Below are 57,671 nucleotides of genomic sequence, written 5' to 3'. Positions count from 1 at the left end.
TTTCAGTTTCGGATAAATGCCGTGCCACTGCTCCTGGATGGTGAAATCAGGCGCCTGTAGAAACGTATGCATGTATTTGAGAATAAGCTCGTTGATAAACGCTTTATCGAATGGTTCAAAGTCGGGGCCATACTCGTGCGAATCCCCGATGGTGAGCTCTCCCGCGCCGTTTTGAGAAATCAGCAGGTGAATACCCCATTTCATATAATCAGGCATTTCAGCTTCCGCACGTTTACGTACAGCCTCCAGCGTAGTACAGCTGTTAAAGGCGGAATAATGCAGCAAAGTAAGGCCTGCACAGAGTGCAGGGCCCAGCTGCCAGTTGCCCGGCTGCGGCACGGTGCGCATCATCTGGAGTTTGCACTTAGTGAGGTATGCCTTAGAAAACTCAGCAGGATAAAGGGTTTCAAAGTCGGCCCCACTACATACATACACCTGATCCACTTTCCATTGCTCGTCCTTTGTTTCAATATAAGGCAGGTTGATGCCATTTACGGCAGTGCCAAAACGCACCGTTACTTTCATCACTTCTTCCAGGTATTGCGCTATCGTAGCACTGGCCTGTCGGGGGTTTACGGTCATTTCCGTTTTGCTCCACATGGCGCCCAGCAGTCCTTGCTGCTTTACCGCCTGGGAGTATCCGGTTATTTTTTCGGGAGATATTAAAGCACAGTCATAACCATTGGCTGCGGCATTGCCTGTGAATTCCTCCAGCACGGCCAGTTCATCCGGGTTGTACGCGAGATGCAATGATCCGGTTTGCTGACACTGTAAACCGGTGGCTGCGGCCAGTTCCAGCCATGTTTCACGGCTGTGCATGGCGCGGTTATACATTTTACCTGCGGTTTGCCCGATGGGCCATACCAGCCCGAAATTGCGTATGCTGGCGCTGATGGCTTTACTGTTACGTTCAAATAATACGACCTTTCTGCCTTGTTTGGCCAGTTTGTAAGCCATGGCCAGGCCTACAATACCTGCGCCTATTACGGCTACCTCCGCCTGTTGCTGTTGCATGGTGTTGAAAATATTTTTAGATGATGTGGAGTAATTCGTCGAGTTGTGCGATCAGGTGTGTATGCGGGCCTCTGGCCAGCTCCTCACGGGTGTAGGCGCCGGTGGTAACACCTGCTACAACTGCGCATCCTGCATTGGTGCCCTCTTCCAGGTCGGAGGTGGTGTCACCGATTTTTGCTACCTGCGCTATGCTGGCAATTTCCAGCTGCTCCATGATGCGATAGATCATGTACGGGTAAGGGCGGCCGTGCGGTACTTCATCGCTGGTGGCTACGGCATCTACGAGGCCGTTTGCCTGCCAGCCGGTACGTTGTAAAATCACATTGGTGATATCTCTGTCGAAACCCGTATCCAGCGCTATTTTGATGCCTTTCCGCTTCAGCGCTGCAAATACTTCCGATACGCCTTCTTTTTCACGAACCGCCGGATTAGTGGCATAGTGCGATTTCATATTGTTCACAAAAAGGGCATGCAGTTCCAGGATATAGGCGTCATCGTTATAACGCGGATGCTGCCTGGCGCGCAGCAGGTAACGGATCGCAAAGGGCTTGGCATATCCCATCACTTCATTTACCTCGTCCACCGTCACATCCACACCGGCGGTTTTTAACGCCTGTTGCAATACCAGGGCAACATTGGACTCATCATGCAGGGTGGTGCCCGCAATATCAAAAACAGCTAACTGTATTCCCATCTGGCTAAGTTTATAATTACCACACAAAGGTAGTATTCATACTAAAATAAAGTTTAGCATTTATAAACATTTAACACAGGGTTAATCTAACCCTTTCCACTTGGGAATATGCAGTAATTAGAAGCCCATGCCTACGCCGGCTCTGTAAATCAGTTGATTGTTGTAAGGAGAACGGTCGTCCTGGAGTACATCATAGAGCACAGAGAAACTGATGCCTACCCTGCCGCCTACGCCTTGCGTATAACCTGCGCCCAGCAGTAAACTAGGCACACCGTAGTTGGATTTAAAAGTGGACTTATCCCCCAGGTTGGGATAATCGTAAATAGTGCTTTTTTCAGAAATCCCGTTGTATTCCGGCTGTACATGCACGAACAGCTGTGGTATAGGATATACACGTCCCCATACGCCACCACCAAAGATGGTGTAGGTATTGCGTTCGGTGGTTACATCATAAATATCGCGATAACGAATCTGGCCGTATTGGGCGTTGATATTGGCACCGGCGGCAATATAATCGTTAAACCGGTAACCTGCCAGCGGACTGATATTTACATTGGTATAGTCGCCAAATACCGCACCAATGGAACCTCCCACAATCAGGCGATTGGGGTCAAATCCTTTTTGAGCGGCAGGGGCCTGCTGCGCTTGTGCTGGGCCCTGGCGGCGGGTAGCGTCAGTCTGATAATACTGGGCATTCACCGACTGTATGCCGGCCATTAAAAACAAACCCAAAAGCAGTTTCTTCATATATCGGTATTTAACAGTCAAATATTTTTCCTCTGTTGAGGATATTATTGGGATCAAATATCTGCTTTATTTGCTTCATAATACGGAGGGAGGTATCATCAAACACGATATCGAGGTAATTCTTTTGTACCAGCCCAATGCCATGTTCGCCGGAAATAGTTCCCTTCAATGCTTTCACCAGCTGGAAGATTTCGCGGATACCCTCCGTGAGCGTGCCGTTCCACTGTTCCTCCGTCAGACTGCCACGGATGATGTTTACATGCAGATTACCATCGCCGGCATGGCCATAGCATACTGAATGAAACCCGTATTTCGCCCCTATCTCCTTAACGCCTTTGAGCAGTACGGGCAGCTCCGCCCTTGGTACTACCGTGTCTTCTTCCTTATAAACAGAATTAGCCTTTACTGCTTCCGCCACTCTCCTGCGCAACTTCCACAACTCATCCTTTTGAGTGGAGTCTTCCGCAAATAATATCTCCCCGATATCATATCCTTCCACAATACCGGCAATGCCTTCCATTTCCTGCATCAGCACTTCCGGGTAATTACCGTCTACTTCAATCAGCAAATGCGCCTGGATATCATCTTCAATTTGCACTGTAGATGCATCCACAAACCGGGTTACCCACAGTAAGGCATCCCGTTCCATAAACTCCATGGCACTTGGGGTATAACCTGCCCTGAAAATCGCACTCACCGCTGCGCAGGCACTTTCCGCCGACCGGAACGGCACCAGCATCAGCAAATCGTTTGTAGGCAAAGGAATGAGGCGCAGTACTATTTTGGTAACAATGCCCAAAGTGCCTTCACTGCCCACGATCAGTTGCGTGAGGTTATAGCCGGTGGAATTCTTCAATACATTTGCGCCTGTCCAGATCACCTCCCCGGATGGCAACACCACTTCCAGGTTTAGCACGTAATCCTTTACCACACCATATTTCACAGCCTTAGGCCCACCTGAATTTTCAGCGATATTTCCACCTATAAAACAGGTACCCCTGCTGCTGGGATCAGGCGGGTAAAACAGCCCTTTTTCCTTTACGGTATTTTGGAGCACTTCTGTGATAACTCCCGGTTCGGTGGTTACCTGCAGATTCCTTTCGTCTATCTCAATAATCTTATTAAATCTTTCCATGGATAGGAGCACCCCTCCCAACTGCGGCAGTGCGCCGCCACTAAGGCCAGTACCGCCACCACGTGGGGTTACGGGCAGCAGTTCCTGCTGACAGAGCTGCATAATTTTGCTTACCTGGTCCGTGGTTTCCGGCTTTACCACCACCTCCGGCAGGAAGTGTAAATCTTCGGTTTCGTCCTGTGCATAGCGGTCTAAGCTCTCCTCATCCACCAGCACATTTTTGTCTCCTGCTATTTCACGTAATGCCGCAATATGCGCAGCAGTTACCTTATTCAATGTGGTCATGTAACAAAAGTAATCAATAAGCAGAAAATTTAGAACGAAGGGCAGAAGGTAGACCTTACTGCATCGGTAAATGCACGGTTCCGGTATAAGCCAGTGTAGATGATGCCGATTTCATAAGCCCCCCTGCGGCTGTTGGCAGCAGAGAGCTGTGAGGTGGTTACATCATAGCTGAACATGAGCTTCACCGTACTTAACTGGTAACCTACCATGGCAATCACCGCATCGTTGCCCCGATAGTAAATACCGCCGTAGGCCTGCTGTGAACCATCACCGGAAACATTGTAGGCAGCATGCATGCCCACCGCCAGCTCCGAAGTATTTACCTGCTTACTGTAATATGCACCGGGGTTGAGTATTACCATGTCGCTCACCTTGATACTGGCATTCAGAAAGCCAATGTAGCGGCGGGGAACAATGTTATCCGAATCATAAAAGGTTTCGCGTGGCTTATTCACATGGTGCACGGAAAACCCGGCATTCACATAAATATTATCGGTTGGAAAGTAGGCATAGTTCATACCTACCTGTAAATCAAAGTAATTGGTACTGGATGCATTGATAGGTTCGGCGGTAGGTACCCGCGCATCAAAGAATTTACCATTCCACTGGTCACCAAAAACCAGCTTGGTTATGTCCACTCTTTTATTGGCCGTACCTGCATTGAAACCGAGGGAGAGTAAACTACTGTTGCCCAGCAACTGGTGATAGGCAATAGATCCGTATGCCTTGGTGGAAGAGAGATTTCCCGCCCCCGCCACATCACGGAGTATCACGCCTCCCAAACCTACCCAGCCATACTCCAGGCGGTCCCGGAATAGTTGCCAGTCGCCAAACACTGACATCGTTTTATAAGGTACCGGAATAGATGTCCACTGATCGCGATAATTGACCCCAATACGATAGTTACCATCCGGAATAAACCCTGTATTGGCAGGGTTGGTAGTCAACGGCGAGTTGAAGAACTGCGAAAAATGCAGGTCCTGGGAATAGCCATTCAATCCGGTGGTTAGCAACAGGAACATGCCCGCTGCGATTTTAACTAGCTGCTTCATGGGTCATCATCTTAACAAGGTTACACTACCCTGACGGCTACCTTTGGTGCCATCGTTAAATTCTAAACTCACTACGTATGCGTATGCATCCATAGGCATTACTTCTCCTTTAAACTTACCATCCCAGCCCTGCCTGAAATCATTGGTTTCGAACATCAGTTGTCCCCAGCGACTAAAGATTTTCAGGTTGAATTTGGCCACCGCAAATGCCTTGATATAAAATACATCATTTATACCGTCGTTGTTCGGTGAAAATGCATTTGGCACATCAAATAATGGCACCACAATCGCATTCACATCCTTACAGGTGGTATGGGCGCAACCTTCCGGATTGGAAGCTGTCAAACAAACCGTGAATGTACCGGTGGTATTAAACTGATGTACCGGATTGGCTACCGAAGTGGTATCTCCATCTCCAAAATTCCAGAGATAAGACTGTGCACCCGAACTGTTATTCGTAAAGGTAACCGGCGTATTTTCTATGGCCTTGTTAGGCGTAAATTCAAAATCAGCCACCGGCAGCGGTGCTACCAGCACCTTTTGAACGATACTGTCCTTTTCGTTACAGGTGGTAAGATCCGTAGCTACCAGCTTCACATCAAAAGTACCAGGCACGTTAAAGGTATGCAGCGGATAAGGGTCAGTGGATTGGGAGTTATCATCCCCGAAAGTCCACAGGAAGGTTTGTCCACCGAGCGAGGTATTATCCAGCTTGATTGTTTCACCCACACAAACGGTATCCGGCATTTCAAACTGTGCTGTAACGTTTACGGCTACACGCAATGGAAGATTCAGTACTTCCGGCGCATTACAGAAATTAGTATCCCGCAGCATCAGCGACACGTTATACAATCCTGGTCCGGGATAAGTATGTTTGAATGGGAAGGTAGGCGGATTCTGGAGCACATACACCGCAGGCCCATCCCCATAATTGAAAATAAACGAACTGTCCCTGAAGGCACCGGAACCCGGGTTGGAGTTGTTCAGGAACTCGTATTCCAGCGACTCACACGGCGGGAGGCGATTAGCTACCAGGTCCAGCGTAGCGCGGTTGGTTCCCAGTTTAACCTGTATGTATGCAGTATCTGCCCCGTTACAGGTGCTTGCATCGGATTTGATGAGTCGGACTGTATAAGTGCCCACGTTCGGATAAGGGTGCGTAACCGTATCCAGCGCATTGCCGGTAACTTCCGGACTACCATCACCAAAGTCCCAGCGGTAGAAGGATGTATTCACATACACCTGTGTGGTATCAATGAAAGTAATGGTTTCGGGTATGCAATAATTATTTTTTCTTTCCAGCGTCTTGATCCCTGCTTTCACCCCGTCGAGGTTGAAAGCGATTTTGAGTGCACCATAGTTGCAGGAGCGCGGAGGCGTGCTGCTGTAGGCGCCAGGGGTGGTAGGATAGCGTGGGCGGGAGTCGCTACCGGTCTGGCACCAGGCACAGATGCCCTGGTAGATAATCCCATTTCTGTCGAACCGGCTGGTACCGCCATCCACGTGTTCAAACAACCCTGAGCCACCAAAGTAGCTACCAAACAGGATGTCGGTCACATCTTTCTGTAACACAATAAAATAAAAATCCATACCGTCTGTCAGGTTCTGTAATGGATTTTTCAGGGGCAATCCGCCCACACCGGAGTTGGGGTAACCTTCTGCCGGGTTGATACCGCCACCCCATCCGGAAACGTAGACATTTTCGCAGCGGTCCACCAGGAAAGCGGTAGGACTGATGGAAGGCAGTCGCGAAGAGGTTCTTGCTTTACCAAACGTGGTCGAATACACGACGTCCGAGAGGTTGGGCTGGAACTTCATAATGAACTGCGCAGAGTTCTGGTTAAAGAACGTGGCAGTGCCGGCTGGTTGTTTGATTGGCCATACTCCCTCGGTAGTTCCTGTCACATATACGTAACCGTTATTATCCAGCTGGATACCATAGATCTGATCGGCCATACCGTCTGTAGAGCCTACATAGGTGGCCTGCTGAATGGCGGAACCATCACTGGAAATATGTGCAATAAAACCATCGCAGGCGCCACCGGTAAAAGTGGGGCCGGCCACGGAGGCGGTTACTTTAAAGTCGTCGCTATTGGTACCACCTGCCACGTAGAGCGATTGCAGATCGTTTAATGCAATCACAAATGCGGCGTCATCGCCTTTGCCACCCAGGTAGGAGGCCCAAACCACATCCTGGCACATGGGGTTTAATTTGAGTACCACCCCATCCTGGTTACCACCATGGGTAGTTTGGAAGGCGCCGCCGGTGGCAGGAAAATCGCTGGAGCGGGTACAGGAGGCCACATAAATATAGCCGGCACCGTCTACCACTACTTCGCTGCGGGCATCGTCGCCATAGTTGCGCAGCAGGCCAGTGGCGCCGCCGGCACGCTGATCTCTCATGTTCACGCCATCATCGGCAGAACCACCGATCACCAGTGACCCCACCATACTACCGCCATCGGCGGAGAGCATGGAAACGGCAATATCCCAACCGCCGCGTTTACCAATTAACTTATCCATGGGGTAATTGCCGGATTTTGTTCTCCCCGAAATTACCAGTTGCTTATTTCTGTTTACAAAGAGCGAATGTGGTTGTTCCGCACCACTGCCACCAATGAAAGTACAGTACACGAGGCCGGTACCATTGGGGGTAAACTTCTGAATGCCTATGTCTATTTCACCACCGCCATAAGAAGTTTGGTAGGCACCATTGGTAACCGGGAAATCGCGGCCAAACACGATACCACCGCCGTAGAAGAAACCATCATCGTCGTAGGTAGCGGTAAAGCCCCAGTTATCAGAGCGGGAGCCGGAAACAGTGGAAAACACATACACCGGATCGATGATAAGGTCGTAATCCTTATTATAGGAACTATTGATTTTAAAACCGACTTTATTACCACTAAGTTTATAACTAACCTTTACGGATACACGCTCACCATTTACGTATTGGTAAGCATAGGGCAATTGTTCCGTAACATCGCCAACGCTGGTGTGGATAATCAGTTGACCTTTTTTGATTTCCATGCCGGTGGCACCCTCGTAATTGAGGAGGATTTCATCCGGATTACCGCCGGGGTGCACAATCATGTCGTACTTGAGTTTGGAGGCTTCGGAGTACACATGTGCGTCAATATTTTTATATAGGGAGATGTAATTCACGCCCTGGTAGGATGACACGTGGGAGGCCCATTTGGAGCGGTCATCGCCAATGAAGTAGTTGTTATAGAACTCCTGTTTTTTTTCTGGTTCCAGTACAACATTGGGGTTAGCGTTCACGAAAGAAACGGTATAGGCGTGGTTTCTGACGGTAGGCATGGCCGTTGGAAACGGTTCTTTTCTGTCGATGGTGCCTACTACTTTGTCGCCTACATATTTACGATCGTTTACATAAAGTGTATCAGATTTATGCACATGTCCGTGTACAAACTCTTCTACTTTATCCAGGTCGTCCGGATGCTGGAGTACAAACCGGAAGCCGTCTTTGAGCAGGAATACCGCTGCTGCGTCCAGGTCGGATTTGTAGCGTACCTGGGCATCCCATTGTCCTTTATTCTCCGCGAAATTAAGCGGGGAATAATTAGTTAGATTAGCTGTTTGCTGCGCTCTGGTGGAGGTAGACAGCAAAAAGAGGATAATCGTTCCAACAAATCCGATCGGGAGGGTAAATTTCAACGGGATAAGATTTTTAATTATCTGAAAAAACTAATATACTACTATAAACGCACAAGCCAGTCCAATTGTTACGGCATCATACACAATAACTTACGCACTCATAAGGGTTTTGCCGTAAAATATATACGTAAATGTTAGACGGTAATAGTTAATAAACGTTAAAAGCGGTCAGGAAATTTTGCTCCAGACTGTTTTACTTCGTTGTGCGGCCAGAAAATCCCGGAGTCCCTGATTTTCAGGCAATACGAGGTCTACGTCGTGCTGCAGCAGTTTTTCGGCGCTGTTGCGGGCGGCATCCAGGATGGGTTTATCGGCCAGGATGTCGGCCAGTTTGAAGTCGAGCACCCCGCTTTGGCGGGTACCTTCGATATCTCCCGGGCCACGGAGTTCCATATCTTTTTCCGAAATGATAAAACCGTTGTTCGTTTGTACCATTACGTTAATACGTTCTTTGGAGTCTTTGCTCACTTTATTACCGGTCATGAGTACACAAAAGGATTGCTCTGCACCGCGTCCTACGCGGCCTCGCAGCTGGTGTAGCTGGGAAAGGCCGAAGCGCTCGGTGCTTTCGATCACCATTACGGAGGCGTTGGGTACGTTTACGCCTACTTCGATCACGGTGGTGGCCACCATGATGTTCGTGTCGCCGGAAACGAAGCGTTGCATATTGGTTTCGCGCTGGTCCGCCGGCTGGCGGCCATGCACCATGCTGATATAATATTGAGGCTCAGGGAAGAAGGCTTTTACTTCTTCATATCCTTTCATCAGGTTTTCGTAGTCCAGCTTTTCTGAGTCTTCGATAAGCGGGTATACGATATAGGCCTGCCGGCCTTTTTTCACTTCTTCTTTGATGAAGTCCATTACCTGTGGCCGTTGGAATTCGGTACGGTGTACGGTGGTAATGGGCTTGCGGCCTGGCGGCATTTCATCTATCACGGATACGTCGAGGTCGCCGTAAACGGTCATGGCCAGCGTGCGTGGGATAGGCGTTGCCGTCATAACGAGCACATGTGGAGGGATGTTATTTTTTTCCCACAGGCGTGCCCGTTGTGCTACCCCGAAGCGGTGTTGCTCATCGATGATAGCCATACCGAGGTTTTGGAATTCCACTTCTTTTTCCAGCAGGGCATGCGTACCTACCAGCAATTGTATGGAACCTTCTTTTGCACCTTGCAGCACCTGCTTCCGTGCTTTGCCTTTTACGCTGCCGGTGAGCAATGCTACGTTGAGCGGCATGGGTGCCAGCAGTTCGGAAATACCTTTAAAATGTTGCTGGGAAAGAATTTCAGTGGGTGCCATGAGGCAGGCCTGGAAACCATTGTCGATGGCGAGCAGCGCGGTGAGCAGTGCCACCATGGTTTTGCCGCTGCCTACGTCGCCTTGCAGGAGGCGGTTCATCTGGCGGCCATGCATGGTGTCCTGCCTGATTTCTTTCAGTACACGTTTTTGGGCACCTGTGAGGTCAAAGGGGAGATGGTTATTGTAAAAGTCATTGAAATGTTCCCCTACTGCACCAAATATATAGCCATGTGAGAGCTTCTGCCGGCGGATTTTGAGTCGGCAGATGCGTATCTGAGCGATGAACAGTTCTTCAAATTTCAGTCGGCGTTGGGCCTGATGGGACTCCTCTTCACTGAGTGGCCAGTGGATTTTGTAATGCGCCAGGGAGCGGGGCATCAGCCGGTATTGCTGGACTATATCCGCCGGAATATTTTCCCTGATTTCCTGTGGCGATAATTGCTCCAGCAGGTTTTTGGTAAGTTTTCCTATAGCCTTTGCCGTTAGTCCCCGTGCTTTCAGTTTTTCGGTGGTGTAGTATACCGGTTCCAGAAACTGTTTGCCGGTAGCGGAAACTTCGGCGAGAGGGTCCATTTCAGGGTGGGCGATTTGTATAGCGCCGTTGAAGGTGGAAACTTTTCCGTATACCACATAGCCGGAGTTGAGCTGTACGGATTTCTGCATCCATTGCCAGCCCTGGAACCACACGAGATCTATTGTTCCGGTTTCATCTTTCAGGGTGGCCACTAATCTCTTCCCACGATTTTCCCCTATTACTTCCATATGCACAATGCGGCCGCGTAGCTGCACGTAATCATCATATCCGCTGACATCGCGGATCATATCGAACTTCGTTTTGTCCACATACCGGAAAGGAAAGTATTGCAGCAGGTCTCCAAACGTATGGATACTAAGTTCCTTACGCAGCAGTTCCCCCCGTTGCGGGCCTACTCCTTTCAGGTATTCGATCGGATTGGATAATATGGCGGTGAATGTGGAAATAGGTTACAAATTTGTTCAGGCTACAAAAATAAAAAAGGCAAGTGGTAAAAATTCACCACCTGCCTTTTTCTATAAAAAACAATTATAACACTTAGTTATTCGGCAGAAGCTTCTACTTTACCGTTTACGAAGAGCTTCATCCATTCGGTAGTCACAGACTTAGGTCTTTCCAGTGACAGGCCGAGGGCGCGGTCCCAGCAGAGGGAAGCCAGTACGCCGAGGGCGCGGGAAACACCGAACAGTACAGTGTAGAATTCATATTCTACCATGCCGTAGTGTACGAGTAAAGCGCCGGAGTGTGCATCTACGTTAGGCCAAGGATTTTTCACCTTACCCAGTTCCTGCAGGATTGGCGGAACGGTTTCATACACCATCCATACGATTCTTACCAGTTCATCATTTGGCAGGTGAGATTTTGCAAACTCCATCTGCGCGGTGAAGCGTGGATCGGTTTTGCGCAGTACGGCATGACCGTAACCTGGCACTACTTTACCGTCGGAGAGCGTTTTACGTACGTAAGCAGCAATTTCATCTTTGGTTGGCATACCACCACCCAGTTCTTCACGCATCTGGAGAATCCATTTGATCACTTCCTGGTTGGCAAGACCGTGCAGCGGGCCGGCCAGACCGTTCATACCGGCAGCGAAAGCCAGGTATGGATCACTCAGGGCAGAACCTACGAGGTGGGTCGTGTGTGCGCTCACGTTACCACCTTCGTGATCCGCGTGAATCACCATGTACAGGCGCATCAGTTCACGGAAGCCTTCGTCGGAATAACCCAGCATGTGTGCGAAGTTACCCGCCCAGTCCAGCATACCGTTTGGCTGAATGTGGTCACCATTTTTATATTTACGACGGTAGATATATGCAGCAATGCGAGGCAGGCGTGCAATGAGGTTTAAGGTATCCTCATACACGTAGCTCCAGTAATCTTTTTTGTTGGTACCTTCTGCGTAAGCTTTAGCGAAAACAGATTCGGTTTGCAGTGCCATGATACCTACGGTAAACATGGTCATGGGGTGTGTAGAAATAGGCAAAGCTTCGATCGCGTCAAATACGTGGTTAGGCACGTGTGAGCGGCGACCCAGCAAGCTGGATATATATTGTACATCTGCTTCACCTGGCAGTTCACCGATCAGCATCAGGTAAAATAAACCTTCCGGCAGCGGCTCCGCGCCACCCGGTGCTTTTGGTAATGCCTCTCTCAGTTCGGGAATGGAATATCCGCGGAAACGAATACCCTCATTAGCGTCCAGCAAGGAAGTTTCAGTAACCAGTCCGGTAATACCGCGCATACCCTGGTATACCTGTGCAAGTGTGACATCCTCAATTTTGGTGGTGCCGTGGTTCTTCAACAGGTCTTTTACTTCAGCGTTCAGTTCATCCGCCTTAGCCTTGAATTTTTCTTTTATGTACCCCATTTTACTGCTATTGTTTATATAATGAAAACAAAATCGATCAATTGTCAAAAGTAATGATTTGTTAACGAAGTTACCACCCTTCAGCGATTTTTAATGGCAAATTAACAACAAAATCATGTGCATTCCGGTCACATTTCAGGTGCAGGAATATCATTTTTACTTACTTGAAATCAACATCTTACAAGTATAAAAAATAAAATACTTATAATAGATAAAGAAATTGTAAATTTTTTCAGAATGAATTGAAAATATTGAAAATAGGGATAGGATTTTTTGATGATTCTGCATTGTTGGTGGTGCAATTTCTGTAGCAGAAATTGCACCGGAGGCCGGGGCCGGCCTGCCAGCCCTTAAATTCTTCTCCATGTTTGGGTAGTGGTAGGGCCGATAGCCCTACCACTACCCAGGCTTTCATCTCTGCCGAAGGCTGAGATGAAAGCCTGGGTAACAAAAACGGCCCGCAACCGCGGGCCGTTTCAAATAAATTTATCCTGATAGCATCACTTAGGTGCTTTCCTGTATAAATAAATCGCGAGCCCCCCGAAGATGAAATTCGGTATCCACACTGCCAGCAGGGGATTCAGGTCCGCCTTCACGGAAAATACCGTCGCAAACTGTAGGGCAATGATATAAGTAGCACTGATCACAATCCCTACCGCCAGGTGTAAACCACTACCGCCCCTCACCTTTTTGGCGGCAATGATGCCACCAATCAGTGTGAGCACCACCACTGCCGCGGCAGCTGCGGTTCTACGGTAATATTCCACCCAATAGGTATTGAGGCCTTCTGCCCCTCTGATAGCCTCCCGCTTTATATAGCGGCGAAGTTCAGGGGTGGTCATCGCCTCCTGCATATTCTTTTCCTCTACGAGGTCCTTGGGAGTCAAAGCTATCTTGAGCATGGTATCCTGCTTACTTTGCCAGGTTTCCTTCAGTCCGTCCATGGTGCGGATGGTGACATAATCCAGTCGCCACTTTTTAGCGGTACTATCCCAGGAGGCCCTGTCGGCACGCATCCTGAAAGTCACCTCCTGCCCTTTCACCTTCTGCAATACAAAGGAAGAACCGTTGCCGTAGTTGGGATCATAGGTGCCGAAGGTTACATAGGTGAAGCTGTCGATGCGGGTGCTGCGGTCGAACTGTGTATTCTGGTTATCGTGACTGCGGAGGTATTTATTTTCAAAGGTTGTACGAATGCGGTTGGCATTGGGTACTACCCAGAAGTTTGCCAGCCAGAGGATACCTCCAAACAGGAAGGCTCCCATCCAGTAGGCGCGCAGGAAACGTCTGAAGCTTACGCCGGCACTCAAAATAGCGATGATCTCAGACCGGTACGCCATTTTAGAAGTGAAAAAGATAACAGACAGGAAGATAAACAGCGGAAACAGTAACGCCAGAATGTGCGGGATAAAGCCGAAATAATAGTCCACCACGATTTGCCGCAGTGAAAGATTATTATTCATAAAGTCGTCCACTTTCTCCGTAATGTCAATTACCACGGAGATCAAGAGAAAGATCGCCAGCGAATAAATAAAGGTACCTATCAGCTTACGTAATATATACCAGTCTATTTTCGTAATTAATTTCGGCATGAACCCAAAGATATTAGTTTATTGGATTATTTGAATGACTGGTATTATAAACGTGTTTTCAACTGCGCAATCATTTTCGGCTTCCAGGTGCTGAAAGTGCCTGCAAGAATCTGTTTGCGGGCTTCTTTCACCAGTTCCAGGTAAAATGCCAGGTTGTGAACACTGGCAAGCGTCATGCCTAAAATTTCTCCGGCCGCAAAAAGGTGGCGGATATAGGCCTTGCTGTAATCACGGGTGGCAAAGCATTCGCTGTTGGCATCGATAGGCGTGAAGTCGTCCGCCCATTTTTTATTTTTGATGTTGATGACCCCGTTCCAGGTAAATAGCATCCCGTTACGGCCATTACGCGTTGGCATAACACAATCGAACATATCCACGCCCAGGGAGATATTCTCCAGGATGTTCCAGGGGGTACCTACGCCCATGAGGTAGCGTGGTTTTTCTACCGGGAGGATATCACATACCAGTTCGCACATTTCGTACATATCTTCTTCAGGCTCTCCTACGCTGAGGCCACCGATGGCGTTACCAGCCGCGCCGCGACTGGCAATAAATTCCGCCGAGGCTTTTCTCAGGTCTTTATAGGTGCTGCCCTGCACGATCGGGAACAGGGTTTGCTCGTGGCCGTAGGCCGGCATTGTTTCACCGAGGCGCTTGATACAGCGGTCCAGCCAGCGATGGGTCAGGTCCATCGATTTACGGGCATATCTGTATTCGGAGGGATACGGCGGGCATTCATCAAAAGCCATGATAATATCGGCTCCGATGGTGCGCTGTATGTCCATTACGTTTTCAGGGGTAAACAGGTGGCGTGATCCGTCGATATGGGACTGGAACACCACCCCTTCTTCCTTGATTTTCCGGTTGTTAGCCAGGGAAAACACCTGGTATCCGCCGCTATCTGTTAATATTGGCCGGTCCCAGCCGTTGAATTTATGGAGTCCGCCGGCTTTGGACAGTACTTCCAGCCCCGGGCGCAGGTAAAGATGATAGGTGTTACCCAGGATAATCTGGGCCTGCACCGCGTCGCGCAGTTGTTCCTGGGTCACCGCTTTCACGCTGCCTACCGTACCAACCGGCATAAATATCGGTGTTTCTATTTCTCCGTGGGCGGTAGTAATTTTCCCAGCCCTGGCCTTACTGCCATTATCTGTGGTTATCAGTTCAAAATTCACGAGATTTCCATTTCAGCGTGCAAAGATACCGATTTGCCGGTCGAATTCTGCATTATTACAAAGCAGTTTAAACGTTAAATAATTTATCTTTTTACAGATATTAAAATTATTATATTTTTGCCTCCATTATGTTTGACCATCTGGGTGAAATTGCCTTATATTCCTTTGCCGTAATTGCAGGAATTCAGATATGCTATTATCTCTTCATCTTTTCCAGGGTAGCTTTTTACTCCCGGAAATTTGAGCAGGACCAGCCGCCGGCTGAGAAATTTTCAGTTATCATCTGTGCCAAGGATGAGGAATTGAATCTCCAGCGCAACCTCCCCGGAGTGTTGCAGCAGCGCTATCATCATCACCTGACCCCTGATTATGAGGTGATTGTGGTAAATGACAACTCCGAAGACGATAGCCGTTACTATCTCCAATCCATAGAGCCCGGTTATCCACATTACCGGACGATAGAAATCAAACAACCCGCTAAGTTTATCCCCGGGAAGAAATTTCCGTTGTCGATGGGCCTGCGTGGTGCGGCACATGAAAATGTGCTGCTGACGGATGCGGACTGTAAACCGGCCAGTACTTACTGGTTATCATTAATGAGTCAGGGTTTTACAGAGAATAAGGAGATCGTGCTGGGATATGGCGCGTACCATAAGAAACCGGGCTTTCTCAATAAGGTGATCCGCTACGAAACCTTCTTCAGCGCGTTGCAGCACCTGTCTTTCGCCATGAGCGGCATGGCCTACATGGGCGTGGGCCGCAACCTGGCCTACAAGCGGGAGCTGTTTTACCGTCACAAGGGCTTTACCAGTCACCAGCATCTGGCCGGTGGCGACGATGATCTGTTTGTAAACACTGCCGCCAACCGCAAAAACGTAGGCGTGGTGATTCATAAAAAAGCATTCACCTATTCCGAGCCCAAAACATCCTGGAACAGCTGGTTCAGGCAAAAAACCAGGCATATGACCACTGGAAAGCATTACCGCTTTTTCCACAAAATGGTGCTGGGCCTGTTTTCCTTAACGCATTTCCTCTTTTACCCGGCATTCATATTTACCCTGTTTTTCCCAGCGCCGCTATTGTGGTACTCCCTGGGTATTTTTGGCGGTAAACTACTGATTCAGACTATCATCAACTTCTGCGCCATGCGCAAGCTCGACGAAAGAGACTTGTTTAAATATGCCTGGTTCATGGATATTTTCATGCTGCTGTATTACGTGGTATTTACACCTGCCCTTTTGATTAAATCCAAAAACCGCTGGTAAGCTTGTTCATTGTGGAATAAGTTTATTTTTGCAGCATGGAGATTATTTTAAAGTATTTCAGCGACTTCACGCCGGCACAGCTGGCGCAGTTTGAAGCGTTAAAGGGATTGTACAGCGAATGGAACGAGAAGATCAACGTCATTTCCAGGAAAGATATTGATGCCCTGTACGAAAAGCACGTATTACACTCACTGAGCATTGCGGCCATCGCCGATTTCACACCAGGCACCCAGATTATTGATTTGGGCACCGGTGGTGGATTTCCCGGCATTCCGCTGGCGATCTTCTTCCCTGAAGTACAGTTCCACCTGGTAGACTCCATAGGTAAAAAGATTAAAGTGGTAGAAGGTGTAGCCGCTGAGCTGGGCCTCAAAAATGTAACTGCCGCGCACACACGCGCAGAAGAAATCAAAAACCGCAAATTCGATATCGTTGTTTCCCGGGCCGTGGCTCCATTAGGGGACCTCTGGCGTTGGAGCAAGCACCTGATGAAAAAATCCACCATTCCCGGCAAGCAGTTCGAAAAAGGGCTGATCTGCCTCAAAGGCGGCGACCTTGCCCAGGAAATCTCCGAAAGTGGACTCAGACCCAGGTTAATAGACATATACGACATCTTCCCCGAAGAAAGTTTCAAGACGAAATACATTGTGATGGCCAAGAACTAGACCGTTTTTTGGGGAGCCCGCGTTGATAATTTCTGCATCTGCTAAAATATCCGGCATACTGGATCGTCTTCAATAACAAGATGAAACAGTTGCTCCTATCAAATACAGTTATGGCCCAAGAGCAAAATGAGCGTATAGAAGCGGCGGTAAAACAGGAGAGCAAGCGCTTGCTCAACTTTATCCGTCAGCGGGTGAGCAATGTATCAGATGCCGAGGATATCCTGCAGGACGTACTTTATCAGTTCACAGAATATCTCCGCCTGGGAAGCCAGGTTGATTCCATTACCGGCTGGTTATTTTCCGTTGCACGCAACCGGATTACCGACTGGTTCAGGAAGAAGAAAGAAACTCCTTTTGCAGAATATACACATGAAATAGAAGGAGAAGAAGTCCTCTTCCTGCCGGAAATCATCGCTGATACCTCCATGGAAGCCGATACGCCCATGATGCAGCGAATCATTTCAGAAGCTATTACAGCTGCCATTGAAGACCTGCCTTCCGAGCAGAAACAAGTATTCATAGGCCACGAAATTCTGGGTAAATCTTTCAAGGAAATGAGTGCAGAAACCGGCGTGAGTATAAACACACTACTCTCCCGCAAACGCTATGCAGTATTGTTTCTTAGGGAGCGATTAGGAGAACTGTATCGTGAAATTGTTAATAACTGATTAAACTGACTTTTTATATGGGACGATTCAGACGTGGGTTTGATTTTAAAACAAAATTACTGATGGGCCTTTGCGGAATCGCATTTGTAGCTGCTGTAATTTTCGTGACGATGACCCTTTGGAACTGGCTGATACCAGAGTTGTTCAATGGTCCGGCAGTCACCTACTGGCAAGCCTTTGGCTTACTGTTACTGGGTAAATTGCTCTTTGGCTGGCATAACAATGGTGGCCGCAGGTTCGGCAGCCGCCGTGCAGAATGGAAAGATCGCTTCCGCGATAAATGGCAGAATATGTCCGCAGAAGACCAACAGGAACTACGTGATAAAATGCGTGACCGTTGCAGGGGCTGGAACCGGTGGACACCCGATGCCCGGGACGAAGAAAATAAGGAGAAGTTCCAATAGCATCTCCCCGAAAATTAAATTATTTGCTCTGTAAATAAAGCTTTCGCCAGCGTTACTTCCCCAAAATCAGCATAGGTCAAAGCAATGTCCGGAATAATAATTGAGCCTGCAAACGGCGTCAGATAATTGTAATCATACAATGCTTTGACCTCCTCAGCTGTATCAGGCCCCCAATCGGGCGAAATATCATAACTAATACTTCGATTGATCAGCCGGGGCTCACCGCCTTCCGTTACCAGATCAGCTGTGGAGCGGTACACTTCATAATACGGCGCAAGAATACTCCAGCTGATCACCAGTTTATCCGCCTTACCTGCATCACGACTCACGTCGATTATCAACTGACGGCAACGGTTTATGCCATGTGGGTTTGTAACATCTGCCACCCTGGATTTTCCGTAAACGGCCACCATGAAGGCACAAAATTGCAGCCATACAGTGGTATCTGCCTGCGCCGCTGCCCATTTTTCAGCTAAGCGCTTCGTAGCAGAAGTGTTGGACCAGGCTTCGATATCGGTAGTAGGATTCATCCCCCTGGGAATATATTCGTACACCGTGTGAATTAATTCATGATATGGTTCCAATGAATACGGTTATATGGTTAAAAGCTGAAATAAATATATATAAAATATTGGAAAGATAGGACACCAATCCATTGTTCGTATTATATTTAACTACATGTGAAGTTTTTAAAGCGATTATATATTTCTAACTCATCCGCTATAATTAAAATTAAATATTTCATTAAACAATATATTGGCGGCTTGCAAAAACTGGCGTAACTTCAGGGAGCTAGCAATAAGGCCCAGGTATATTGACTAAAGGCGCCCAGGTATTGTGACTTTTTTGTACCCTTTAAATCGAATTTCCTATGTACCTGAACCAGCACGAGATACAAACTCTACTTGACAAAAGCTTCGACAATTTCGTCGACTATGTAAACACGCTGCCAGATCATCGATTTACTGCATCTCCTTATGGGAAATGGTCTGCCGGTCAGCAAATGGATCATCTTATCAAATCGGTAAGACCAGTAACCAGCGCAATGGGATTTCCTAAGTTCACCCTCCGGTATTTCGGAGTCAGTCCACAACCCTCCCGTTCTTACGATGTGCTGGTACAACATTACCAGGATAAACTGGCGCAAGGAGCCACTACCACAGTGCCTTACCAACCCGCCGTTATCTATAACGCACAACGCCAGCCGTTATTACAAAGCTTCATCGGGCAAAAGTACCGGCTGAAAGAAAAGTTAAGTAACTGGTCGGAAAATGACCTGGATAAATACCGGCTCCCACACCCTTTGCTTGGTAAACTTACGGTGCGTGAAATGCTGTATTTTACAGCGCATCATAATCAGCATCACCTGGAAAAACTGAAGTTCCAGGAACAGCATGCGCAGGCCTGGGAGAATCAATTACAGCAACTAATTTTCTAGTAAATTTTTAATAACGAAAAAGCCCCATCACCTTCGGCGATGGGGCTTTTTCGTTTATCCGGGTGCCCGGATAAACGAAAGGCTGATAACTATTCGGCTACTGCCTTATTATTACTTCTGTCCAGATCCGCCAGTCGCTGACTAGGATCTATCTCAATAGATTTAAGCTGATTAAACGGCAGTTCCACTTCCACCTCATAGGTTGGATGCGTCCAGAACCAGCCTGGTTTTACCACACGTTTTACCGCCGGATCTTCATTTGGTTTTTCACCAAACATGATCGACAACGGGATATAATACATCGTTTTATTACCACTTTTATCTGTCACCAACAGATCAACCGGCATCGGGAACTCACCAATGCGGCGCAGTCGGATAACAGATTTATTGCCTTTGGCCGCTACAGAGTCAATACCATAGTCGATATGCTTGGTGGTATTGATTAAATACTGCTTGTACCAGTCCAGCTGAATACCGCTTTCCTTCTCCATCACGCGAACAAAATCGTTGGCATTCGGATGTTTGAAACGCCATTCGTTGTAATAGCGGATCAGGCCACTGTCGCGCACCTGCGCTCCGATTACATAACCCAGCTGCTCTAAGAACACGGCTCCTTTACGATAAGCGTTGTTGCTATAACCGTAGTTGGAACTATAATGATCAGAGTGGGTGGTAGCAGGTTCTTCGAAAGCGCTTTTTGCCAGGCGGATATAGCCGTTGTAGGTATCTTCCATTGGCCATTTGCCTTTCAGGCTATCCACGGTGTTATAGATGGTATTTTCTTCTGCAAAGGTGGTAAAACCTTCATCCATCCAGGGATACAGGCTTTCGTTAGTCGCCAGCATACCCTGGTACCAGCTGTGCATCCATTCGTGCATAGCCACGCCGTATAAGCCGGAGGCGGTACCGTTACCGAGGATCAGGGTTGCCATCGGGTATTCCATACCACCATCGCCGCCCTGGATAAAGGAGTACTGCTTGTAAGGATAAGCGCCGTAATGCTTTTTGATATAGGCGTAGGCTTTAGGAATCGCTTTTGCCAATGCAGGCCAGGTATCCCTGGTTTTATCATTTTCGATATAGAAGAAATGCGCTGTAAAGCCATCTACTTCCTGGGTGATGTGCTTGTATTCCGTATCAGCCGCCCACACGAAATCGTGTACGTTAGGTGCAATAAATTGCCAGGTTTGAATATCGCCGGCAGGACGTTTTACCATCGCGCCGGGTTTACCATATCCGTGTCCCACTACATCCGGGTTTTGGAGGTAACCGGTAGCGGCAATGGTGTATTTACGATCCATGTGAATAGTGACATCGTAATCTCCCCAAACCCCATAAAACTCTCGTGCGATATAGGGCGTAGGATGCCAGCCTTCATAATCATATTCGGCCATTTTTGGATACCACTGCGCCATGGAGAAATCTACCCCTTCATTGTTATTACGGCCACTGCGGCGGATCTGCACCGGCACCTGCGATTCAAATTCCATGTCAAATACCGCTTTGGAATTTGGCAGGATAGGTTTATCCAAAGGCACTTCGAGTATGGTTTCCACCACTTTAAATGCCTGCGGCTTTCCATCTCTGGTCAGAGAAATGATTTTCTGGTAGCCGATTTCATCCGGTTTCAGGTTAGCGATACGATCTTTTACGCGGCCGTCCCAGTCCAGTACATCCGTCCCTGCCTTACTTTTCCCGATCACCACTTTTCCCAGCTCGCGGCTGCGCACGTCCATCATGCTGTTTGGCTGAAATGCGTTCCAGTAAAGGTGATAGAATACTTTCTTCAGCGTATCAGGAGAGTTGTTGTAATATTCCAGATGTTGCTTACCCGTGAATTTATTTGCAGGCGCGTCAACCTTAATATCCATCGTGTATTTCACTCGTTGCTGCCAGCGGTCTGATTGTGCTTGCAGCTGTAACCAACTACCTGTGGCGAGGGCCAGTGCCAGGCAGCCTCCGATAACCGGGTGCTTCATGCTGTTAGATTTTGTTCAGGCTGCGAAAATAAACAATTCAAGATAAGAAGTGGTGCAATTGTATGAGCGGTCAGGCGTAGGTGATATGCCTGAGTGGCAGCTGCATGAAGTTCGCATAATGGTGGCAGGCGGCCTCCAATACTTTTTTTTCTGTTTTTTTAAGGAGATGGAAGGGCTGTAGCTCAATGTCTACGCAGTCTTTAACAATAGTACGTTTCCAGAGGCCAGCCAGCTGGCCATTCAGCAGCATGATCGGATGAAAAATACCGTTGGAGGTCATTGCCTTTCCTTTATGGGCATCCGGCGTCATGGCGGAGCGGTCTTTGTAGGCCACCAGGATTTCGTCGAAAGCGGGTAGCAGCAGGGCGGGTGGCACTTGCCCGGCTGATTGCTGCAATCCTTTGCTACACCAATATACCGACTTATCAAGCGTGATACATTCCAGGGATGGCCGGGCTATTTCCAGGCCCACATTAGCTTCTTTCAGGGTAATACCTCCATAGGTCATAAAATCCGCTACGGTGGCCGGTCCGTGACTGGTAAAGAACCGTGTGGCCAGCATGCCCAAAGCAGCTTCGGCAGAAACTGCATTGGTACCCGGACTCCACTCATCCAACAGGGTAAAGGTAAACTGCTTGCCTTTGAGCGGGCCGTGGCAAATGATTCCTTCCAGGGATGCCCGCTGCAGCAGGTACATCATGTAGTTTTTACTGAATTTATGGCGGGTGATCAGTTCTTCGATTTCACTTTTCAGCAGCTGGCGGCCGCCTTTCATTTCGCTACGGAGGAGTTTAAATATTTTAGGATATACCGCTGCGTCCACATCAAGTGCCGTTTCCGGGGCTTTCAGCCGCTGCTGCAGGCGATCTTTCACGAGGGCCGTCATCCAGCGGATATCCTCCGGTACCATCAGGTGCAGGGTACCCCTGAATACCCAGGTACGAATAATTTTAGCCTGGTGGATGGCTTTTTCCACAGCCGGAAGGGTTGCAGCGGGCAAACGTGTGCCTATGGCGTATTTGCCTGCATGGTAGTCCTGCGCCTGCATGGGCCCCATGTAGGCCACCAGCGCCTGCGGCGTTTTATAGCCGTGATGCGACAGCTGTTGTGCGTGTAATCGTAAACGTGCGATATCGGATATAAGCATCGGAGTAGTTTATATCACAAAATAACCAGCGGGCCGTGACAGCCTTATGTCAGCAGTTATAAAATTATTCTGCGCCCTGTACCACCACTACAATTTCCCCTTTCACACCTTTCTCTTTGAAGTAGTCAGCTACTTCACGAAGGGTACCTCTTTTATTTTCTTCAAACATTTTGGTGAGCTCCCTGCTAACACAGCACTGGCGGTCGGCTCCGAAGTATTGGATCAGGTCTTCCAGGGTGCGTACGAGCCGCATAGGCGATTCATAAAATACGATGGCACGTTCTTCCGTGGCCAGTTGTGTAAACAGGGTATGCCTACCTTTTTTCAGCGGCAGGAAACCTTCGAAAATAAAGCGGTTCATGGGAATGCCGCTGTTGACCAGGGCGGGCACGAAGGCGGTGGCGCCGGGCAGGCATTCCACGGGAACACCGTTGCGGATACACTCTCTTACCAGCAGGAAGCCGGGATCGGATACACCGGGCGTACCGGCATCGGTGAGCAGGGCCATGGATTTACCTTGCTGGAGCTGGTCTACCAGGTGTTGGGCTACCTTATGCTCGTTGTGCTGGTGGTATGGTGTGATGGGTTTGTTGATGTTGTAGTGACGGAGCAATACACTGGAGGTACGGGTATCTTCCGCCAGGATAAGGTCGGCTTCTTCCAGTACTTTAACTGCTCTGTAGGTGATATCAGCGAGGTTGCCGATGGGAGATGGAACGATTATTAATTTCATTATTATTTTTTTGCGCGGGAGGCTGACTAAAAATGTATCCCTGCCGGGCAGGTAAAGGAAACTAACCCGTTTACACGGTGCCTGGCCCCTTCATTTTACTTTTTAGTAAGCCCCCGGAGGGGTAAGTGGCGATGCCCCTTACTTCTCCGGGTTTTTACAAACCTACGTCAAAAAAATGATTACGCCTGTTTCGCCTTCATTGGCGGGAACAATAGCGATAAGATAACGTACACGACAAAGATAAACGGCACGGCGGCAAACTTCAGTACCGGAATACTTACAACGGCCAGTACGACTAGTAATAACCGTGTCCAGTTTGCTTTCAGCGACTTCTCTTTCACTTTAAGACTAAGCATTGGTATTTCTGCGACCATGAGGTAGCAGAGTAATGCGATGATGGTATACAGTACCCATATGTTCTGGAACCAGTGTCCGAGATTATAGGGATTGAACAGTACTATCAGCGGGAAAGAAGCTACCAGCAGGCCTACAGCGGGGGTAGGCACGCCAATAAAGTTTTCGGACTGGCGGGTATCCAGGTTGAATTTTGCGAGGCGGTATGCGGCAAAGCAGGGCACCAGTAAGGCCGGAGCCAGGTTCACGACCGATACATCGAAAACATCGGGTTCCTGGAAATAGGCACTGCGCAGGAGCCGGTACAGCATCATTCCTGGCACTACGCCGAAGGTAACCACATCGGCCAGTGAGTCCAGTTCTTTACCCATGGGGGATTGCACGTTGAGGAGTCGGGCTACCATACCATCGAAGAAGTCGAACACGGCTGCCAGTACTACCAGTGCAGAAGCCCAGTAAACAGGTGCGGGAGTGATCACCGTATAGTCGGTACCGTTAAAATCGGCCCTGAATTCGGGCGCATGTAACACGCAGATAATAGCCAGGGCTCCGCAAAAAAGGTTACATAGGGTAATAATATTGGGTATTTGTCGCATGCTGCAATTGTAGTTAGCGAAAAAAGCCCCCCACTGGGTGAGGGGCCGGTTTTATTATTTCATTAAAGCTTCGATTTCGTCGGCGGTAATCGGGATGTTTTTCATCAGGTCCACGTTGCCGTTAGCGGTGATCCAGTAGTTATTTTCGATACGGATCCCCATTTGTTCCTGTTCTATGTAGATACCAGGTTCGATGGTGAGCACTGCTCCTTCAGGGATTGGCTGGAGGAAGGAAGGGCCCAGATCGTGTACATCCACACCGAGGTGGTGGGAGATACCGTGGTAGAGGTACTTGCGGTAGGCAGGTACTTCAGGGTCCTGGTTTTTAACATCGGCTTCGGTGAGGAGGCCGAGTTTAATGAATTCTTTGGTAGCTTCTTCGCCCATCATTTCATGGTATTTAGCCAGGGTGATGCCTGGGCGGAGAATGGAAACGGCGTAGTGGTGCAGGTGCAGGCAGGCATCGTATACCTGGCGCTGGCGGGGTGTAAACTTACCGTTAACAGGCACCGTCCGTGTGAGGTCAGCGTTGTAGCCACCATATTCAGCACCGAAGTCCATGAGGATCAGTTCACCATCTTTACACTCCGCATTGTTAAACACGTAGTGGAGTGTGCGGGCGCGGTCGCCGGAGGCGATGATGGAGCCATAAGCCTCTCCTGCGGAGCGGTTGCGCAGGAATTCATGTACAATTTCTGCCTGGATTTCGTGTTCGTATACGCCGGGTTTAATGAAACCGCATACACGGCGGAATGCTTTTTCGGTAATATCCATGGCTACCTGCATTACTTTAATTTCTTCCGGCGATTTAACGGCACGCAGTTCTTTGAAGATGGTGGCGGCGCGCAGGAAGTTGTGCAGCGGGTAACGTTCTTTCATTTCGGCGGCGTAGCGATAGTCGCGAACGGGAACGTAGTTGGATTTACGGTTATTTTCGTTGGTGTTCAGGTAAATATTTTCCGCTTCGTGCACCCATTGCTGGAGCAGTGCGTCGAGGGCGTCGAGCCACACGATGGTGGTCATTCCGGAAATTGCGGTTGCTTCTTCTCTTCTCAGGCGTTTGCCATCCCACTTTTCTTTCAACTCGTTAGGGCGCACCAGCACCAATACTTCGCGGTATTTGGGATCAGGATTATCCGGGTAGAGGACTACCATGGTATCTTCCTGGTCTATGCCTGTAAGCCAGTACAGGTCGGAGTTCTGTTTAAATTTGAACAGTGCGTCGCCATTGGTTGGAAGTTCATCGTTGGAATTGACAATAGCAATTGAGTGAGGCTTCATTTTGGCCACAAATCGCTGGCGGTTCTTTGTGAACAGCTGCGGGTCCAAAGGCAGATTCTTCATATCTCTAATTTTCAATGAGGGTTCAAACTTAGGGAAAGTTTGTCAGTTTGGGCTTAGGTAAATGTATAAAAGGTATTTTTTTTAGGGAGATGATCACCTGCACGGTTTACTACGTTGATCACGTGGCGGGGGTTTGGCAACCGGGGCATTAATGCAGTAAAATGAAATCGTTGTCCTGAGAATTCCACATCTCCCCGGTATATATATAAGCTACTCGGAATCAATACATAAACCCCATAAAATCACTATAGAATTATTTTATCCGGACTTAATGTTTTTTTCACACAATATAGCTTTGACAACCTCCAATGTTTGCGAAACATTTTAAAAATATCGCAACAAAATCCGCAAACAGCGGGCTGATTTCTAAATTTTAGTGGTACAACACTTATAAAATTAGATGATTTCAAAAATTACCTAGCTTTGCTTTTACACCAAAACAATCTTGCTTTTATGCAAATGAGTAGCGTAAGTAATCATTTAGCTGACTTACGGGAACTGGGCATAGAGAACGCTTCGAACGTATACTACCAGCTTTCACCTGAGAAGTTGGTTAAACAAACTGTAGAAAGAAACCAGGGCGTTTTATCCGACACGGGAGCACTTGCAGTTAACACCGGCGAATTCACCGGCCGCTCTCCTAAAGACAAATTCATTGTAAAGGACGACATCACAACGGACTCAGTAAACTGGAATGACTTCAACTTACCATTTACCACCGAAAATTTTGATCGCCTCTATGCAAAAGTAACGGCTTACTTTTCTGGGAAAGATGTGTGGGTACGTGATTGCTTTGCTTGTGCAGATAACAACTATCGCATGGGCGTAAGAGTGATCAGCGAACTGCCATGGTCCAGTCTTTTCGCTTACAACATGTTTCTGCGTCCTACAGCCGAAGAGCTGGAAGATATGCACAGTGACTGGACAGTGATACAGGCTCCCGGCTTCCTTGCTGATCCTGCCGTTGACGGCACCCGCCAGTCAAATTTTGCTGTTGTAAGCTTCACTAAAAAGGTAATCCTGATTGGTGGTACTGCCTACACCGGCGAAATCAAAAAGGGTATTTTCACCGTACTGAATTACATACTGCCGCACGACAAACAAGTGCTCAGCATGCACTGCTCTGCCAACCAGGGTACAGCAGGTGATACTGCTATCTTTTTTGGACTGAGTGGCACCGGAAAAACCACGCTTAGCGCAGATCCTAACCGTAAGCTCATTGGCGACGATGAACACGGCTGGACCAACACCGGCGTATTCAATTTCGAGGGTGGATGCTATGCAAAATGTATTGACCTGAGTGCAGAAAAAGAACCTGAAATCTTCCAGGCGGTACGCCCCGGCGCGCTGTTGGAAAATGTCACTTTCTTCCCAGGCACCAACACGGTGAATTATGCGGATAAATCCATCACGGAAAACACCCGTGTTTCCTACCCGCTCACCTACATCCCTAATGCGCTGGAACCTTCTGTAGGCGCGGTACCGAAGAATATTTTCTTCCTCACCGCCGACGCTTATGGCGTATTACCGCCTATCAGCCGCCTCACACCAGGCCAGGCCATGTACCAGTTCATTTCCGGCTATACCGCGAAGGTAGCAGGTACAGAAGCCGGGATAACTGAGCCCAAGTCAACTTTCTCTGCCTGCTTTGGTGCACCGTTCCTGCCACTTCACCCGGCGGAATATGCACGTATGCTCGGAGAAAAAATGCGTAAAAATCACGTGAACGTATGGCTGATTAATACCGGATGGACCGGAGGCCCTTATGGCACCGGCAGCCGTATTAAACTGGCATATACCCGCGCTATGATAGCTGCTGCCATCGACGGTAAACTGGATCATGCGAAATACCGCAACACTCCTGTGTTCGGCCTCGCCATTCCGGAAACCTGCCCTGGCGTACCTACCGATATCCTCGACCCACGCAACACCTGGGCCGATAAAAATGCATACGACGCGAAAGCGGCTAACCTGGCCAGCCAGTTCATCCGCAACTTCGAAAAATATGCTGATGCCGCTGATCAAGAAATTCTTGGCGCAGCTCCAAAAATTTAAATATATTGTGATCGAAAATTTAGCAAAAGTTTAATATTTATCATATTTTTCAGATTACTGACTTTTTGCTAACTGATAACCGTCTTTGTTTGCCTTATAATTTCCACTACAATCCAATCGGTTCGAAAGAGACTAATTACTTGTCTCCCGCAAAACAGGTTTCTCTTGTAACCTGTTTTGCAGAACCAGCAATATTTCTTATATAGGCACGCCTCGGGCGTGTCTTTTTGTTTTACCCGGTGAGAGATTAGACCTCAGGTTTAATCTCTCACTGGGTTTTCCACTCCACCGAAGGGGGAATGGAAAACCCAGAACGGAACAACATGCAGGAAATTGCAGGAAATTGCCAGAAACGTCCTAACTTTGCGCATGCAAATTTTAGACGGTAAACATGTATCTGCGGCTATCAAGGCCCAATTAGCCGCTTCCGTGGCTGAGTTAAAGGCAGCTGGCAAAAAGGTTCCTCACCTGGCTGCTATCCTGGTTGGTAACAATCCGGCCAGCGAAACTTACGTTGCCTCCAAAGTAAAGTCATGTGCAGAATGCGGTTACAACTCCACACTCCTGCGTTTCGATGCGCAAATTTCTGAGAAGCACCTGCTGGATCAGATCATCCTGCTCAACGAAAATCCGGATATCGACGGTATCCTGGTTCAGCTGCCTTTACCTAAGCACATCAGCGAAGAACTGGTGATCAACACCATCGATCCAAGCAAAGATGTGGATGGCTTCCATCCGATGAACGTAGGTAAAATGGTAAGCGGCCTGCCTACCTTTATACCTGCTACACCTTACGGTATCATGCTCCTCCTGGAACACTACAATGTGCCTACCAAAGGTAAACACGCCGTAGTAATAGGCCGTAGCCACATCGTAGGTACGCCGGTAAGCATCCTGCTGAGCCGTAACACCAACCCGGGCAACTGCACCGTTACACTCACCCACTCTCATACGCATAACCTCGCTGAAATCTGCCGCCAGGCTGATATCATCGTGGCCGCAATCGGTAAACCCGACTTTGTAACCGCCGATATGGTGAAAGAAGGCGCCGTAATCGTGGATGTGGGTATCAACCGCATTGAAGATGCCAGCAAGAAAAGCGGCTTCCGCCTTGTGGGAGATGTGAAATTCGATGAAGTAGCCCCTAAATCCAGCTATATCACGCCGGTACCAGGTGGTGTAGGTCCTATGACCATCGCCGCACTGCTGAAAAACACCTACCAGGCTTGCATCGGACAGAAAGGTAGTCAGAATTAACAGGTTCCCGTAAAAAATCGGACCTTTGCAGGGTTAGAACATGTCAGTACTTATTTCAAATAGCACCAGCACCCTGCCGGTAATGGAGCAATTCTACACCATCCAGGGAGAAGGGCTCTACCAGGGCAAGGCCGCCTATTTCATCCGCCTGGGCGGATGCGATGTGGGCTGCCATTGGTGCGACGTAAAAGAAAGCTGGGATGCGGACAAACATCCGCAACTCACCATCGATAGTATCGTGCAGGAAGCTGCCGCCAATCCCGGCCGTATCGCCGTGATCACCGGCGGAGAACCACTCATGCACCGCCTCGACGCACTTACCAAAGCCTTACACAAAAAAGGCTTCCGTACGCATATGGAAACGTCAGGCTCCTCCCCCCTCAGCGGCAGCTGGGACTGGATCACGCTCTCTCCTAAAAAGTTCAAAGCCCCTTTGCCTGAAGTATGCAAAGCCGCCCATGAACTGAAAGTGGTGATCTTCAATAAAACCGATTTCGCCTGGGCAGAAAAACACGCTGCCATGGTAGATAAAAACTGCAGACTTTACCTGCAACCGGAATGGAGCAAAAGTGCAGAAATGACACCGCTGATTATCGATTATATTAAAGATAACCCGCAGTGGCAACTCTCGCTCCAGATACATAAGTACATCAACGTACCTTAACCAGTTTACCAGTATTTTTTATATACGGGGAGATGTAAAAGCCGATGGCTTTACATCTCCCCGTAACCTTTTCAGCCACACCTGTCGAAGCGCCTCCGCTATGGCTGGCACGGCTGCTGAGACGGGAACCGCGTGCAGTCCAGGCAGCACCGCGCGGCTCCGTTCAATGACACCGAAGGTGGCATAAAAATAAACTCCTATCTTACACGTTGTATTACTACTATGAAACACACCTTGCTCATCTGCTGCGCCGCCCTGCTGCTCCTCAGCCCCCCGCTGCTGGCTCAGTTTGTAACGGCCGAAAACGCGCCAAAAAAGGCCAAAGCCAGTTTCGAAAAAGCCCAGGCGGCTATTGCTGTTTATAACACCAAAGAAGCCATCCCGCTGCTTAAAGAAGCCATCACCATCGCGCCCAACTTCCTCGATGCCTTCGGACAACTGGGAATGTGCTACATCGAAACCAAAGACTATAAGGCCGCTACGGAAGCATTTGTGAAATTCAAACAACTCGACAGCAGCAGCATGCGCATGATCATGCTACCATACTCCCGCGCACTGGCCGGTATGGGCGATTTCCAGGGCGCACTGCAGCTGGTAAATCAATATATGGCCAACGCCAAAGTAAGCAGCAGAAACGCCGAAAAGCTGAAAGCCAACTACACCTTTGCCGTTACCAACAGCGCAAAGCAAGTACCCTTCCAACCGCAAAACCTCGGCGATCATATTAATTCCAGGGATATGGAGTACTTTCCAAGTATCACCATCGACGGGCAAACACTCGTATACACCCGCCGCGTAAACGGCCGTAACGAGGACTTCTATATCAGCAAACGCGAAGGCAACAGCTGGGGACAATCGGCAGACATGGGCGCACCGGTCAATACCGCCTTTAACGAAGGCGCACAACACATCTCCCAGGATGGTACCATACTGCTGTATACAGGCTGTGATTTCCCGGAAGGAAAAGGGAGCTGCGACCTTTACATCTCCCAAAAAACACCCGAGGGCTGGACAACACCTAAAAACCTGGGCGCACCCATTAACACACGCGACTGGGAATCCCAACCCTCCCTCACCGCCGACAATCAAACCCTCTACTTTGCCCGCGAAACACCCGGTAACGGCGCCGATATCTTCGTATCACACCTCCAGGAAAATGGCCGCTGGAGCCCCCCCGAGAACCTCGGACCCGTGATCAACACCAAAGGAAAAGAAAGTACACCGTTTATTCACGCCGACGGACAAACGCTGTATTTCGCCTCTAACGGACATCCCGGATACGGCGGCCTCGACATGTATTACTCCCGCAAACAACCGGATGGCTCCTGGAGCACGCCCGTAAACCTGGGCTATCCCATCAATACCATCGACGAAGAAGGCTCACTCATCGTAGATGCGAACGGCACTACCGCCTACTACGCCTCCGATCGTGCGGATGGAAAGGGCACCCTGGATATTTACAGCTTTGAATTATATCCCGAAGCCAGGCCATTGCAAACGCTCTATGTGAAAGGATTTGTGTACGACAGCACCAGCCACGAGCGACTACAGGCTGCCGTGGACGTAATGGACTTGCAAGGCACTACTCCGGTAGCACGCCTCACCACGGATGCTGCCGGCAATTTCCTGGCACCACTGCCCGTAGGACGCGATTACGCTTTCCATGTGAATAAAAAAGGATACCTATTTTACTCTGACAATTTTTCATTAAAAGAACATAATCCCGGACAGCCCTTCGAGAAAAATATTCCGTTGCAACCCATCGCTGTGAATGCCAGCATCGTATTGCATAATATCTTTTTTGACAGTAAACAATATGAGCTGAAACCCGCGTCGCAACTGGAACTCGGAAAACTGGTGCGACTCATGAACGACAACCCCGGCATGAAGATCGAAATTGACGGACACACGGATAATGTGGGCAGCGATAAGGATAATCAGCTCCTGTCAGAAAACAGGGCGAAGTCGGTAGTAAACTACCTGCTGCAACAGGGCATTGCCGCTGAAAGACTCAGCAGCAAAGGTTTCGGTGAAACACAACCAGTCAACAGCAATGATACCGAAGCCGGAAGAGCAGAAAATAGAAGAACAGTATTTAAAGTACTTAGTTTATAAAAGCAAAAAACCGGAACAATACGTTCCGGTTTTTTTATAGGGCATAGGGAATTATATTACTCCCGATAAGTTACGCTCACAATTTTATCAAAGCCTGTATAGGATTTGTATAACGTAACAGCACCATCCAGGTTAGGTAAGGTATATAACTCCATTTTGCCGGAACCTGCCGGTGCAGCGGCATTGTAAGAGCAAACCATCAGTTTGGAACCATATACTTTATAACGTGTGTTGGAAAGTCCCTGCACTATTCGCTGGAATTTTAATACGGTAATAGCTTTATCGCCATAGTCTGCAATCATCACATTAGTTTTTCTGTCCGGCGTATACCTGTATACTTTTGAGCCAATGTTATAGCAGAGGTATCCTTCAACAGGATCCACGGCAAACTGGCTGGCGTTGGCAATGTTAGGCGCAAAATCAGAAATATTATCAAACGACAATGGTATAAAGGTGCTGTAGCCCACCTTGATCCTGGCCAGGAAAATAGCGCCACTGTTATGTTTAAACACGGCGTATACACGGCCGTCAATGGCAGTCGTATACGTCATGTACAACAACTCCATATCCATATGTGCCGGATCAAATAATGGTGGCACGCCCGGACTAGCATTGGAATTAGCGGCAATGGTGCTGTAGGTATTAGTGCCCCTGTGCTCCATGAATCTTTTGTTATCGGTATCGTATAACAACTCATAGTTTGGCACCTGCCCAGCCTCGGTAACAATCCAGCTGGAAATTTTAAAAGGTGTCTGATCCGACATTTTATTAATCCGGTTGCCAAAAGAAACGATACTGGTCGCATTTTCAAGGCTCAAATTCCCCAGGTTATCGTACATAAAAGCAATATTATCGACCCTACCGGTTGACTGCACGCTTAACGCGTAGTAAGGCGGTGGAAAGTAAGCCCCCATTGACTTTGATAATTCCTGATAATCGGAGAATTTGTTATTGCTTGTATTAAAAAGGATGGTCTGGTAATCTGTACTAACACCGATGGATTTTGAATAAGCAAGTGTAAACGGATTTCTTCTGTACCAATAGTTTAAGGCCACTGGCTTCCCTTTCAGCGGAGCCGCCTGTTGGGATGACAGGATATCACGGTAGTATTCAAATGAATCGGAGGCCTGCAAATAGTTCAGGTAATCCAGTCGCGCCGTACCATTTTCATCGTTGAGAACTGCCCAGCCATCAGCAAGGTTGGTAGATACTTTCAGCCAAGTGAGCGTATCCCAGGTTTGACCGGTGCTTCTTTCCGTGATCCTGTAATACAATTTATATTTCGCATCCTTTGCCGGCAGCGAAACAACCCAATCCAGGTTTTTTGTGGTATCTAATACCTTTCTGATAACCGGAATCGCAGTGACATCCAGGCTAAACCATTCATAACTGTACCTACTGGTGTCTTTCTCCATGGTAAAGGAGAGCACAGGATTGATTTGCAACAGGCTTCCCTGCCGCACTTCATAATCAGTATTGATACCACTGATGGTAGCGTTGTTGATGGTATGATAATCGTAATTCCCGAGGTCCTTCCGGCAGCCTGAAAATATAGCGACGGTAGCCATCACTACGAAAGTAAAAATATTTATATGGCGATACATATGATCCTTGTAAATGATGAATAATTATTTCGCACCTGTACCCATTTTCATGAGAGAACCATCGGCCTCCAATACGGGAGTCCCTTGTGCCTGCATCAATGTTAAGTAGGCTTTAAGTCCGCTGGCCCAGGCAATAATGCGATAGAGATTTCCATTGACCTGAGGCCAGTTGGAAGTGCCGGTTAATTCCGCTGCATCCGCGTTGTAGTAGGTGAGGATCAACTGGAACTTGAGCGTACTGAAAGTACCGAAATAGGTAGTGATCAGGGAATAATAGGTATTCCCCTGGCGCCACCAGGCAGGCGCTCCGGCAATATCATCTATCATTACCCGCATGCGGGTGTAATAGCGCTGAGGCGTGCTACTACCAGGCGTTACAATATTGTTATAATACTTCACCCCGAAATGCTCGTTCTCCCGGAGTTCCAGGTTGAGCATATAACCTTTGGTACGTAAGGCTGCAGCACGGTGCAGGTTGATCACCACCGTATCAGCCGTTTTCCCTGCCGGAATGGCCAGTGTTTTATTGGCAATACTGTACATTTCGCTGGTGGCAGTACTTGTATCTGCTATTTTAAGATTGTAGGGTCTGTCATAGTCTACAGGTGCCCCTAACATCCTTACCAGGATACGGACAGCAGTATCGCTGACACTTGATTTCAAATAACCAAAGGAGAAGGAAATATCGCCGGTGGAATCTACTTCCTGTATAGGGAAATATAAACTGGCGCCCGATTTCTCATTGTCATATACATCAATATCCTGCTTTTTACAGGCAAAAAAACCTGTTAGTAGCAGTATGGATAAAATTACTTTTTTCATGGTAGCAGTTTTTACCAGTGATTATCTTGGAGTAGTTTCAGATAATGGAATAGGAAGCGTGTATTTAACATCTGTCATGGTAATTGCTTTATTCGTATTACCAGCTATAATAGACCCGGCTTTTGTTCTCTTGTAGAAATAGAACAATTGCCCTTCCCCGATAAATTCCCTTCTGTATTCTTTCATGATAGCGGTGGTGACGTCTACAGCAGTAGCATTGTCGGCCAGGGCGCCAAAATTGCGTTTGATGCGCAATTCATTCAAATAGCCTCTTGCAGCGGCCAGATCCGGCTCACATTCCGCAGCAATCAGGTACATTTCCCCCATCCGTATCAGTGAAACGGTTCTGTTGGAAGCGAAGCCACTGGTATTGGTATCCTGGTATTTCACGAAAGTAGGAAAGGCTTTTGCTACAATCTTCCAGTTATATTGATAACGGTAATCACCGGATATACCTTCAAATACAGTCTGGTTAATAAATGCGCCACTACTTTCCGGCGCCAGTAGCTCCGTTCCATCCAATGTAGAAATGAAATTATTATTGAATACATCTAACAGTTTAGTGTATTCAAACCCCATGATCATTTCAGTCGCAAATATCTTATTGCAATATTCTGCATCTTTCAGATCATTGGTGGTGGTCCAGGGGAATTTGGATTGCTCAGCTATCAGGGCCTTTGCTGCGGCGAGTGCGGCAGGTTTATCCCCCATCCACATATACGCCCTGGCTTTCAGTGCCTTTACCGCATAGTAGTTCATACGGTAGTTTCGGGTAGTGCGGGGAAATTCCATGGTCGACTGACTTACCCTTGCCTGTTTCACAGCAGGATCTGATGCCAGTAATAACTGCTCAGCTTTAGTGAGGTCATCCAGGATAAACTGCATCACCTGTTTGGTAGGATAAAAAGGAGAAATATCGTTTGATACCTTCGTATAATATGGCATCAGTTGAATCATCGAATCCTGGGTGTATGCAGGTGTGAACATACGTACCAGGTCGAGGTAGTAGAAGGCACGGAGTCCGAGCGCTTCTCCTCTGTAAAGCTGCCGGTTGGCCGAATCCATTACGGCACCATATTTATCCACAGCGGCGATAAAATTGTTTAATCCGGCGATATTGGCGAACTGTTTAGTCCAGATTCTGTCTATTAAACCTTTCGCCACATCCTCACCATAGGCATGTGACGACATGGCATAATTCGGATTTTTATCACTGAAAGAAGCGCTGTATAACTGTGCCATGATATCCATAGTGGTCATGGTAAGTGCGCCGCCATATAAGGAAGCATCTGTATTCCCCAGGTAGAATCCATTGATGCTGGTTTCAAATCCCTGTTTAGAACTAAATAGCTGTTCTTCGAGAAATTTATCTTCCGGTTTTACGTCCATCCACTTTTTGCAGCCGGAAAGCAGCAATCCTGCTAACGCCAACGTATATATGTAAATTTTCATACTGTCAGTTTTAGGAATTATTTGAAAGTTGCTCTGAGACTGAAGGATACAGATCTCGCGAACGGATACTCAATTCCCCTTTCTCTTTTTATGGTGGAGATATAGAACAAATCATTGGTAAACGCGCTGAGGTTCAACGCGGCCAGACTTGCTTTACTCAGCCATGGTTTGTCCCTGAACTCATATCCTATGTTGAATGAAGACAGAGAAATGGTATTTTCATTTTGAATAAAGCGGGAGGAAATTGGCGTTGATTTGCTTTCTGCAATGCTCTTAAAAGCAACCATATCTCCCGGCTGCTTCCAGCGGTCATACAGTGCTCTTTTATCCTGGTTATTGGATAGCTGAGCGTAAGTGATATTTTCAACTTTGTTATACAGGACCGTATTGAACTGATCCTTGCTGTAGATATAGCTGAAGAAAATGCTGGCCCTGAAACCATAATAAGTCAATGAAGAGTTGAAAGCGCCCTGCGCTTTTGGATTAGTGGTTCCTACTCTTACCTGGTCAGTAGCATCATATACAAATGTTTGCTGGCCATCTTTGCGTAAAAACACTTCTCTGCCGGTTGCAGGATCAATGCCTTGCGACACTACTGCCCAGAGGTCATAAGAGCTGTAACCATCTCTATATCTTGTTAGTGAATTACTTTTTTGCAAGTCTTTGTTCAACCCTGCCAGCTTATTATTGAAGTTTTCGTAATGCTGTTTGAGTAAAGCACCGGTGATACCCACGGACCATGCTACATTAGGTTTGAAAATCGGGAATACGGTGGCCATGAATTCCCAGCCATTTACAACGGAGGTACCGGCGTTAAACGGATAATTGCTTAAGCCAGTGGAGGATGGCAACGTGATGGCCACCACCAATGGATCAGTCAATTTACGATAACCATTTACCTGGAGTTTTACTTTGCCTTTGAGCAGGTCTGCATCCAGGCCAAAGCTGGTTTGTAAAGTGTTTTGCCATTTCAGGTCCGGAGCACCTAAAGCGCTGAGGTATACACCCTGCCCAAATCCGTTGATAGCCGAATAGTATTTAAATACTGATTCACTTACATTACCAAAATTTTGGTTGCCGGTAAGTCCAACGTTTCCGCGTAAACGCAGGTTATCGAATATGCCAAGTGATTTAATAAACTTTTCCTTATGCAGGTTCCAGCTACCTCCTACAGAATAGTATGGCTGATAGCGTTTATTGGAACCAAAGGCGGTAGAGCCATCAAAGCTGGCGTTGAGATCTACGTTATACCTGCCATCAAAGGAGTAGTTCACAGAGCCGATGAAAGAGTTTCTTCTGATTACACTGTTGGCGACATTAGGTACACCGCTTTGTTCGTAACCATACGCAAAAGCGGGGTTACCGTTACTGATATTAGGGAAACCTATCGCCTTATATCCGTTGGCACTGTTTCTGTTTTCAGCGGCTTCGGCGCGCGCATAGGCGGTAAGCGAGTGGCGCTGTGCCAGCATTTGAGAATAGGTGGCACTTACGTTGGCATTATAAGAGAATGGCGTTTGACGGGCAAAAGTGTAGGAGCCTCGCAGCATTGGGTCCTGCTGCGTAAGGTATTGGGTATTTAAGGCAGATATGAATGTCGAGGATTCTGTCATTGCTTTCTGCACCTGCCCATTACCCTGTATTCTGAAGTGTTTGCTTACATCGATATTTACCTGGAAATTATCAGTAATCGTATAGCCGTTACCTTTATCATAACTACCTAATCCTGCGTTATAGTAAGGATTCATGATATTCCTGTCCATAGGGGTGTACCCTGTCCGGATTTTTTCCAGGTATGGTGTGGAATTATCCGAAGGGATTTCATAGTAAGGATTGGCGTTTGCCCAGGTGGCGAAGCTGCCATAGGGAGAGTTGGCCAGGTTATTACCACTCACGTAGGCCATATTACCGATCCTGATACGGTCAGTATTATAGAACAGGTTCAGGGTAACACCCCAGTCGTTATGTTTGGAACCTATCATGGTACCGGAGTTAGCGCGATAGTTGAACCCTACTTCATATTGGAATATTGCATCTCCACCAGAAGCATTCACGGCATGTCGCTGTGTAATACCTGTTTGCAGGGGTTTATCTAACCAATAAGTATTTACACCACGCAATACGTTTCTAAGATGTGCATTGTAAATGGTATCCAGGTATACCTGGTACTGTGGGTTGTTGGCTCTTTCGACGTAAGCACCGGCCAGTTTCTCAAACTGAAGTTTTTCACTCGCATTCATCATGTTATAGGAAGAAAGGTCCGGCATTTCCACCTGCAGGTCGGCGGTGTAGTTTACCCGCAGTCTGCCTGGAACTGGTTTCTTGGTTTCTACTACTATTACTCCGTTGGAAGCTCTGGAACCATATATTGCTGTGGAAGCGGCATCTTTGAGAATGGTAACAGAAGCTACGAGGTTGATATCCAGATCTACGATGGTTTGTAAGGTTGTTTCAAAACCATTCAGTATAAATAGCGGCTGATTGGGGTCGTTGGAAAAACGATCCCGTATACCTGCACTGCTGATGCTGGTTTGACCACGCAGCTCAATTGTTGGTAAAACGTTAGGATTAGAGCCTGCCAGGTTATTCTCTATCTGTACGAAGGAAGGGTCCAGTAATTTGAGGCTGGAAACGATGTCCTGATTATTGACAGTTTTCAGTTGATCACCCGTAAAAGAAGCAGTTGCACCGGTGAAGCTTTCTTTTTTACGCACCATCATACCAGTTATAACCACATCTTTGATGTTTTGCTGATCATCCTGTAATACTACGTTGATGGTGGAGGTGGTTTTAGCTATTATTTCGTGCGACTTGTAACCGACATATGAAAACACCAGTACATCTCCTTCCATACATTTCAGCGAGTAATTACCTTTGGCATCTGATACAGCAAAATGATCTTTTTTACCTTTTATATATACCGTGGCACCCGGCAGATTATTGCCTGCCGCATCTGAGATTTTACCGGATATAACAATCGGGAGCGCTATGGCCCATACCGGAACATTATCGGCTAACATCGTTTTACGCATAAGGACAATATTTTGCCCATCAATGCGATAGTTCAGCGGTTGATTGGCGAATACCTGATCCAGAAAGGATCTTAGCGGCATACCTTCTGCCTTCACTGTTACCCCTCTGGTATTTTCCAGTAAAGCTTTATTGTAGAACACTACGTATCCTGTCTGCTTTTCTATGGCAGAGAAAATTGTTTTCAGCGATACCCCTTTTGCGGAGACCGTCACTGACTGAGAAAAGGTAGTCGCATATACATGCAGCAGCGAAAAGCACATTATAATAGCGGTAAGCTTCATCACCAACAAGTAATGTTTTAGAGCGCCGTTCTGGCGTAGCCAGCGTATAAATCCCGGCCACAAAACCGTAGAACGGTTTGCAGATTTTTGCATAATTTTGGTTGGGTTTTGGTTTTAAAATGTTGTTGTATACGACGATTTTCCAGCTGGAACTTATGCCGGAAGCGAGGGTCGAAGTTCTCTTCCGGCTTTTTTGTTCCATTTGGTTGGTTGATGGGTGAAGGCAAGCCACTCCCTAACCGGACCTGTCCGACAGTTCATTGCTCAACGTTCACCAGTAATGTTGGTACTTAGTTAGATTTAATTACTTGATTTACAGTCTATGATTTTAGTTTAGTTTGTCATCCCATAAGTTAGTGGCCATCGCTTCAGTATAGGCTACGGCATAATAGTTAGTTGGCGTCCTTCCAGTTTAAAATGGACTTCTGCGTCTTTCAACGCATGTAGTATTCCGTCCAGACTCATATCCATACTCAGTTTTCCACCGAAGTTAATATCAGGAGGGATCCCTTCATATATCACTTCGATATCATACCACCTGGATAATTGCTTCATGACATCTTTTATATTGGCGCCTTCGAAATTGAATAGTCGGTTTTTCCAGGCCATTACCTTGGTAAGGTCCGGATTTGTATTTATCCTTAGCTGGCTGCCATTTTCATTCACCAAGGCTTGCTGCCCCGGTTTCAGCTGTGTTTTTTTATCCTTTGTATTTACATTGATCGCTCCTGTTATGAGGGTAGCTGCAATATCTTGATCATCGTTGTAGGCACTGATATTAAAGCTGGTGCCCAGTACTTCAACCGTTGTTTGATCCGGTAGCGAAACATAGAAAGGTTGATTCGACGCTTGTACCACTTCCAGGTATACCTCTCCGCTTACTTCGATGCGTCTTTCGTTTCCGGTAAAGCTTACCGGGAATTTTACGGAGCTGGCCGCGTTCATCCACAACATCGTGCCATCCGGCAATATCAGCGTAAACTGCCTCGACCGCGGGGTGGTAATTGTATTCCAGGCTATTTTTTCCTGGTCTTCTTTTACTACATCGTATTTCAGCTTGCCTGCGTCCATGACCAGGTTAGTGCCCTGCTGCGCAGTGATGACACCATTGCCCAGACTATCAAGCAGCACTTGTTGACCATTGGCCAGTGTTAACATGGCTCCCTGGCTACCCGGTTGAATTTTCGCCGCTGCCTGGAAGTAGTCTATTACGGCAGTCGGCCTGCTGTTGGTATACCACCAGGTGGCACCTGCCATCAGCAATACTGCAGCGGCTGCAGCCCAACGCCAGCCACGCATGGGAACAACCGGGGCTGCATCTCTTCTTTCTGCTTCACTTAACTGCGCTTCCACTGCCTCCTGCCGGTGGGGAAGTAATTGCCCTTGCCGAAAAGCACGCTCAGGGAATGCCTCCCGGAGCATTTCTTCAAATGCTTCAAGAGAGGTGTGATTACACCAATTTTCCCAGGTAAGCCGCTCCTGTTCAGTGATGGTACCGGCATCGAATTTCCTGAACAGTTCAATTACTTCTTGTTTGTTCATATGCTGTTAATAGATAGACGTAAGTGAAAAAGGAAATGGACACCTTTTCAAAAAAAATATTTTTATAGCGTGGATTGTAAGACGCACAGGATGAATAAGGACACCCATTCCCCATTTTTCACCAAAGCAGATTTCATTTGCTCCAGTGCGGTATAGAGATGTTTTTTAACAGCGGACCTGCTGATCCCTTCGCGGTCAGCAATTTCCTGGAGTGTAAGTCCTTCCTGGGTCCGTAGCAGGAAGATGGATTTCTTTTTACCATGCAGCTGCTGTACAGCAGCCCAGGCAGTTTCGTAATATTGTTTATACAAATAAATATCATCCGACAACGGATCTGACTCCGGCCGGTGTTCCTGATAGGTATTTTCTGCGTTGGTGCGGGTATGGCGACTCCGTATTTTATCAATGCGGAGATTTTTGGCAACCGTGAAGATATAGTCACCAAACGACCGGACCAGGGCCAGCGTTTCACGGCTTACCCAGGCCTTTACGAAAGCATCCTGAATGAGTTCTTCTGCCTCTGTTTCTGATTTTACCAGAAATGAAAGGGAATGATATAGGGAATCGTAAAAATGAGCATACAATTTTCCATATGCCTCCCTGTTGCCTTCAGCTGCCTGATGTAATAACTCTTTTTCCTCCAGTACTATTTTGGTTGACAATTCAATTGTTCATTTACTGTACAAACATTAATCAGAAACAAGGTAAGATAATGTTTTGTAGAATTCTACCCCAAATAGAAAAAACGCGGTATTCACCAACATCTGGTGGTATGTTGGCGGTACAGCGGGTAATCATTCCGGATAAAGACGTTACTGAACCGCAAAGTGGACACTCCCACTCAAAAAAATACCCCAATAACACCGTGGGTGTTATTGGGGCAGTCCTGCCGGCTCCGAGTATGCCTAATAGTTTTTTAAAGTAGCCTGCATGATGGAGTCCTTCTGCTGCTCCGTTAATTTGTATTGGAAATTATATAAAGCTCCTTCCCAGTCGCCATACATAGGATTGGGCAGTACAATAAAGCGGGAACCGAATTCAGCACTGGATTTCAGCGCGGCTGAATTTCTTTCTTCGACAGGTTTTTTATCGAAAATAGCTGAAAAATCACTCAGGTTATCTCCAAAGAGCATCACGATATCATACTGCTGCAACACTTGCTGGCGGCGGGGTTCCTTGCCGGAGGTGGTTGTTTTCAGCAGCAGATGCTGGTCATCGGTGTAGGGGAAATTGAACCGCTGCAAATTTTTGAGGGTGGCAGCACGTTCTGACTCCTGCCTGTTAGTTATATAAAACACCTGTACTCCTTTGGAGGCGGCGTATTTAAAGAACGCCGGTGCGCCAGGTACCGTGTCGGCCACAGCTTTGGCGGTCCATTCTGCCCAGCTTTTTTCATCGTAACCTTTTTTATTCAATGACTGATGAACGGAATAGGGGCTGTTATCCAGTACCGTTTCGTCGATGTCGGTCACTACTGCCAGCGGTTTCCCATGAGATTGTGCCAGGTATTGATCCAGACGTAAAGCCGCCAGCTGGTATGCCTGTAAACACAATGCCTTGTACTCGCCCGACTGCTGTTGCCACAAGGCTGCCCATGCTACTCCCTGTGGTACCAGCACCGTGTTGGATGTATGGTTACCCGTCACAGGTTGTCCGGTTTTACAAGCTGCCAAACCTGCCAGTAATACTATTCCCCAAAGCCTTATCATCTTCATAAAATATAAATTGGTTGTTGCAAAAATAAATCACCTGAACAAGAAAAAACTACAATGGATAAATTGTAATTTGAAGGACTAAAATTGTTTGTTATGCCCTCCGAATTAATGTACCAGATTGCATTAACCAGGGTTCCCATGATCGGTGACATCACCATCCGGAAACTGCTGGATTACTTTCCCACTGCTACCGATATTTTTACTGCCCGCCTGCACGAGCTGGAAAAAATCGAACAGGTAGGTAGCGTAAAAGCCCGCGCCATTAAGCATTTCAAAGATTTTGAATCCATAGAAAAGGAACTGGCATTCATTACCGACAATGATATCCAGGTTATTTTTTATAGAGATGAAAACTATCCGGGAAGATTGCGTAATTGCGTGGATGCCCCTGCCCTGCTGTATTTCAAGGGCAATGCCTCACTCAATACGGCCCGGATGGTGAGCATCGTAGGCACCAGGCAGCCATCGCCCTATGGCGTTAAGGTATGCGGGCAGCTCGTAAAGGAACTGTGTGATAACGGTGTTACCATTGTGAGTGGCCTGGCTTATGGCATCGATATCTTATCGCATAGTACTGCGGTGGCAGCCAAGACTCCCACCATCGGCGTACTGGCACATGGACTCGACCGGATATACCCGGCGGTACACCAGCAGGTAGCCGAAAGTATGCAGCAATGCGGCGGATTATTGACCGATTACCCCAGTAATACTTTGCCCGACAGGCAGAATTTCCCTAAACGAAACCGCATAGTGGCAGGTTTGGCTGATGCTACGGTGGTGATAGAAAGTGGTATTAAAGGCGGTTCGCTGATCACCGCCGACCTGGCAAATGGCTATAACAGGGATGTATTCTGTGTTCCCGGCCATGTAGGCGAATGGTATGCCGCCGGATGCCATGAGCTGATCCGGGAAAACAAGGCCACGCTGATCACCGGTGCCGCGGATATACTAACCGCTATGGGATGGGACAAGCAGGCGGCAAGGCCCATAGTAAGCCGGCAGGCGGCCATGTTTGTGGAACTATCTCTGGAGGAACAAACCATTATGCAACTCTTCACCCAACGTAAACGGCTACATCTGGAAGAAATTTATATACTTAGCCGCCTGAGCGGCAGCCAGGTGGCAGTGGCTATGTTTAACCTGGAAATGCAATGCCTGGTAAAATGTTTGCCCGGGCAGGTATATGAACCTGTCATTTGAGCGTCAGGAAATATAAATTCACAACTGCTTAACAGTGAAATTTTATTTATTGCGCAAATAGGCGTACATTTGCGTGCAATTATTTTTTAACTGACAAATAGTTGCATCATGCCTGCGGGAAAATCTAAACCCAAATTTGTAGCTGACGGACTGACATTTGATGATGTACTCCTCGTCCCGGCCTACTCTGAAGTTCATCCGAAAGATGTAAATATCTCTACGCAATTAACAAAAAACATACGGCTCAATTTACCGATGATATCTGCCGCTATGGATACTGTTACGGAAGCCAATCTGGCTATCGCTCTGGCGAGAGAGGGTGGAATAGGTATTCTCCACAAAAACATGAGTATTGAAAGACAAGCCGAAATGGTTCGCCGGGTGAAACGTAGCGAAAGCGGTCTGATTATGGACCCCGTTACCTTACAGCCAGATGCTACCATCGGTGAGGCCCTGAGACTCATGAAAGAAAACGGCATTGGTGGTATTCCAATCGTTGATAACGCCAGCAAACTGATCGGCATTCTGACCAACAGGGACCTGCGTTTCGAAAAAAATAAAAAACGCCTCGTAAAAGAAGTGATGACCAGCGAAAAGCTGATTACCGCTCCTGAAGGCACCGACCTGAAAAAGGCGGAAAAAATTCTCCAGCAATACAAGATTGAAAAGCTGCCGGTAGTGAACAAGCAAGGTAAACTGGTAGGCCTGATCACTTATCGTGACATCCTCCAGCTCACCAGCTATCCAAATGCAGTAAAAGACGAATTTGGCCGTTTGCTGGTAGGTGCGGCACTGGGTATCACCCCTGACGTACTGGATCGTGCACAGGCACTGATTAATGTAGGCGTTGACGTAGTTTGCCTGGACAGCTCCCATGGCCATTCCATCGCAGTACTCAACACCCTGAAAAAGCTGAAAAAAGCATTCCCTAAATTACAGGTGATTGCTGGTAACGTGGCCACTGCAGAAGGTGCGCTCGCACTCGCTGCCGCTGGTGCTGATGCGGTAAAAGTAGGTGTTGGACCTGGTTCCATCTGTACTACCCGTATCGTAACCGGTGCCGGTTTCCCTCAGCTGAGCGCTGTAATGGACGCTGCTGATGCCCTGAAAAAACAAGGTATTCCGGTAATCGCCGATGGTGGTATCCGTTATACCGGTGATATGGTGAAAGCGCTTGCTGCCGGTGCTTCCTGCATCATGGCTGGTTCTATCTTCGCCGGTGTGGAAGAATCTCCCGGAGAAACCATCATCTACGAAGGTCGTAAGTTCAAATCCTACCGTGGTATGGGTTCTATCGAAGCCATGCAGGAAGGCAGTAAAGACCGCTACTTCCAGGATGAAGATGATATCAAAAAACTGGTTCCGGAAGGTATCGTAGGTCGCGTACCTTACAAAGGCTACCTGTCAGAAGTTATCCAGCAGTTTGTAGGTGGACTTCGTGCAGGGATGGGCCTCACAGGTTCTAAAGATGTGAAAACTTTGCAGGGGGCACAATTTGTGAAAATCACGGCTGCTACTGTTAAAGAAAACCACCCGCATGATGTGGTAATCACCAAAGAAGCACCTAACTACAGCAGATAAGCTTAAGCAGTTAAATGATAACGCACCGCAGTTCGTACCACCTGTATGGACTGCGGTGTTTTTCTTTCCGGAAGCTTTAATATCATGTTATAATAGCATGCCGTCTTTTGTTTTGTTCCATTCCCCGCTTATCTTCGTTGCCATCTATTCCTGAAATACGAATATGAACCTGCGCATTATCATTTTAAGTATAGTAAGCGGATTGCTGCTCTGGCTCTCCTGGCCCACCATGCCGCTTACCCCGCTAATTTTTATTGCCCTTACGCCCTTGTTTTATATTACAGAGAAGGTAAAGCATAAGGGGGCCTATTTCGGGCTTATATTCCTCGCCTTTCTCATCTGGAATGCGGCCAGTACCTGGTGGGTAGGCAATACCCCTGTACCTGCCAGCGGCGTTTTTGCCAATAGCTTTAACGCCTTCCTGATGACCATCCCCTGGGTGATGTATAAAAATAGTCGCCGCCGCCTGTCAGCCACCAGTAGCTACTTTGCACTGATCGTATACTGGCTTACGTTTGAATATATTCACCAAACCTGGGAGCTGAGCTGGCCATGGCTGGTACTCGGCAATGGCTTTGCCATGCACCCCGGCTGGGTGCAGTGGTATGAATTTACCGGCGCCAGCGGCGGTACTGTGTGGGTATTGCTGAGCAATATCCTGATTTATGCAGCATGGAAACGGGCACGCATACACGATTATTCATTTGCAGAGTTTTGTAAAAGAGAGATATGGAAGCCTGCGATAGCAGTGCTGCTGCCGCTGTTGGTTAATCTGCTCATCCACCCTGTCCCGGATGATCCCACTAAACAAATCAATGTAGTGGTAGTGCAACCGAATATTGACCCTTATGACGAGAAATTTGCCGGGGGCAATTCCATGCAGCAGGTCGAAAAACTCATCTCTCTATCCAAAGAAAAAACAGATAGCAATACCCGTTATATCATTTGGCCGGAAACCGCGCTATTTCCGCAGGGCGGCTGGGAAGAGCAACTGAACTACACTCCTGAGGTGACCGCTATACGGGAATTCCTGCGTGCCTACCCGCATGCGAAAGTGATCACCGGCGCCGTTACCCTAAAGCAATACCGCCAGCCGGAGGAAGCGGCAGAAGGTAGTCGCACCATGGAAGACGGCACCCACTGGGACGCCTTCAACAGTGCCCTACAAATCGACACTTCGCATTCCATCCAAATTTATCATAAGTATGAGCTGGTACCTGGTGTGGAGCTGGTACCCTATGTGCGCTATTTCAATTTCATGAAAAAAGTGGCGCTGGATATGGGCGGCATCAGCGGGAGCTACGGCCGTACGCCTGCCAGTGAGATGCTGACAGACCCGGCAAATAACATCAACATATTTCCCACCATCTGTTATGAATCCGTATTCAGTAACTATGTAGCCTCCCGTGCCAGCGCAGGCGCCAACCTGCTGGTAATCATCACCAACGATGGCTGGTGGGGTAATACAGAAGGCCACCGCCAACATATGCAATATGCCCGCCTGCGTGCGATAGAAACGCGGAAATGGGTTGCCCGCAGTGCCAATACCGGTATTTCCGCAGTGGTAGACCCCCTGGGTAACATCTACCAACCGCAACCCTACTGGGAACCAGCTGTTTTTAAAGCACCTGTAACACCGCGGTATGATCTTACGTTCTACGTAAAATATGGAGATCTTATTTCGAGAGGAGCAATAATATTTTGTATCTTGTTACTGATACATGCTATTTTTTCACGGTTCATTCCAGGTATCAGAAATGTGGAAAACAATCAATAATGGAAATGGCACCTATCAGGATATCGGACAGGGCCCGGCAGTAGTACTCCTTCACGGATTTTCAGAAAACAGCGAGGTGTGGAAAGCACAACAGGAGCACCTGAGCAAGGATTACCGGGTGATAGTACCCGACCTCCCAGGCACCGGAAAGTCGCCCCTCACAGCGGGGCTTACCATTGCTGCCATGGCAGACTACGTATATTCAATACTGTTAGCAGAAAATATAAAAGAAACGGTAGTAATCGGTCACTCCATGGGAGGTTACGTTGCACTCGCCCTGCAACAGCAACACCCGGAAGTGATCAAAGGACTTGGCCTCTTTCATTCAACAGCAGCGGCTGACACAGCGGAAAAAAAAGATACACGCAGGAAATCCATCGAATTTATCCGGCAACATGGTGGCAAACTATTTATCCGGCAAACGATCCCTAATCTGTTTAGCCCGGCAACCAAAACGAATAAGCCCGAACTGGTAGACGCTTGTATCGATATGTGCTCACAATGTCCCGACGAATCACTCATTGCCTACACCAATGCAATGATGCAACGACCCGATCTAACCGGATTATTATCTTCAGTAACAGCTCCTATGTTATTTGTGATAGGGAAAGATGATAATGCAGTAGCACCTGCCGGCGTAATGCAACAGGTAATGCTACCCAACACCAGCAACATATTCATCTTTGAAGAAGTGGGACACATGGGAATGTGGGAAAAAATTGAAGAAAGTAATCATTTACTGAACCAATTTATTTCATTCTGCCAGCTTTAAAACCAGGCAGACAAACACTTTCTGGTTGTGAAAAAACTACTGTACCTCCTCATATGTATGATGAGCACGCTGGCCGTGCACGCCAAACATATTATAGGAGGGCAAGTGTATTACACCTTCCTGCAACAGGAAGCCAATGGAAACTATACTTACCGGGTAACCCTGCGCCTGTACCGCACCTGTGAAAGCGGACAGAATATCGCTGAAATGCCCGTTTCCGCCTATCTCACCACTTATAATAACGATAGTCCCGGTTCCGTAGCGTATACCAACCCGCTCGTAAGCCAGTCATCCTTTGAGCAAAAAGAGCTGGCACAGTTTGATCCCTGCATCGTAAATCCGCCACGCGTTTGCTTCCAGGTAGCGTATTACACCACTACTATCACCGTAGCACCTAACGACAAAGGCTATACCGTTGCCTTCCAAAGCTGCTGCCGCGATAATTTCATGGTCAACATCATCGCCGAAAATATGAACGGCCCCGCAGGCAACCAGGGAACCGGTGCCACCTACTTTACCGAACTACCCGGACGACTAAACGGTATTCCCGAAAATTCAAGCCCGCAGTTTAATAAGGAAGAAGCGACTCTGGTATGCGCCGGAAAGAAATTCACGTACGACTTTTCCGCCAGCGATCAGGATAATGATGAACTCACCTATTCCTTTTGTTCTGCCTTTAAAGGCGGCAGAGCCACCAACAACACCGGTATTCCCGACCCGGCAGTTCCACCGCCCTACGATTATGTCAATTACGTATCGCCCTTTTCCGGCGCCTCTCCGTTAGGCCCCAGTGTCACCATCGATTCCAAAACCGGTATTATCAGCGGTATAGCGCCTGATCCGGGCAAATACGTGGTAACAGTGTGCGTGGAAGAAAGACGCAATGGAAAGCTCGTAGGTACCCTCAGAAAAGATTTTCATATCAACGTAACCACCTGCGTAAAACAGGTAGTAGCCGCCATGCCGGATAAATATGCGGAATGCCGCAGCATGACCGTCACCTTCCTCAATAACAGTACGCTAGGAAAGCCTTACCACTGGGACTTTGGAGACGGCACCACCCTGGACACCAATGACCCGGCACCGCTGCCACATACTTATACCACTCCCGGCGTATATACTGTAAAATTGTATGTAGATAAAAGCAGTAACTGCGGCGACAGCGCCACGGCCAAAGTATTTGTGTTCCCTGTGTTTAATACAGATTTTATCACCGCCGGCAGATGCGTGGATAAGCCAGTACAGTTTACTGACAGGAGCCGAACCGACATGGGAACCCTGGCCTATTACAAATGGGATTTCGGGACCGGCATAGCGGCAGACAGTTCTAATCTGCGCAACCCGCAATTCACCTATACCAGAACAGGTAATTACCAGGTAATCATGTACGCCCGCACCAGCTTCGGTTGTGAGCAGTTTGATACCACCACCATATCGGTATACGATCATCCGCCATTATACACGACTGCTGATACAGTTATCTGTGTGAATGATTCACTACGGCTCAATGCCACAAGTGATGTGCCTGGCACATTCACCTGGCAGCCGGCCACCTACCGGATATTTGATGAAAATACGCCTACACCAACGGTATTTCCTTTGGTAGATACTTTTTACACCGTGTATTTTACGGACCAGGAGCAATGTGTTGCCGAAAAACGTGTAGCCATAGATGTTAGACAGGAAATACATGTGAATGCGATGAGCGACAGCACCGTTTGCACCGGCGATGAAATCAGGTTGTATGCCAGTTCAGACGGTCCTTTTGGTTATATCTGGACAGAACTCAGTTCTAATACCGTTGTTGGAAATGACTTACAAACAATAGTTACACCGCAGCCACCCTTGCAGCAGTATGAGATACATGCACAACTGGGGAAATGCCACGACCGTGATACGGTAGGCCTTAAAGTAGTAGATCCTCCCCGTGCTGCCGCCTTACCGGATTCAACCATCTGCAGCGGAAGCAAGGTATTGTTACGTGCCAGCGGTGGCGCCTATTATACCTGGTCGCCCAGCTACTATGTGGAAAACCCACGCAGTGCCGTCACCTGGGCCAGGCCAACCGACACCACTTTATTTACCGTAACGGTAACGGATACACTGGGATGCCCGCGGGAAGTGACTGCAACTGCATTGGTAAAAGTAGTACCACCCGTGCAGGCATTTGCCGGCAACGATACCATTGTAATGCTGGGTACACCCTTCCAGCTGCATGCTACCGGAGGTGTGAGATATACCTGGTCGCCCTCCAGCGGACTCAGTTCCACCACTACCGCTACCCCATTTGCGGCCTATGATAAGGACATCACCTACACCGTTACCGCCTATACGCAGGAGGGCTGCAGTGGTACCGATGATATTTTCGTAAGATTTTTCACAGGGCCGGAAATCTATATACCTAACGCCTTCTCTCCTAACGGCGATGGAAAAAATGATATTTTCCGACCGCTGCCTGTCGGCATCGTGCAAATGAATTACTTCCGGGTATATGATCGCTGGGGTAAGCTAATGTATTCATCCACAGCGTATCTCAAAGGTTGGGATGGTACCGTCAATGGCCAGCGCGCACCAGTAGGCACCTATGTTTGGATGGTAGAAGGGGTAGACATCAATCAAAAAACTATCAGTTTAAAGGGAACGGTAACGATTGTACGATAATGACACTTCAGTGAACCGGAACTGCTCATTTTGTGTTAAATTAATAGAGCAGTACCCCTATTATGAAGAGAGTCATTTTTTTGGTACTTAGCTGCTGTTTGTTATTCCTTAATGCAGCTGGCTATCATATTATTGGTGGCGAGATTTATTATAAAACGATAGGTATGAGTGCAGATAGCCTACGCTACCGCTATCTTATTACACTCAAACTTTACCGCGACGCAGACTTTACCTGCGGCGACCGGCAGGGTTGTATTGACCGTTTTGAAAACCCCTCTGTGGCCAATGTGTACTCCGCAAACGGCACCAGGATATTATCTTCTGTATACCTATATATTACCGCAGTAAAACCACTGATCGATACCCTGAAAAATCCTTGCCTCGCCCCACAGGCGCAGCATCTGGAAGTTGCATTTTATGAAGCTACCATCGAGCTGCCACCAGTTGTTGGCGGCTACTATGTATCCTCCCAGCGATGCTGCCGTGGTGAAAAACTCACTAATATATTCGACTCCGAACACGAAGGGTCTACTTATTACACCGTAATCCCCGGTTCGGAAACAAAACCTTATAATAACAGCGCCTATTTTAATAAAGACACTACCATCGTGATCTGTAATGCGATCGGCTTTTCGGTGGACTATGCCGCATTTGATGAAGATGGCGATAGTCTTACCTACAGCCTTTGCAGCGCCCTCACCGATGGTACACTGAACAACGACCGAAGCTCCACCACTCCGCCGCCTTATAATAATACAGTCAGGTATATACCTCCCTACTCCGGGAATAACCCGATGGGGGGTAATCCGCAAATAAATATTGACAATAACGGGTTGATAACCTGTACGCCGGACCGGCCGGGGAAATACGTGGTAACGGTATGCGTCAACGAATATGACCGGGCTACTAAAAAATTCCTGGGCACGCACAGCAAGGATATCCTGATGACCGTATTTGACTGTACCACAAAAATTACCGCCACCATTCCGTCCGTATTGCGCAACTGTGCGGACGAGCCCACCCTGGCAGTACCGATGCCCAATTATAGTAACGCAGGTTTTACATCTACCTACTACTGGACTTTTGGAGATGGCACCGATACCCTTACCACCAACAAGAATCTGTTCCAGCACGTATTTCCGGATACAGGGGTGTATAAAGTAAAAATGGTGGTGAATCCGGGGCTTGCCTGTACGGATAGTACTACCGGCGAAGTGTCCAACTATCCGGGCCTGGTAGCCGATTTCAATAATACCGGTTTCTGTAAAGGTGATCCTATCCAGTTTGAGGATTTATCTACTTATCAATACGGCACCATCACCAACCGTAAATGGGAACTCAACGGGGATAGCACTATCCAGAACGCGTCTACGCGTTTCCTCACGTATACCTTCCCCAGCGCCAGTGTGTACAGTCTTACCCTCACGCTCAATACCAATACCCAGTGTGAAAAGTCGGTAACTAAAGATGTGCGGATCTATGCGGTAAATCCTTTTGCAGGCAATGATACGATTCTGGTGAGAGGCCTGCCGTTTACCATGCAGGGCAGCGGTGGCGATATTTATCAATGGACCCCTTCCTTGGGGCTAAGCAACCCTAATATCGCCAATCCGGTATTGCAGTCCGTTACTGATACCACGTATATCCTGAAAGTATCCAGCCTGCAAGGTTGTGTAGGTTATGATACTATGAGCGTGAAATTCTATGCCGGCCCTGAAATATATATTCCAAACGCTTTTTCACCAAACGGGGATGGTGTAAACGACCGTTTCCGCTTTATTCCTGTGGGTATGGTGAGTTACAAATACTTCCGGATCTTCAACCGCTGGGGACAGGAACTATATGCTTCCACTGATTTCAGGATCGGGTGGGATGGCACCTTCCTCGGCAAACCTGCGCCCGTAGATACTTACATCTGGATACTGAACGGCACCGATTTAAGCGGTCAGGAAATACAGCGGAAAGGAACCGTCACACTCATCCGGTGATTCGCTGCAAATTGCATTACTTTTGCATCCTCAGCTTATCTTAAAATTTACTACTCATGGGTATTGTTCTTGTTACAGGCGCAACGGCAGGATTTGGTGAGGCCTGCGCTATTACTTTCGCTTCCAAAGGGTACGATGTTATTATTACCGGTCGCCGCAAAGAAAGACTGGAAGCACTATCCACACAACTCACACAGGAATATGGCACTAACGTACTGGCCCTGCACTTCGATGTAAGAAATGAACAGGAAGTGTCGCTGGCGCTGGGCAGCATTCCGGAAGAATGGAAAGCCATTGATATATTGGTGAATAACGCCGGCCTGGCGGCAGGACTCAGCAGTATTGAAGAAGGCAGCATCGATGACTGGGATGCCATGATTGATACCAACGTGAAGGGGCTGTTGTATGTATCCAGGATCGTGATGCCATGGATGCGTTCCCGCACCAAAGGTCATATTATCAACATTGGCTCTACTGCTGCTAAGCATGTATATGCGAAAGGCAATGTATACTGTGCCAGCAAAGCCGCTGTGGATGCTATTTCACAGGGCATGCGTATTGATCTGCTGCCTTATCGGGTAAAGGTAACCGCCATTCATCCGGGTGCTGCTGAAACGGAGTTTTCTATGGTGAGATTTAAGGGCGATGAAGATAAAGCCAAAGCCGTTTATCAGGGTTTCATTCCAATGAGTGCTCAGGACGTGGCCGACATTGTATACTATGTAACTACTTTGCCTGCACACGTTTGCATCAATGACCTGGTGGTTACACCACTTCAGCAGGCAAATGCCTACTACATAGATAAAAATTAACACATACGTGTGATATTACGATTTAGTAAAAGCAAGTATATTTGAAAATACCTATATCTTTTGGGCAAAACATTGTCGTCAAAAATATAGGACCCGTGCCAATGCTAGACTGAACTTGACTATCCGTTCATTTAATGAAAACCATATCCCTATGCTTACATTTCTAACAGTGTACTTGCTGCGCCTGTACTATCCCAGGTGGAAAGAACAATGGCGCTTCTATTTCGGTAACACCTCCAAAGGCAATTATGGCCGCTGGGTTACTGCAAAAGATTGGGCTGGACAAAAAGGTTTCTCTTTTGGTTACAGCTGAGATGTATTGTTGTACTCAATGATTTGAAACGCGGAGCACCAGGTGCCCCGCGTTTTTTTATGTCCTTTGGTAGAGCCGTGCTGCGCACGGCTCCCACCCGCGAGGAGCCGTACGCAGCACGGCTCTACAATAACAAGCGAACACTTTTACGGCCGCAGCACCCATCTCTCTGCGCGAGGAGACGTGCGCAGCACGTCTCTACCAAAGTAACCCATCACTTTAAGGCAGCAGCACCTGACAAGCCACCGCTGTACTTTTACCCACCCGCTGCTTATACACTACCATCACCTTATCGCCTGCGGTCCCCACTACCGGGAAATTAGCATATGTACTATCGGAAGTCAGCGGTGCGGAGCTAATCGTTTTTCCATCGGGCGATTTATGCACAAATCCAATCCTGCTATTGAAATCATCTCCCACTTTCACCGGCTCATCCCAGGCGATATACACATCTCCTTCACCGGCAATGGCCAGCTGCGGATGCTTTGCCATTGGGGCATCGCTGAGCGACTCCTTCTGCGTATAGGTGTTCCCGTTATCGAGTGAGCGGCAATAAAATATGCCCTTACCATGGCCCATGGTAAACCACGCAAAATGAAGCCCGGCTTTATTCACACCCAGCGCAGGGCCAGTATGCGGACAACCATTCACCACCCAGTTATCGGCACTGATGCGCACCGGCATAGAAAAGTGCTGCCCATTATCCACCGACACCTGATGCACCATATCACGGATACTGTCGTTGATGATATCCCGGTACACCAAGTGTACCGCTCCTTTACCATCTACCAGCAACTTGGTACGGCAGCACTGGCAAACCGTTTCCACCACGGGATTGGCAGCACCAAACCCATTGCGGCCGCTGGTGGCAGCAAAGTAAAGCGTAGAACCTTCGGCACTGGCTGTTTTGCGGTTATCCAGCCAGATAGCTGCCGCTTCACCGTTTGGCAGCAGGGCCATATCAAAATACCGCTGGTCATAGCCGGCAGTATCCGTCACCAAGGGCATGGCAGACTGCCAGGTGCGGCCACTGTCAAAGGACTGTGTATACATCACCTTGCCGGCATACTTGTTCCGCGCATCATTGGCTTCCGTACCAAACATGGCAACAATACTACCATCCGGCTTAAACAAAATCTTCGGCAGATTCTCATCATGGGGATACACACCCGCTGAACTGCTTACCTGCACCGGCGCCGCAAAGGTTTCACCCTGATCAGGTGAAATGGTATAATAAATAAAACTATTATTGGCCGTATCCGTTTCAATCCAGCTGATAGCCAGGTTCCCCGCTGCATCATGCGTGATATAAGGGCAGGATGCTGCCATATCCGGGTGCGAAAGGAACCGCGCAGCTGGTTTCTCCCTGACACTACATGCACTCAACAAAACAATAACTGCTATCCATACAATTCTCATATCCTTACTTTTTTCCGGTGAAAGTATAGCCAATGCCAACATTGAACGTTTGTCGCGGACCTACCCTGTAAGACACGCCATAGGCACTCTTCTCCGCTGTGGTAGCATACAGTTGATCACCAACGTTCATACAGTTGACCCAGCAGTCGATACTCCTGTAGGTGTAGCCAGCACGCAGGTTAAACAAATCATATCCCCCATACATCGCTGTATTGGCAGGGTCCATATAATAACTACCGATATGCTGCCATTCGCCACCCAGCCTGAAACCTTTCAGAAACAATGGTTTCCAGGTAATTTCACTGTTAGTGATCCATTGCGGCGCACCATTCATACGGTTATCATTATATACTTTTCCATTCTCCGTATATGCGTCGAAGTTATGATGCGCGTAAGTACCACTGGTACGTAATAAGATGCTGTTGCATAAATTATATTTCACATTCCACTCAATACCCTGATGTGTGGTAGCACCGGTATTACGGTTTTCATAGCTTCCGTCCTGCAAACGCACACTTACAATTTCATTGCTGCCATTCATACGATATACACTAACATCTGCATAACCCTTATCTCCGGCAAACCCGAACCAGCCCCCCACTTCATAGTTATTATAGGTAGCGGGCTCCAATACCGGCACCTTCACTCCCTGGTATAATTCGGAGATGTTTGGCGGAGCAAATCCCCGGCTGTAATTCGCATAAAACCCGATATTGCTTTCCAGGCTATATATCAATCCCAGCTTAGGTGTGAGCGCATTGAAATTATTTTTTTCACTCGGCGCGCCGGTATAGGCGGAAGGGGTGAGGTGATTCACGAAATCATAATCCATGCGGTCGTAACGCAATGCAGCCACCAGTTTCATACGATGAAACGGCGACATTTCAAACTGCGTATAGGCGGCAGTGTTAAGGAGTCCTACCTTATAATCCGTGAGCACCGAATCTGTGGTTTGATAGGCGGTGTAATAACCTGCGGCATTTCTGTCAATCGTGATAAAACCTGCGTGATAGGTCGCAGGGCTATAATCGGTACTCACACCAGCTATCAGGGCCGCATCCTTCCAATTGAAGCGTTTTTTATGCTGAATAATGATACCATAGCTATGAAATCCATCACTATTTATCTGCCCGGTTGACCGGAGCGGATCAGCCGTATTTTTTATGGAATAAAAAGGATTCTGGCCTATGGTGCTATGCCGGTAAAACGCGGTGAAGCTGGTGCTGTTATCCGCATTCCATTGCTTATCTAACGTGCTTCTTATCCGCAAAGCCTGCACATCTCTGTATGTAAAAGTTTGAAAATTCCGGTAATCCTTGCTGTAAAAATGTGCACTGTCGAGGCCACCAGTCTGATCGGTATTATAATTAATTAACGTGGCAGCATTGATCCAGCGGGTAGTGCTATTGGCCTGGTATACAGTCTTCAAACTCAGGCCCAGCTTATGAAAGTCGCTATGGTCCATGTAACCGTTGGTTTGGTTGGCGTAGTAACCTGATACTACCGCCCCCCATTTACCACTGGTACCGCTGGCACTGAAGTCGGTACGCTTGTACCCCCAGTTGCTCATTTCCGCCTGTACCTTTGCAGTAGGCGCAATAGTAGGCGATAACGTAATAAAATTCACTGCGCCACCTACCGCCTCACTGCCATATAAGGAAGACGCAGGACCTCTGATGACTTCAATATTACGCAGCGCTGCCATATTAATTTCTATCAGCGCATTGTGGTTAAAATCGCCCACCGTGCGGATAGGAATACCATCTTCCAGGTACAGGAAAAGGCTCTTATAGCCAATAGGCTGGCGGATAGCCATGGTATGCTGTTCGTTGCCAAGGTCCACCATGTACACACCGCTTACTTTATTCAACACCTTGTCCAGCGTGGTAGCCTTTGTTTCCTGTAGTGTTTGGGGAGATATAGTGCTGATGGCCACCGGTGCATCGGTCCTGTATTGCTTATCCCTGGAGGAAGACACAATTACTTCATTTAGATTAGCCGCTACCGGCTCCAGGTATATAATGCCCTGAGCAGCGGCCTTTACCGGCAATATCCTGGTAACATATCCTACACTGGAAACCCTGATGGAGTCAGCGTTTCCGGCATCCATTCCGAATGATCCCTGTGCATCTGCTGCACATCCTTTATTATGATTAAGCGTACTTATTACCGCGCCTGGTAATGCTTCGCGTGTTTGCATATCAGCCACACGCCCACGTAATTGCTGGGCATGGGTCTGCATTGCAGCCAAACACGCAATGATGAATAAACAACATTGTTTCATGTGGTACAATAAACAGCTGGGACAGGCCTGTGGCCACTCCCGGGGTTTGTAAATCTGAAAAGTCTAAGAAATTGGTATTAAGAGTTGTACCACTGAGGAGGATGGAAAATAGCAAATACTGGCGTCGGAAGTACGGGGTCCTTATAATATCCGGAATGTATAAGTTCGTTTGCAGGGGGCGCCTGTAAAAAGTTCTGCAACTCGTTTACAAACATAACCTCATAAGTTTCTTTGTTGGTGTTGCTGCTTTTCTCCGGCTGCGCGTCTTTCTCTAATTCTTTCCTGAGGTGACAGCGGCCATTACAGTGCATTTGAGGCTTATCCTTGTTCTCACACAGGTTCTGTGCAATGTACTGCTGGTTAGCCCAGTATTGCAGTACAATCAGACCCTTGCTGGCGTTTTCCAGCAATAATCCTGCGAACACTAATATGATGACAATGTATTTCAAATCCGGGCAAAGATAGGATGGAAAAGTTTAAAAAATGGAAAGTCCGAAATTTTTTATCGCAAAAAAAGGGGAGCTGTTGGCTTAGTCATGGTCGGAAGAAATTCCGACCATTTCTTTATGTTTTGAAGTAAATATCAGGATTTCCGCCACATAAGACAACGATTTGAGCAATTGCCAGATCCCTGACTTCCATAGCCATGCGCCTTTTT

General features: G+C 47.8%; 43 protein-coding genes (1 of these 43 running past the window's edge). 17 read left to right on the top strand and 26 right to left on the bottom strand.

The annotated features are described in order from the left end of the window. The 10 genes from KW844_RS25160 to tgt all read right to left on the bottom strand — a co-directional run. Window positions 1-1,014, bottom strand: partial view of a TIGR03364 family FAD-dependent oxidoreductase gene (locus tag KW844_RS25160; protein ID WP_218379553.1) — the 5' portion only. The gene continues 126 nt to the left of window position 1, outside the view; 1,014 of the gene's 1,140 nt are visible here — the first part of the coding sequence; it begins with the start codon at window positions 1,012-1,014; the stop codon falls past the left edge of the window. Window positions 1,015-1,030: 16 nt separating this feature from the next. Further along, window positions 1,031-1,708, bottom strand: coding sequence for an HAD hydrolase-like protein (locus KW844_RS25155; RefSeq protein ID WP_218379552.1), 678 nt, complete (start codon window positions 1,706-1,708; stop codon window positions 1,031-1,033). 117 nt (window positions 1,709-1,825) lie between these two features. After that, on the bottom strand, window positions 1,826-2,455 hold the full coding sequence (locus tag KW844_RS25150; RefSeq protein WP_218379551.1) for a hypothetical protein: 630 nt from the start codon (window positions 2,453-2,455) through the stop codon (window positions 1,826-1,828). 10 nt (window positions 2,456-2,465) lie between these two features. Further along, window positions 2,466-3,875 (bottom strand): FAD-binding oxidoreductase, encoded by a 1,410-nt coding sequence (locus KW844_RS25145; protein ID WP_218379550.1) that lies wholly within the window; start codon window positions 3,873-3,875, stop codon window positions 2,466-2,468. 29 nt (window positions 3,876-3,904) lie between these two features. Next, window positions 3,905-4,927, bottom strand: a complete 1,023-nt coding sequence (locus KW844_RS25140; RefSeq protein ID WP_218379549.1) for a PorP/SprF family type IX secretion system membrane protein — start codon at window positions 4,925-4,927, stop codon at window positions 3,905-3,907. A 6-nt stretch (window positions 4,928-4,933) separates the two neighbouring features. Beyond that, on the bottom strand, window positions 4,934-8,605 hold the full coding sequence (locus tag KW844_RS25135; RefSeq protein ID WP_218379548.1) for a gliding motility-associated C-terminal domain-containing protein: 3,672 nt from the start codon (window positions 8,603-8,605) through the stop codon (window positions 4,934-4,936). A 168-nt stretch (window positions 8,606-8,773) separates the two neighbouring features. Further along, window positions 8,774-10,867 carry an ATP-dependent DNA helicase RecG gene (gene recG, locus KW844_RS25130; RefSeq protein WP_218379587.1) on the bottom strand — a complete coding sequence of 698 codons (2,094 nt, stop codon included), beginning with the start codon at window positions 10,865-10,867 and terminating at the stop codon, window positions 8,774-8,776. A gap of 113 nt (window positions 10,868-10,980) precedes the next feature. Next, the gene (locus tag KW844_RS25125; protein WP_218379547.1) at window positions 10,981-12,306 is read right to left on the bottom strand and encodes a citrate (Si)-synthase, eukaryotic; all 1,326 of its coding nucleotides are present in this window, start codon (window positions 12,304-12,306) and stop codon (window positions 10,981-10,983) included. A 500-nt stretch (window positions 12,307-12,806) separates the two neighbouring features. Further along, window positions 12,807-13,898 carry an LptF/LptG family permease gene (locus KW844_RS25120; protein ID WP_218379546.1) on the bottom strand — a complete coding sequence of 364 codons (1,092 nt, stop codon included), beginning with the start codon at window positions 13,896-13,898 and terminating at the stop codon, window positions 12,807-12,809. 44 nt (window positions 13,899-13,942) lie between these two features. Then, window positions 13,943-15,073, bottom strand: a complete 1,131-nt coding sequence (gene tgt, locus KW844_RS25115; RefSeq protein WP_218379545.1) for a tRNA guanosine(34) transglycosylase Tgt — start codon at window positions 15,071-15,073, stop codon at window positions 13,943-13,945. Window positions 15,074-15,201: 128 nt separating this feature from the next. On the opposite strand from tgt, the gene KW844_RS25110 reads away from it, so the two are divergent. The 4 genes from KW844_RS25110 to KW844_RS25095 all read left to right on the top strand — a co-directional run bounded on the left by KW844_RS25110 (window position 15,202) and on the right by KW844_RS25095 (window position 18,075). Then, on the top strand, window positions 15,202-16,338 hold the full coding sequence (locus tag KW844_RS25110; RefSeq protein ID WP_218379544.1) for a glycosyltransferase: 1,137 nt from the start codon (window positions 15,202-15,204) through the stop codon (window positions 16,336-16,338). Between the two features lie 35 nt (window positions 16,339-16,373). Then, window positions 16,374-17,003: a 16S rRNA (guanine(527)-N(7))-methyltransferase RsmG gene (gene rsmG / locus KW844_RS25105; protein ID WP_218379543.1), complete on the top strand. Its 630-nt coding sequence runs from the start codon at window positions 16,374-16,376 to the stop codon at window positions 17,001-17,003. A 110-nt stretch (window positions 17,004-17,113) separates the two neighbouring features. Next, the gene (locus tag KW844_RS25100) at window positions 17,114-17,671 is read left to right on the top strand and encodes an RNA polymerase sigma factor (protein WP_218379542.1); all 558 of its coding nucleotides are present in this window, start codon (window positions 17,114-17,116) and stop codon (window positions 17,669-17,671) included. 17 nt (window positions 17,672-17,688) lie between these two features. After that, a complete protein-coding gene (locus KW844_RS25095; protein ID WP_218379541.1) occupies window positions 17,689-18,075 on the top strand; it encodes a hypothetical protein in 387 nt (128 codons plus the stop codon). Window positions 18,076-18,089: 14 nt separating this feature from the next. Here the strand turns inward: KW844_RS25095 and KW844_RS25090 are convergent, their stop codons facing one another. Next, window positions 18,090-18,605 (bottom strand): hypothetical protein, encoded by a 516-nt coding sequence (locus KW844_RS25090; RefSeq protein WP_218379540.1) that lies wholly within the window; start codon window positions 18,603-18,605, stop codon window positions 18,090-18,092. A gap of 341 nt (window positions 18,606-18,946) precedes the next feature. On the opposite strand from KW844_RS25090, the gene KW844_RS25085 reads away from it, so the two are divergent. Then, complete coding sequence (locus tag KW844_RS25085) at window positions 18,947-19,513, top strand: DinB family protein (RefSeq protein ID WP_218379539.1); 567 nt, start codon at window positions 18,947-18,949, stop codon at window positions 19,511-19,513. Window positions 19,514-19,602: 89 nt separating this feature from the next. Here KW844_RS25085 and KW844_RS25080 read toward each other — a convergent pair whose 3' ends face one another. The 5 genes from KW844_RS25080 to KW844_RS25060 form a co-directional block, all read right to left on the bottom strand. Further along, window positions 19,603-21,492, bottom strand: a complete 1,890-nt coding sequence (locus KW844_RS25080) for a M1 family metallopeptidase (protein ID WP_218379538.1) — start codon at window positions 21,490-21,492, stop codon at window positions 19,603-19,605. Window positions 21,493-21,562: 70 nt separating this feature from the next. Beyond that, entirely contained in the window at window positions 21,563-22,639 is a 1,077-nt protein-coding gene (locus KW844_RS25075) for a winged helix DNA-binding domain-containing protein (protein ID WP_218379537.1), read from the bottom strand. Between the two features lie 64 nt (window positions 22,640-22,703). Next, complete coding sequence (gene rsmI / locus KW844_RS25070) at window positions 22,704-23,372, bottom strand: 16S rRNA (cytidine(1402)-2'-O)-methyltransferase (protein ID WP_073077555.1); 669 nt, start codon at window positions 23,370-23,372, stop codon at window positions 22,704-22,706. Window positions 23,373-23,551: 179 nt separating this feature from the next. Further along, window positions 23,552-24,322, bottom strand: a complete 771-nt coding sequence (gene pssA / locus KW844_RS25065; RefSeq protein ID WP_218379536.1) for a CDP-diacylglycerol--serine O-phosphatidyltransferase — start codon at window positions 24,320-24,322, stop codon at window positions 23,552-23,554. Window positions 24,323-24,376: 54 nt separating this feature from the next. After that, a complete protein-coding gene (locus KW844_RS25060; protein WP_218379535.1) occupies window positions 24,377-25,666 on the bottom strand; it encodes an aminopeptidase P N-terminal domain-containing protein in 1,290 nt (429 codons plus the stop codon). Window positions 25,667-26,119: 453 nt separating this feature from the next. Between KW844_RS25060 and pckA the strand changes: the two genes are divergently transcribed. From pckA to KW844_RS25040, 4 genes are all read left to right on the top strand, one after another. Then, entirely contained in the window at window positions 26,120-27,721 is a 1,602-nt protein-coding gene (gene pckA / locus KW844_RS25055; protein ID WP_218379534.1) for a phosphoenolpyruvate carboxykinase (ATP), read from the top strand. Between the two features lie 369 nt (window positions 27,722-28,090). Then, a complete protein-coding gene (folD, locus tag KW844_RS25050; protein WP_218379533.1) occupies window positions 28,091-28,978 on the top strand; it encodes a bifunctional methylenetetrahydrofolate dehydrogenase/methenyltetrahydrofolate cyclohydrolase FolD in 888 nt (295 codons plus the stop codon). A gap of 40 nt (window positions 28,979-29,018) precedes the next feature. Then, the gene (locus KW844_RS25045; protein WP_255578620.1) at window positions 29,019-29,642 is read left to right on the top strand and encodes a 7-carboxy-7-deazaguanine synthase QueE; all 624 of its coding nucleotides are present in this window, start codon (window positions 29,019-29,021) and stop codon (window positions 29,640-29,642) included. Window positions 29,643-29,864: 222 nt separating this feature from the next. Further along, window positions 29,865-31,757, top strand: coding sequence for an OmpA family protein (locus KW844_RS25040; protein ID WP_218379532.1), 1,893 nt, complete (start codon window positions 29,865-29,867; stop codon window positions 31,755-31,757). A 56-nt stretch (window positions 31,758-31,813) separates the two neighbouring features. Here KW844_RS25040 and KW844_RS25035 read toward each other — a convergent pair whose 3' ends face one another. The 7 genes from KW844_RS25035 to KW844_RS25005 all read right to left on the bottom strand — a co-directional run bounded on the left by KW844_RS25035 (window position 31,814) and on the right by KW844_RS25005 (window position 42,206). After that, complete coding sequence (locus tag KW844_RS25035; protein ID WP_218379531.1) at window positions 31,814-33,361, bottom strand: PKD-like family lipoprotein; 1,548 nt, start codon at window positions 33,359-33,361, stop codon at window positions 31,814-31,816. Window positions 33,362-33,385: 24 nt separating this feature from the next. Next, the gene (locus tag KW844_RS25030) at window positions 33,386-34,183 is read right to left on the bottom strand and encodes a DUF4843 domain-containing protein (RefSeq protein WP_218379530.1); all 798 of its coding nucleotides are present in this window, start codon (window positions 34,181-34,183) and stop codon (window positions 33,386-33,388) included. A gap of 21 nt (window positions 34,184-34,204) precedes the next feature. Next, window positions 34,205-35,635 carry a RagB/SusD family nutrient uptake outer membrane protein gene (locus tag KW844_RS25025; RefSeq protein WP_218379529.1) on the bottom strand — a complete coding sequence of 477 codons (1,431 nt, stop codon included), beginning with the start codon at window positions 35,633-35,635 and terminating at the stop codon, window positions 34,205-34,207. A gap of 17 nt (window positions 35,636-35,652) precedes the next feature. After that, window positions 35,653-39,042 (bottom strand): SusC/RagA family TonB-linked outer membrane protein, encoded by a 3,390-nt coding sequence (locus KW844_RS25020; protein WP_218379528.1) that lies wholly within the window; start codon window positions 39,040-39,042, stop codon window positions 35,653-35,655. A 285-nt stretch (window positions 39,043-39,327) separates the two neighbouring features. After that, window positions 39,328-40,491 (bottom strand): FecR family protein, encoded by a 1,164-nt coding sequence (locus KW844_RS25015; RefSeq protein WP_218379527.1) that lies wholly within the window; start codon window positions 40,489-40,491, stop codon window positions 39,328-39,330. Between the two features lie 62 nt (window positions 40,492-40,553). Further along, window positions 40,554-41,153, bottom strand: a complete 600-nt coding sequence (locus tag KW844_RS25010) for an RNA polymerase sigma factor (protein ID WP_218379526.1) — start codon at window positions 41,151-41,153, stop codon at window positions 40,554-40,556. A 243-nt stretch (window positions 41,154-41,396) separates the two neighbouring features. Beyond that, window positions 41,397-42,206: a 5'-nucleotidase, lipoprotein e(P4) family gene (locus tag KW844_RS25005; protein WP_218379525.1), complete on the bottom strand. Its 810-nt coding sequence runs from the start codon at window positions 42,204-42,206 to the stop codon at window positions 41,397-41,399. Between the two features lie 93 nt (window positions 42,207-42,299). Between KW844_RS25005 and dprA the strand changes: the two genes are divergently transcribed. The 8 genes from dprA (at window position 42,300) to KW844_RS24965 (ending at window position 53,310) form a co-directional block, all read left to right on the top strand. Then, on the top strand, window positions 42,300-43,406 hold the full coding sequence (dprA, locus tag KW844_RS25000; protein WP_218379524.1) for a DNA-processing protein DprA: 1,107 nt from the start codon (window positions 42,300-42,302) through the stop codon (window positions 43,404-43,406). A gap of 108 nt (window positions 43,407-43,514) precedes the next feature. Further along, the gene (gene guaB / locus KW844_RS24995; RefSeq protein ID WP_218379523.1) at window positions 43,515-44,987 is read left to right on the top strand and encodes an IMP dehydrogenase; all 1,473 of its coding nucleotides are present in this window, start codon (window positions 43,515-43,517) and stop codon (window positions 44,985-44,987) included. A gap of 163 nt (window positions 44,988-45,150) precedes the next feature. Further along, window positions 45,151-46,764 (top strand): apolipoprotein N-acyltransferase, encoded by a 1,614-nt coding sequence (lnt, locus tag KW844_RS24990; protein ID WP_218379522.1) that lies wholly within the window; start codon window positions 45,151-45,153, stop codon window positions 46,762-46,764. Then, window positions 46,745-47,536, top strand: coding sequence for an alpha/beta fold hydrolase (locus KW844_RS24985; RefSeq protein WP_218379521.1), 792 nt, complete (start codon window positions 46,745-46,747; stop codon window positions 47,534-47,536). The genes lnt and KW844_RS24985 overlap by 20 nt, the downstream gene beginning before the upstream one ends. A 27-nt stretch (window positions 47,537-47,563) precedes the next feature. Next, window positions 47,564-50,197 carry a PKD domain-containing protein gene (locus KW844_RS29495; protein WP_218379520.1) on the top strand — a complete coding sequence of 878 codons (2,634 nt, stop codon included), beginning with the start codon at window positions 47,564-47,566 and terminating at the stop codon, window positions 50,195-50,197. A gap of 164 nt (window positions 50,198-50,361) precedes the next feature. After that, entirely contained in the window at window positions 50,362-52,185 is a 1,824-nt protein-coding gene (locus KW844_RS24975; protein ID WP_218379519.1) for a gliding motility-associated C-terminal domain-containing protein, read from the top strand. A gap of 56 nt (window positions 52,186-52,241) precedes the next feature. After that, entirely contained in the window at window positions 52,242-52,997 is a 756-nt protein-coding gene (locus tag KW844_RS24970; protein WP_218379518.1) for an SDR family NAD(P)-dependent oxidoreductase, read from the top strand. A 151-nt stretch (window positions 52,998-53,148) separates the two neighbouring features. Continuing rightward, a complete protein-coding gene (locus tag KW844_RS24965) occupies window positions 53,149-53,310 on the top strand; it encodes a hypothetical protein (RefSeq protein ID WP_218379517.1) in 162 nt (53 codons plus the stop codon). A gap of 219 nt (window positions 53,311-53,529) precedes the next feature. Here KW844_RS24965 and KW844_RS24960 read toward each other — a convergent pair whose 3' ends face one another. The 3 genes from KW844_RS24960 to KW844_RS24950 form a co-directional block, all read right to left on the bottom strand. After that, window positions 53,530-54,729, bottom strand: coding sequence for a sialidase family protein (locus KW844_RS24960; RefSeq protein ID WP_218379516.1), 1,200 nt, complete (start codon window positions 54,727-54,729; stop codon window positions 53,530-53,532). A 4-nt stretch (window positions 54,730-54,733) separates the two neighbouring features. Next, window positions 54,734-56,971, bottom strand: coding sequence for a TonB-dependent receptor (locus KW844_RS24955; protein WP_218379585.1), 2,238 nt, complete (start codon window positions 56,969-56,971; stop codon window positions 54,734-54,736). A gap of 119 nt (window positions 56,972-57,090) precedes the next feature. Next, window positions 57,091-57,462 (bottom strand): hypothetical protein, encoded by a 372-nt coding sequence (locus tag KW844_RS24950; RefSeq protein ID WP_218379515.1) that lies wholly within the window; start codon window positions 57,460-57,462, stop codon window positions 57,091-57,093. Window positions 57,463-57,671 lie beyond the last annotated feature (209 nt).

It is taken from the genome of Chitinophaga sp. sic0106, from assembly GCF_019219075.1.
Lineage (GTDB): Bacteria > Bacteroidota > Bacteroidia > Chitinophagales > Chitinophagaceae > Chitinophaga.
Note: the sequence above shows the minus strand (reverse complement) of the source record. Positions and strands in the feature narration are given on the sequence as shown.

Bases quoted from the DNA above. Each gene is read 5' to 3' on its own strand.
- KW844_RS25155 (WP_218379552.1), bottom strand. From the start codon at position 1,708: ATGGGAATACAGTTAGCTGTTTTTGATATTGCGGGCACCACCCTGCAT.
- KW844_RS25150 (WP_218379551.1), bottom strand. From the start codon at position 2,455: ATGAAGAAACTGCTTTTGGGTTTGTTTTTAATGGCCGGCATACAGTCG.
- KW844_RS25145 (WP_218379550.1), bottom strand. From the start codon at position 3,875: ATGACCACATTGAATAAGGTAACTGCTGCGCATATTGCGGCATTACGT.
- KW844_RS25140 (WP_218379549.1), bottom strand. From the start codon at position 4,927: ATGAAGCAGCTAGTTAAAATCGCAGCGGGCATGTTCCTGTTGCTAACC.
- KW844_RS25125 (WP_218379547.1), bottom strand. From the start codon at position 12,306: ATGGGGTACATAAAAGAAAAATTCAAGGCTAAGGCGGATGAACTGAAC.
- KW844_RS25120 (WP_218379546.1), bottom strand. From the start codon at position 13,898: ATGCCGAAATTAATTACGAAAATAGACTGGTATATATTACGTAAGCTG.
- KW844_RS25110 (WP_218379544.1), top strand. From the start codon at position 15,202: ATGTTTGACCATCTGGGTGAAATTGCCTTATATTCCTTTGCCGTAATT.
- rsmG (WP_218379543.1), top strand. From the start codon at position 16,374: ATGGAGATTATTTTAAAGTATTTCAGCGACTTCACGCCGGCACAGCTG.
- KW844_RS25100 (WP_218379542.1), top strand. From the start codon at position 17,114: ATGGCCCAAGAGCAAAATGAGCGTATAGAAGCGGCGGTAAAACAGGAG.
- KW844_RS25095 (WP_218379541.1), top strand. From the start codon at position 17,689: ATGGGACGATTCAGACGTGGGTTTGATTTTAAAACAAAATTACTGATG.
- KW844_RS25090 (WP_218379540.1), bottom strand. From the start codon at position 18,605: ATGAATCCTACTACCGATATCGAAGCCTGGTCCAACACTTCTGCTACG.
- KW844_RS25085 (WP_218379539.1), top strand. From the start codon at position 18,947: ATGTACCTGAACCAGCACGAGATACAAACTCTACTTGACAAAAGCTTC.
- KW844_RS25080 (WP_218379538.1), bottom strand. From the start codon at position 21,492: ATGAAGCACCCGGTTATCGGAGGCTGCCTGGCACTGGCCCTCGCCACA.
- KW844_RS25075 (WP_218379537.1), bottom strand. From the start codon at position 22,639: ATGCTTATATCCGATATCGCACGTTTACGATTACACGCACAACAGCTG.
- rsmI (WP_073077555.1), bottom strand. From the start codon at position 23,372: ATGAAATTAATAATCGTTCCATCTCCCATCGGCAACCTCGCTGATATC.
- pssA (WP_218379536.1), bottom strand. From the start codon at position 24,322: ATGCGACAAATACCCAATATTATTACCCTATGTAACCTTTTTTGCGGA.
- KW844_RS25060 (WP_218379535.1), bottom strand. From the start codon at position 25,666: ATGAAGAATCTGCCTTTGGACCCGCAGCTGTTCACAAAGAACCGCCAG.
- pckA (WP_218379534.1), top strand. From the start codon at position 26,120: ATGCAAATGAGTAGCGTAAGTAATCATTTAGCTGACTTACGGGAACTG.
- folD (WP_218379533.1), top strand. From the start codon at position 28,091: ATGCAAATTTTAGACGGTAAACATGTATCTGCGGCTATCAAGGCCCAA.
- KW844_RS25045 (WP_255578620.1), top strand. From the start codon at position 29,019: ATGTCAGTACTTATTTCAAATAGCACCAGCACCCTGCCGGTAATGGAG.
- KW844_RS25040 (WP_218379532.1), top strand. From the start codon at position 29,865: ATGAAACACACCTTGCTCATCTGCTGCGCCGCCCTGCTGCTCCTCAGC.
- KW844_RS25035 (WP_218379531.1), bottom strand. From the start codon at position 33,361: ATGTATCGCCATATAAATATTTTTACTTTCGTAGTGATGGCTACCGTC.
- KW844_RS25030 (WP_218379530.1), bottom strand. From the start codon at position 34,183: ATGAAAAAAGTAATTTTATCCATACTGCTACTAACAGGTTTTTTTGCC.
- KW844_RS25025 (WP_218379529.1), bottom strand. From the start codon at position 35,635: ATGAAAATTTACATATATACGTTGGCGTTAGCAGGATTGCTGCTTTCC.
- KW844_RS25020 (WP_218379528.1), bottom strand. From the start codon at position 39,042: ATGCAAAAATCTGCAAACCGTTCTACGGTTTTGTGGCCGGGATTTATA.
- KW844_RS25015 (WP_218379527.1), bottom strand. From the start codon at position 40,491: ATGAACAAACAAGAAGTAATTGAACTGTTCAGGAAATTCGATGCCGGT.
- KW844_RS25005 (WP_218379525.1), bottom strand. From the start codon at position 42,206: ATGAAGATGATAAGGCTTTGGGGAATAGTATTACTGGCAGGTTTGGCA.
- dprA (WP_218379524.1), top strand. From the start codon at position 42,300: ATGCCCTCCGAATTAATGTACCAGATTGCATTAACCAGGGTTCCCATG.
- guaB (WP_218379523.1), top strand. From the start codon at position 43,515: ATGCCTGCGGGAAAATCTAAACCCAAATTTGTAGCTGACGGACTGACA.
- lnt (WP_218379522.1), top strand. From the start codon at position 45,151: ATGAACCTGCGCATTATCATTTTAAGTATAGTAAGCGGATTGCTGCTC.
- KW844_RS24985 (WP_218379521.1), top strand. From the start codon at position 46,745: ATGTGGAAAACAATCAATAATGGAAATGGCACCTATCAGGATATCGGA.
- KW844_RS24975 (WP_218379519.1), top strand. From the start codon at position 50,362: ATGAGTGCAGATAGCCTACGCTACCGCTATCTTATTACACTCAAACTT.
- KW844_RS24970 (WP_218379518.1), top strand. From the start codon at position 52,242: ATGGGTATTGTTCTTGTTACAGGCGCAACGGCAGGATTTGGTGAGGCC.
- KW844_RS24965 (WP_218379517.1), top strand. From the start codon at position 53,149: ATGCTTACATTTCTAACAGTGTACTTGCTGCGCCTGTACTATCCCAGG.
- KW844_RS24960 (WP_218379516.1), bottom strand. From the start codon at position 54,729: ATGAGAATTGTATGGATAGCAGTTATTGTTTTGTTGAGTGCATGTAGT.
- KW844_RS24955 (WP_218379585.1), bottom strand. From the start codon at position 56,971: ATGCAGACCCATGCCCAGCAATTACGTGGGCGTGTGGCTGATATGCAA.